The organism is Allobosea psychrotolerans, from assembly GCF_002917105.1.
GTDB lineage: Bacteria > Pseudomonadota > Alphaproteobacteria > Rhizobiales > Beijerinckiaceae > Allobosea > Allobosea psychrotolerans.
This window is the reverse complement of the sequence record NZ_PQFZ01000005.1, coordinates 282,123-338,587: the sequence shown is the minus strand read 5'-3', so window position 1 is coordinate 338,587 and position 56,465 is coordinate 282,123. Positions and strand designations below refer to the sequence as shown.

50 protein-coding genes and 1 pseudogene (2 of these 51 cut by a window edge) are annotated in these 56,465 nt (G+C 65.2%); 20 read left to right on the top strand and 31 right to left on the bottom strand.

Annotated features, from left to right (window positions below):
* A protein-coding gene (locus tag CYD53_RS11620) for a hypothetical protein (protein ID WP_103718241.1) crosses the window boundary here: on the bottom strand, positions 1-1,365 show its 5' portion. The gene continues 2,355 nt to the left of window position 1, outside the view; only the first 1,365 of its 3,720 coding nucleotides appear in the window; its start codon is at positions 1,363-1,365; its stop codon lies beyond the left edge, outside the window.
* 182 nt (positions 1,366-1,547) lie between these two features.
* Entirely contained in the window at positions 1,548-2,009 is a 462-nt protein-coding gene (locus CYD53_RS11615; protein ID WP_103718240.1) for a cupin domain-containing protein, read from the bottom strand.
* Between the two features lie 116 nt (positions 2,010-2,125).
* Between CYD53_RS11615 and CYD53_RS11610 the strand changes: the two genes are divergently transcribed.
* Complete coding sequence (locus tag CYD53_RS11610) at positions 2,126-3,676, top strand: winged helix-turn-helix domain-containing tetratricopeptide repeat protein (RefSeq protein WP_103718239.1); 1,551 nt, start codon at positions 2,126-2,128, stop codon at positions 3,674-3,676.
* Between the two features lie 147 nt (positions 3,677-3,823).
* On the opposite strand, the gene CYD53_RS11605 is transcribed toward CYD53_RS11610, so the two are convergent.
* Positions 3,824-4,735, bottom strand: coding sequence for a LysR family transcriptional regulator (locus tag CYD53_RS11605; protein WP_103718238.1), 912 nt, complete (start codon positions 4,733-4,735; stop codon positions 3,824-3,826).
* 89 nt (positions 4,736-4,824) lie between these two features.
* On the opposite strand from CYD53_RS11605, the gene CYD53_RS11600 reads away from it, so the two are divergent.
* Both CYD53_RS11600 and CYD53_RS11595 read left to right on the top strand, forming a co-directional pair.
* A complete protein-coding gene (locus tag CYD53_RS11600) occupies positions 4,825-5,856 on the top strand; it encodes an NADP-dependent oxidoreductase (protein ID WP_103718318.1) in 1,032 nt (343 codons plus the stop codon).
* Positions 5,853-6,275 (top strand): hypothetical protein, encoded by a 423-nt coding sequence (locus tag CYD53_RS11595; RefSeq protein WP_103718237.1) that lies wholly within the window; start codon positions 5,853-5,855, stop codon positions 6,273-6,275. Before CYD53_RS11600 ends, CYD53_RS11595 begins: the two co-directional genes overlap by 4 nt.
* A gap of 207 nt (positions 6,276-6,482) precedes the next feature.
* Here CYD53_RS11595 and CYD53_RS11590 read toward each other — a convergent pair whose 3' ends face one another.
* From CYD53_RS11590 to CYD53_RS11560, 7 genes are all read right to left on the bottom strand, one after another.
* The gene (locus tag CYD53_RS11590) at positions 6,483-7,538 is read right to left on the bottom strand and encodes an NAD(P)H-dependent flavin oxidoreductase (protein ID WP_103718236.1); all 1,056 of its coding nucleotides are present in this window, start codon (positions 7,536-7,538) and stop codon (positions 6,483-6,485) included.
* Between the two features lie 141 nt (positions 7,539-7,679).
* Positions 7,680-7,910 (bottom strand): tautomerase family protein, encoded by a 231-nt coding sequence (locus CYD53_RS11585; RefSeq protein ID WP_103718235.1) that lies wholly within the window; start codon positions 7,908-7,910, stop codon positions 7,680-7,682.
* Between the two features lie 113 nt (positions 7,911-8,023).
* Positions 8,024-8,734 carry an SDR family NAD(P)-dependent oxidoreductase gene (locus CYD53_RS11580; protein ID WP_103718317.1) on the bottom strand — a complete coding sequence of 237 codons (711 nt, stop codon included), beginning with the start codon at positions 8,732-8,734 and terminating at the stop codon, positions 8,024-8,026.
* A gap of 162 nt (positions 8,735-8,896) precedes the next feature.
* The gene (locus tag CYD53_RS11575; protein ID WP_103718234.1) at positions 8,897-9,832 is read right to left on the bottom strand and encodes a LysR family transcriptional regulator; all 936 of its coding nucleotides are present in this window, start codon (positions 9,830-9,832) and stop codon (positions 8,897-8,899) included.
* Positions 9,833-9,989: 157 nt separating this feature from the next.
* Entirely contained in the window at positions 9,990-11,030 is a 1,041-nt protein-coding gene (locus CYD53_RS11570) for an alpha/beta fold hydrolase (RefSeq protein WP_103718233.1), read from the bottom strand.
* A 70-nt stretch (positions 11,031-11,100) separates the two neighbouring features.
* A complete protein-coding gene (locus tag CYD53_RS11565; protein WP_103718232.1) occupies positions 11,101-12,870 on the bottom strand; it encodes a redoxin domain-containing protein in 1,770 nt (589 codons plus the stop codon).
* Between the two features lie 286 nt (positions 12,871-13,156).
* Positions 13,157-13,567 (bottom strand): organic hydroperoxide resistance protein, encoded by a 411-nt coding sequence (locus tag CYD53_RS11560; RefSeq protein WP_103718231.1) that lies wholly within the window; start codon positions 13,565-13,567, stop codon positions 13,157-13,159.
* 148 nt (positions 13,568-13,715) lie between these two features.
* Between CYD53_RS11560 and CYD53_RS11555 the strand changes: the two genes are divergently transcribed.
* A complete protein-coding gene (locus CYD53_RS11555) occupies positions 13,716-14,171 on the top strand; it encodes a MarR family winged helix-turn-helix transcriptional regulator (protein WP_103718230.1) in 456 nt (151 codons plus the stop codon).
* Between the two features lie 98 nt (positions 14,172-14,269).
* Here CYD53_RS11555 and CYD53_RS11550 read toward each other — a convergent pair whose 3' ends face one another.
* Complete coding sequence (locus tag CYD53_RS11550; protein WP_103718229.1) at positions 14,270-15,859, bottom strand: winged helix-turn-helix domain-containing protein; 1,590 nt, start codon at positions 15,857-15,859, stop codon at positions 14,270-14,272.
* 240 nt (positions 15,860-16,099) lie between these two features.
* Between CYD53_RS11550 and CYD53_RS11545 the strand changes: the two genes are divergently transcribed.
* The 3 genes from CYD53_RS11545 to CYD53_RS11535 all read left to right on the top strand — a co-directional run bounded on the left by CYD53_RS11545 (position 16,100) and on the right by CYD53_RS11535 (position 19,650).
* Positions 16,100-16,864, top strand: a complete 765-nt coding sequence (locus CYD53_RS11545) for an SDR family oxidoreductase (RefSeq protein ID WP_103718228.1) — start codon at positions 16,100-16,102, stop codon at positions 16,862-16,864.
* 84 nt (positions 16,865-16,948) lie between these two features.
* Positions 16,949-18,043: an HlyD family secretion protein gene (locus tag CYD53_RS11540; protein ID WP_103718227.1), complete on the top strand. Its 1,095-nt coding sequence runs from the start codon at positions 16,949-16,951 to the stop codon at positions 18,041-18,043.
* Positions 18,040-19,650 carry an MFS transporter gene (locus tag CYD53_RS11535; RefSeq protein WP_103718226.1) on the top strand — a complete coding sequence of 537 codons (1,611 nt, stop codon included), beginning with the start codon at positions 18,040-18,042 and terminating at the stop codon, positions 19,648-19,650. Before CYD53_RS11540 ends, CYD53_RS11535 begins: the two co-directional genes overlap by 4 nt.
* Before the next feature lie 183 nt (positions 19,651-19,833).
* On the opposite strand, the gene CYD53_RS11530 is transcribed toward CYD53_RS11535, so the two are convergent.
* Together CYD53_RS11530 and CYD53_RS11525 are read right to left on the bottom strand one after the other, a co-directional pair.
* Positions 19,834-23,289, bottom strand: coding sequence for an AAA family ATPase (locus CYD53_RS11530; protein ID WP_103718225.1), 3,456 nt, complete (start codon positions 23,287-23,289; stop codon positions 19,834-19,836).
* On the bottom strand, positions 23,289-24,500 hold the full coding sequence (locus CYD53_RS11525; RefSeq protein WP_342751698.1) for a metallophosphoesterase family protein: 1,212 nt from the start codon (positions 24,498-24,500) through the stop codon (positions 23,289-23,291). Before CYD53_RS11525 ends, CYD53_RS11530 begins: the two co-directional genes overlap by 1 nt.
* A 611-nt stretch (positions 24,501-25,111) precedes the next feature.
* Between CYD53_RS11525 and lpxD the strand changes: the two genes are divergently transcribed.
* Complete coding sequence (lpxD, locus tag CYD53_RS11520; protein ID WP_425428286.1) at positions 25,112-26,155, top strand: UDP-3-O-(3-hydroxymyristoyl)glucosamine N-acyltransferase; 1,044 nt, start codon at positions 25,112-25,114, stop codon at positions 26,153-26,155.
* 161 nt (positions 26,156-26,316) lie between these two features.
* Here the strand turns inward: lpxD and CYD53_RS30240 are convergent, their stop codons facing one another.
* The 6 genes from CYD53_RS30240 to CYD53_RS11490 form a co-directional block, all read right to left on the bottom strand.
* On the bottom strand, positions 26,317-26,493 hold the full coding sequence (locus CYD53_RS30240) for a hypothetical protein (RefSeq protein ID WP_181011822.1): 177 nt from the start codon (positions 26,491-26,493) through the stop codon (positions 26,317-26,319).
* Positions 26,494-26,625: 132 nt separating this feature from the next.
* Positions 26,626-28,122: a M81 family metallopeptidase gene (locus CYD53_RS11510; RefSeq protein WP_103718221.1), complete on the bottom strand. Its 1,497-nt coding sequence runs from the start codon at positions 28,120-28,122 to the stop codon at positions 26,626-26,628.
* A gap of 62 nt (positions 28,123-28,184) precedes the next feature.
* Positions 28,185-29,030 (bottom strand): ABC transporter permease, encoded by an 846-nt coding sequence (locus CYD53_RS11505; RefSeq protein ID WP_103718220.1) that lies wholly within the window; start codon positions 29,028-29,030, stop codon positions 28,185-28,187.
* 202 nt (positions 29,031-29,232) lie between these two features.
* Complete coding sequence (locus tag CYD53_RS11500) at positions 29,233-30,165, bottom strand: ABC transporter permease (protein ID WP_103718219.1); 933 nt, start codon at positions 30,163-30,165, stop codon at positions 29,233-29,235.
* Positions 30,166-30,213: 48 nt separating this feature from the next.
* Positions 30,214-31,797, bottom strand: coding sequence for an ABC transporter substrate-binding protein (locus CYD53_RS11495; RefSeq protein ID WP_245928194.1), 1,584 nt, complete (start codon positions 31,795-31,797; stop codon positions 30,214-30,216).
* A gap of 54 nt (positions 31,798-31,851) precedes the next feature.
* On the bottom strand, positions 31,852-32,730 hold the full coding sequence (locus CYD53_RS11490) for a MurR/RpiR family transcriptional regulator (RefSeq protein ID WP_103718218.1): 879 nt from the start codon (positions 32,728-32,730) through the stop codon (positions 31,852-31,854).
* A gap of 350 nt (positions 32,731-33,080) precedes the next feature.
* Here CYD53_RS11490 and CYD53_RS11485 point away from each other — a divergent pair, with 350 nt between their 5' ends.
* Positions 33,081-34,412, top strand: a complete 1,332-nt coding sequence (locus CYD53_RS11485) for an NAD(P)/FAD-dependent oxidoreductase (RefSeq protein WP_103718315.1) — start codon at positions 33,081-33,083, stop codon at positions 34,410-34,412.
* 71 nt (positions 34,413-34,483) lie between these two features.
* On the opposite strand, the gene CYD53_RS11480 is transcribed toward CYD53_RS11485, so the two are convergent.
* The 7 genes from CYD53_RS11480 to CYD53_RS11445 form a co-directional block, all read right to left on the bottom strand.
* The gene (locus tag CYD53_RS11480; RefSeq protein WP_103718217.1) at positions 34,484-34,870 is read right to left on the bottom strand and encodes a type II toxin-antitoxin system VapC family toxin; all 387 of its coding nucleotides are present in this window, start codon (positions 34,868-34,870) and stop codon (positions 34,484-34,486) included.
* Positions 34,870-35,124, bottom strand: a complete 255-nt coding sequence (locus tag CYD53_RS11475; protein WP_103718216.1) for a type II toxin-antitoxin system VapB family antitoxin — start codon at positions 35,122-35,124, stop codon at positions 34,870-34,872. Before CYD53_RS11475 ends, CYD53_RS11480 begins: the two co-directional genes overlap by 1 nt.
* 164 nt (positions 35,125-35,288) lie before the next feature.
* Positions 35,289-36,380 (bottom strand): SGNH/GDSL hydrolase family protein, encoded by a 1,092-nt coding sequence (locus tag CYD53_RS11470; RefSeq protein ID WP_103718215.1) that lies wholly within the window; start codon positions 36,378-36,380, stop codon positions 35,289-35,291.
* A gap of 874 nt (positions 36,381-37,254) precedes the next feature.
* Complete coding sequence (locus CYD53_RS11460; protein ID WP_103718213.1) at positions 37,255-39,339, bottom strand: S8/S53 family peptidase; 2,085 nt, start codon at positions 39,337-39,339, stop codon at positions 37,255-37,257.
* 10 nt (positions 39,340-39,349) lie between these two features.
* Positions 39,350-40,618 carry a trypsin-like serine peptidase gene (locus CYD53_RS11455; RefSeq protein ID WP_181011821.1) on the bottom strand — a complete coding sequence of 423 codons (1,269 nt, stop codon included), beginning with the start codon at positions 40,616-40,618 and terminating at the stop codon, positions 39,350-39,352.
* Positions 40,619-40,656: 38 nt separating this feature from the next.
* Positions 40,657-41,607 (bottom strand): hypothetical protein, encoded by a 951-nt coding sequence (locus CYD53_RS11450; RefSeq protein WP_103718211.1) that lies wholly within the window; start codon positions 41,605-41,607, stop codon positions 40,657-40,659.
* A gap of 24 nt (positions 41,608-41,631) precedes the next feature.
* A complete protein-coding gene (locus tag CYD53_RS11445) occupies positions 41,632-42,402 on the bottom strand; it encodes a peptidoglycan-binding protein (protein WP_181011820.1) in 771 nt (256 codons plus the stop codon).
* Between the two features lie 241 nt (positions 42,403-42,643).
* Here CYD53_RS11445 and CYD53_RS11440 point away from each other — a divergent pair, with 241 nt between their 5' ends.
* Positions 42,644-43,456, top strand: coding sequence for a hypothetical protein (locus CYD53_RS11440; RefSeq protein WP_146055898.1), 813 nt, complete (start codon positions 42,644-42,646; stop codon positions 43,454-43,456).
* A gap of 145 nt (positions 43,457-43,601) precedes the next feature.
* Here CYD53_RS11440 and CYD53_RS11435 read toward each other — a convergent pair whose 3' ends face one another.
* A complete protein-coding gene (locus CYD53_RS11435; RefSeq protein WP_103718208.1) occupies positions 43,602-43,961 on the bottom strand; it encodes a winged helix-turn-helix transcriptional regulator in 360 nt (119 codons plus the stop codon).
* 157 nt (positions 43,962-44,118) lie between these two features.
* Between CYD53_RS11435 and CYD53_RS11430 the strand changes: the two are divergent.
* The 3 genes and pseudogenes from CYD53_RS11430 to CYD53_RS11420 all read left to right on the top strand — a co-directional run bounded on the left by CYD53_RS11430 (position 44,119) and on the right by CYD53_RS11420 (position 45,702).
* Positions 44,119-44,556 (top strand): annotated as a pseudogene (locus tag CYD53_RS11430) (DoxX family protein).
* A 79-nt stretch (positions 44,557-44,635) separates the two neighbouring features.
* Positions 44,636-45,013, top strand: coding sequence for an MAPEG family protein (locus CYD53_RS11425; RefSeq protein WP_103718207.1), 378 nt, complete (start codon positions 44,636-44,638; stop codon positions 45,011-45,013).
* A gap of 200 nt (positions 45,014-45,213) precedes the next feature.
* The gene (locus CYD53_RS11420) at positions 45,214-45,702 is read left to right on the top strand and encodes a hypothetical protein (RefSeq protein ID WP_103718206.1); all 489 of its coding nucleotides are present in this window, start codon (positions 45,214-45,216) and stop codon (positions 45,700-45,702) included.
* 103 nt (positions 45,703-45,805) lie between these two features.
* Here CYD53_RS11420 and CYD53_RS11415 read toward each other — a convergent pair whose 3' ends face one another.
* Positions 45,806-46,717, bottom strand: coding sequence for a hypothetical protein (locus tag CYD53_RS11415; RefSeq protein WP_103718205.1), 912 nt, complete (start codon positions 46,715-46,717; stop codon positions 45,806-45,808).
* 632 nt (positions 46,718-47,349) lie between these two features.
* On the opposite strand from CYD53_RS11415, the gene CYD53_RS11410 reads away from it, so the two are divergent.
* The 5 genes from CYD53_RS11410 to CYD53_RS11390 all read left to right on the top strand — a co-directional run bounded on the left by CYD53_RS11410 (position 47,350) and on the right by CYD53_RS11390 (position 52,877).
* A complete protein-coding gene (locus CYD53_RS11410) occupies positions 47,350-49,407 on the top strand; it encodes a mechanosensitive ion channel domain-containing protein (RefSeq protein ID WP_245928205.1) in 2,058 nt (685 codons plus the stop codon).
* Between the two features lie 82 nt (positions 49,408-49,489).
* Entirely contained in the window at positions 49,490-49,933 is a 444-nt protein-coding gene (locus CYD53_RS11405; RefSeq protein ID WP_103718203.1) for a hypothetical protein, read from the top strand.
* 125 nt (positions 49,934-50,058) lie between these two features.
* A complete protein-coding gene (locus CYD53_RS11400) occupies positions 50,059-50,583 on the top strand; it encodes a transporter suffix domain-containing protein (RefSeq protein WP_210202329.1) in 525 nt (174 codons plus the stop codon).
* Positions 50,584-50,719: 136 nt separating this feature from the next.
* Positions 50,720-51,841: an HlyD family secretion protein gene (locus tag CYD53_RS11395; RefSeq protein WP_245928193.1), complete on the top strand. Its 1,122-nt coding sequence runs from the start codon at positions 50,720-50,722 to the stop codon at positions 51,839-51,841.
* Positions 51,842-51,881: 40 nt separating this feature from the next.
* Positions 51,882-52,877 carry a DUF2955 domain-containing protein gene (locus tag CYD53_RS11390; RefSeq protein ID WP_245928192.1) on the top strand — a complete coding sequence of 332 codons (996 nt, stop codon included), beginning with the start codon at positions 51,882-51,884 and terminating at the stop codon, positions 52,875-52,877.
* Here CYD53_RS11390 and CYD53_RS11385 read toward each other — a convergent pair.
* The 3 genes from CYD53_RS11385 to CYD53_RS11375 all read right to left on the bottom strand — a co-directional run bounded on the left by CYD53_RS11385 (position 52,850) and on the right by CYD53_RS11375 (position 54,475).
* Positions 52,850-53,188, bottom strand: coding sequence for a hypothetical protein (locus CYD53_RS11385; protein ID WP_103718201.1), 339 nt, complete (start codon positions 53,186-53,188; stop codon positions 52,850-52,852). The two genes, CYD53_RS11390 and CYD53_RS11385, sit on opposite strands and share 28 nt — an antisense overlap.
* A gap of 339 nt (positions 53,189-53,527) precedes the next feature.
* Complete coding sequence (locus CYD53_RS11380; protein ID WP_103718200.1) at positions 53,528-53,740, bottom strand: hypothetical protein; 213 nt, start codon at positions 53,738-53,740, stop codon at positions 53,528-53,530.
* Positions 53,741-53,869: 129 nt separating this feature from the next.
* Entirely contained in the window at positions 53,870-54,475 is a 606-nt protein-coding gene (locus CYD53_RS11375; RefSeq protein WP_103718199.1) for a TetR/AcrR family transcriptional regulator, read from the bottom strand.
* A 79-nt stretch (positions 54,476-54,554) separates the two neighbouring features.
* Here CYD53_RS11375 and CYD53_RS11370 point away from each other — a divergent pair, with 79 nt between their 5' ends.
* Both CYD53_RS11370 and CYD53_RS11365 read left to right on the top strand, forming a co-directional pair.
* Positions 54,555-55,676: an efflux RND transporter periplasmic adaptor subunit gene (locus CYD53_RS11370; protein WP_103718198.1), complete on the top strand. Its 1,122-nt coding sequence runs from the start codon at positions 54,555-54,557 to the stop codon at positions 55,674-55,676.
* On the top strand, positions 55,673-56,465 hold the 5' end (the start) of the coding sequence (locus CYD53_RS11365) for an efflux RND transporter permease subunit (protein ID WP_103718197.1). It continues 2,345 nt past the right edge of the window; the window shows 793 of its 3,138 coding nt (coding positions 1-793); the start codon lies at positions 55,673-55,675; its stop codon lies beyond the right edge, outside the window. The genes CYD53_RS11370 and CYD53_RS11365 overlap by 4 nt, the downstream gene beginning before the upstream one ends.

The window sequence follows — 56,465 nt, the reverse complement described above, 5'->3', positions numbered from 1 at the left end:
ATTGTTCTCGTAGGCAAAGCCGATACGCGCCAGAAGTCCGTTGATCGCCATCAATGGAAAACCCATCTGCTCCGCGGCGCCTTCGGCAAGGAGGAACTTCAGCAGTTCGGCAATGTTGAAGTCGTGGCGCCAACCCAGCACATCGAGATCATAGCTGCTTATGCCTTCGGCCAGCCAATACGCCGGGCGATTGAACTCGACCATTTGACTCCGGCCGAAACCGCAAAGAACGACGAGCGAAATTCCGAGTTTGAATCCAGGCTGGGCTTTGGTGTCTGCAGCAGCGCTATCTATTACCTGCTGTAGTTCAGCTCGCATCTTGTCGTCGGATGATCTGGGCCTACTGAAGCCTGTCTCATTGAATTCGGTGAAATCATCGGTCAGCAGGACGAGATGGAACCACAAGCCCGGCTGAAATTCGACGGGCTTAGAGGGAACCACATTGGAATGCCGTTTCATCTCCGTCGGAGGGATGCCGATACGCGAAAGAGCGGGGTTCAAACCAAGTTCTTCGGTTTGGGCGATAAGCAGGCCAGTCCACAGGGCGAATTCTGCACCGACAGTTTGACAGGTCTCAATTACTGTCCGTCGTATGGCCGTAGCGATGGCTGACGGCAGCGCAATCAGGATCTCATCCTGGAAATCGATTAGCGGCTGCCTCTCCAGCCAGCTATCGCCGTAACCACCAAAACCTACATCGCGCCGTGACGGAGGCAGGCAAAACACGCCAAGAGCCCCGCGACTTATGCCAGCGCGCACCAGGTCATCGTCCGAGAAGGTCACACGCGCAGCCAACGTCTTGAGCGTTGGAAGGCCGCTAACCGGCAACGCATCGAGGCCATATTCGTCACCGCAGCAAAAGGCCTCCAACCCTGAGCGAGCGCAGACGAGGTCGGACAGCGTAAGCATGGCGCGGCACGACTGTTTGAGCGCGGCATAGACACCGCGGTCCGGCATATTCTCGGCGGCCGTGAGCATGTGCTGCAAATAATAGCTGTTTGCTTCTGCCAATCCCTCAAGCACGTGGTAATTTCGTCCCTCGAAATATACGCGCCCAACGAACACATCCTCGGCCGGATCCTCCATGTGCGCGAAGGCTTGCCCCAGCTGCTTAAACCAACGGGCGGCGTCCTGTTTGCTCGGCTTCTTCTTTCCAGAGGCGCTGGCGACAATCAGGTGCGCCATTGCCTCAAGCCTGACCGCATTCGCTTGAAGTTTTGGAATTGTAAGCAAACCGCCTGCAGCGGCGATGCTGGCCTTCAAATCATATAGGTAGAAAATCGATCCGAGATTCGCTGTTCGCGACCTTATCTGCTCGGTCAGCATCTGCTGGGTTGCGAACAAATTGTCGGGAATCTCGCGCATGTTATACGTCTAGCGGGATCGCAGGCCATCAACAATAAACTGCTCTGATAGAAACATTGGTCTACGGCGAGCCTACTTCGAAGGTCTGCTGCCGGGCAAACAGCTAAGTTCCGCTTCTGGCGCAAAGCAGTGTCACGCGATCAATGTAGGCGCCGAATCCGGATGCAAGCGCCCCGTCAAGCTCAGGTGCGCGTGGTCAGGGTCGAGAGCTGATCGGTGTCGAAGCGGTTCCGGAGGCCGGCGAGCGCCTCGGGATCGGGAGCTCCCCGCGCGGCGAGCTGCGCAAGTTCCTCGAAATAGTGCTCGTGCCCGGGCGGCGAAACGGTCATCAGCACACGCGCCGGGGTTTCGCTGACATTGGTGATGTTGTGCGGCACGCCCGGCGGGATGAACAGGAAGGTTCCAGGGCTAGCGTGAACGATCTTGCCTTCGACATGCCACTCGCATTCGCCGTCAAGGACATAGAAGGTCTCCTCCTGGACGCGGTGGACATGCAGGCCGGTGGCGAATCCTGCAGGGATCGTCCAGTCGAACATGCTAGTGTACTTCGTGTTCTCGCCGGTAACGAGGAATGCCATGGGATGACCGCGCAGCGTGACCCCATTGTTCTGTCCGGGCATGCGAATGACAGGAGCGGCGCTCATCTGATCCTCCTCTGGCTGGGATTGTGTCCGGCGCAAAATGTTCCCTCTTTGTCGGCGAGTCGCGAATCCGTTCCGAAATTCTTGCGAAAAAATCGCAACCGGTCCCATCTTCGCTCATGCCGAAGACCTTCGTATTTGGCCCGTACCGCCTCGATGCCGCTGCCGGAATCTTATTCCACGGCGCCGAGCCGGTTGCGCTTGGCCAACGGGCGGTCGCACTGCTCGCTTTATTGGTGGAGCGCGAGGGCAAACCGGTCGCGAAAGAGGCCTTGTTCGAGACGGCCTGGCCTGCACAAGCGATCGAGGACAGCAACCTCACGGTTCAGATCGCCGCGATCCGGCGCATCCTCGGCGAGCATCACGGCGGCGCCTGCTGGATCGAGACGCTACCGCGGCGCGGTTATCGCTATATCGGGCCGGCTGTCGCCGTCGATGATCCCGATGCGGCTGTGACCGCCGCATTAACGCAGCTGGCGCTGCCGGACAGGCCATCGATCGCGGTTCTACCGTTCTCCAATTTGAGCGGAGATCTGGAGCAGGATCACGTTGCCGACGGAATGGTCGACGACATCGTCACTGGCCTCGCCCGCATCAAGGGGCTGTTCGTCATCGCGCGCCATTCGACCGCCACCTACAAAGGACGCACACTCGACGTGAAGCAGGTCGGCAGCGAACTCGGTGTACGCTATGTGCTTGAAGGCAGCATTCGCAAGTCCGGCAGCAACGTCCGCGTCAGCGTCCAGATGGTCGATGCCTCGACCGGTGCTCATGTCTGGGCGGAACGCTATGACCGCAGCGCCAGCGATATTTTTGCACTCCAGGACGAGATCGCGTTGTCGGCCGTGGGGGCGATCGCCCCAAGCATCCGGCGTGCCGAAATTGACAGGGTGAAACGCAAGCGCCCCGACAGCCTCGATGCCTATGATCTCGTGCTGAGGGCCCAATTCGACGTCGATTCCGGCATGCCCGAGCGAGTGATCCGAGCGCTTGTATTGCTCGAACGAGCCATCCAGCTCGATCCGGACTATGCGCTGGCGCACGGCAACGCAGCGATGTGCCATCATTGCCTCTTCCTCCGCGCCGGCTGGCAGGAAGCCAACCGCGCAGCCTCGATCCGCCATGCCCGTCTCGCACTGCTCCACGGGCAGGATGACGCGACCGCGCTGACTCTCGCAGGGTTCTCGCTTGGCATGGATGGGCACGATCGCGGCGCAGCTTTCACTGCTTTTGAAGCTGCGCTCGCGATCAGCCCGTCATCCGCACTGACCTACATTCTGGGCAGCGTCTTGCTGGGGTGGGGCGGAGAGGCGGAGCGAGCTATCGCATGGAGTGAGCGGGGTATGCGGCTCAGCCCGTTCGATCCATGGGCCTTCGCCGCCTTCGATGCACAGGCGATGAGCCATCTGCTGCGCGGCCGTTACGATGAAGCCTGCAATGCCGCCTATAAATCCGTGCATGCTAACCCCGCGCACAGCATCACCTATGTGCAGTTAGCGGCCGCGCTGGCCAAGTCAGGACGATTGGAAGACGCAAGATACGCCGCTGCTCGGGTCCTCGAACTTCATCCGACATTCCGCTTCAACCGCCAGTTCGCAGGCGTGAATTGTGCCCCCGCACTTGCTGAGGCTCTTGGTGACGCGCTGCGTTTGGCCGGACTGCCGGGATAACTGGTCACGAGGCTCACACCGGCACAAACAAAGCGCCAACTTGGTCCGTTCGACAGAAGCAAGTGTTCACGGATGTCCGGATTCGGGCAGTCAGCCAATGTCGGCAATTGGCGCATATACGGCTCGATCAGATGGATTTCAGGCTGTTCAGACATGCCTAGAGATATTCTTCAAATGCGTGAGGAACGCGCGGACCGCCGGGTTGATGCCTCGGTTTTCGGGCCAGAGAGCAGTCAGGGCGTGCCGTTGGACAGAGTACTCTGCGAGCACTGGGGCGAGTTCGCCGCGACGCACGTAAGGTGCTGCGATAAAGGCGGCGCAGATGCCGATCCCCCCGCCGGCCACCAGGCATGCCAGCACAGCCTCGCTCGCATCGACGATCACGGATGAGGGTGGGATGATCTCGACCTCTCGCTCGCCGAGGCGGAATGGCCAGCGGAAGGCCTGACCCGAGCTCTTGTAGCGCAGGTTCACGGTTTCATGACTCTCCAGTTCGTCGGGATGACGCGGCACGCCGCGCGCGGCCAGATAGGCCGGAGATGCGAAGGCACAGAGCCGCAGCGGCGTCAGCCGTAGCGAGGAGAGTCTTGAATCGGCAAGGTCTCCGATGCGAACGGCGACATCGATGCCTTGCTCGACAATATCGACGAGGTGGTCGTCGAGCCGAAGGTCGATCGTGACCTGGGGATGGGCTCTTCGGAATGCCGGAAGCGACGGCGCGATCAGATGCAGCCCAATGGGCAGCGAGGCTGCAACTCTCAGAAGTCCAGATGGGTCGCTGCGTACCGCCGTCGCAATCTGCTCGATCTCTTCCACGTCCTGGAGGAGCTTCAGCGCGCGATCGTGGAGTTCGCGACCTTCCGGCGTCAACGTCAACGCCCGAGTCGTCCGGGTGAAGAGCGAGACCCCGAGACGCTTCTCCAGGCGCTGGATGCTCTTGCTGACAGCGGATGGCGACACGCCGAGCGAACGCGCTGCACTGGTGAAGCTCCCCGACGAGCCTGCCCGGGCAAAAGCCAGTAAGCCGGCCAGCCGTTCGAAACCGATCTGTTCCTTCATGGCATCAGTGAAGCGACACCGAGCATGATTATCAACCGCAGATCGGCGCATTAGCTCCTTTTCGAGATTTGCTCTTGAAGGAGATTGCCATGAGCGACGTGATGAAGGCGGTGCGGCTGCATAAGTTCGGCGGCCCGGACGTGCTCGTCTATGAGGACGCGCCGAAGCCGCAGGCGAAGGCGGGCGAGGTGTTGGTTCGTGTCCACGCCATCGGCGTCAATCCTCCCGACTGGTATCTGCGCGAGGGCTACCGGATGCTTCCGCCGGCCTGGCAGCCGGCCATGACGTTGCCGATCATCCCGGGCACCGACATCTCCGGCGTCGTGGAGGCCGTCGGCGACGGCGTGACGTCATTCTCAGCGGGGGATGAGGTCTATGCGATGGTACGCTTTCCCAGCGGCCTCGCCGGCGGAAGTCAGGCCTATGCCCAGTATGTCACCGTGCCCGTCGGAGAGCTCGCGCTGAAGCCAGCCGGGATCGATCATGTGCAGGCGGCCGCCGCTCCCATGTCGCTACTAACGGCGTGGCAATTCCTGATCGCGCAGGGCCATGACGTGCCGAACCCGCTTCAGGCTCGTCAGCATCTCCCGGTGCCGTTGAACGGAAAACGGGTTCTCGTGAACGGTGCCGGCGGTGGCGTCGGCCATTTGCTCGTGCAGTTGGCGAAGTGGCAGGGCGCCCATGTCACCGCGGTTTCCTCCGGCAAACATGAGGCGATGCTCCGCGATTTCGGCGTCGACCTGTTCCTTGATTACAAGGCCGTGGACGTCGAGACTGCTGTGACCGGGCTCGACCTCGTCGTCGATGCGGTCGGCGGCGCAAAGAGCGCACGCTTCCTGAAGACGCTGAAGCGAGGCGGCGCGCTGTTCCCGATCTTCGGCCTCGGCTTCGACGGACATGACGAGGCCGCGCAGCTCGGCGTCACCGTCTCCACCACCCAGGTCAACTCTCATGGAGGCCAGTTGGCCGAGATCGCGCCCTTGCTCAGCGACGGGACGATCCGCGTTGCGATCGACAGCATCTTCACGCTCGCCCAGGCCCGGAAGGCCCATGAGCGTGCCGCCGCCGGCCATCTTCAGGGAAAGATCGTCCTGACCGTCGCGGACGGAGCAGCGGCATGAGCCGGCCGGCGAAATATGTCCAAGGGTCGCCTGGCTGGTTCGACATGATCGGAGCCTTGCTTTGCGAGGCGATCGCCCAGGAAGGACCGGATCCACATCTCGAATGGTCGTTCGTCGAGCGTTATTCGGACGGTTTCGAGCTGGCGCCCGGCTTGATTCAAGGCATTCGCCTCGATATCCGCAGTGGCGAGGCTCGTTACCGCGTCGGTGTCGGGAGAGAAGAAGCCGGCGATGCAACGGTCGACGTGACGTCTGCGACGGCCCGCGAGCTCAACCGGCTCCCCCAAGCAGAGCCCGGCTTCGACCGGATGATGGCTGCCGCGCTTGCTGCAGGCTCGCTTCGGATCGAGGGCGACCTCACCCCGATCGCCGCGGCACTCTCCAAGACCCATGATGAGATCGTCGCTCGAACCGTCTGACTTTTCTTCAGAGCAGCGTTCATCGATCATGTGCGAGAATTGCGATAGTTGGAATGAGGCCAACCGTCCATTTCCTGGCGGACATCGAATGTCCGCTCCTGGCGCCTCGCCGGCATCGGGAAAGGCCGCCGCCGGGCCGTCATCGAGCGAGCGGGACGATCGGCCAGCGGGCCGCGGCCCGGATGCCGGGTCCCACGCACTGCCCCTTCAGACCTCCACGCCCGCGAGCATTCTGGTCAGTGCCGCCGCCGGCATCGGCCGGGCGAGCGGGAAGGATTGCCCGGCCCAGAGCGGGCTGAAATCGTCGCGGCCGGCGGTTTCCGCGGCGCTGCGCAGCGGCCCCAGCATCGTGCCGGCGGTCGGGAAGGGCGGCGCGAGGTCGCTGAGCGGTCCAAGCTCCGCCATGGCGCGGTTGACGATGCCGCGCGCCGGCCGGCCGGTGAACAGGTTGGTGAGCGCGGTCGGCCGCTCGCCCATGCCGAGCGCCTTGCGGTAGACCGGCGAGATCTTCGCCTCGGGCGTGAACAGATAGGCCGTGCCAACCTGAACGGCGGCGGCGCCGAGCGCAAAGGCGGCGATGACGCCGCGCCGGTCGGAAATGCCGCCGGCCGCGATCACCGGGACGGAGACGGCGTCGACGACCTGCGGCACCAGCGCGAAGGTGCCGATCTGCTCAGACATCTCATCGGTCAGGAAGCTGCCGCGATGGCCGCCGGCCTCGGCGCCCATGGCGATGATGGCATCGACGCCGCGCTCAGCGAGCCAGCGCGCCTCGGCGACCGTGGTCGCGGAGGAGAGGATCTTCGCTCCTGTGCGCTTCACGCGCGCGAGCAGATCGGCCGGGGGCAGCCCGAAATGGAAGCTGACCACCTCCGGCCTGTAATCCTCGACCACGCCTGCCGCCACCGCGTCGAACGGGTTGCGCCCCGTGGCGGGCTTGGGCATGTCGGGGTCGAGCCCGGCCTCGCCATAATAGCCGGCGAGGCGCTTCAGCCAGGCGGCCTGGCGCCCGGGATCATTGGCCGGATTGCTGTGGCTGAAGAAATTGAGATTGATCGGACGGCGCGTGCCGGCCCGCACCCGGTCCAGCGCCGCCCGCAGCCCGGTTTCGTCATATTGGGCGCTCGGCAGGGAGCCGAGCCCGCCGGCCTCGCTGACAGCAATGGCCATCTCCGGCGTCGAGGAGCCCGCCATCGGCGCCTGGATGATCGGAAGCTCGACGCCGAGAAGCGCGAGCAGTCGGGTCTGGCTTGACGTGGTCATGGCGGTTTCCCTCAACGCTGTATCGTAGAGATGGTGGGGTCGGGAGGTCGGCGAGACCAGAGCGTTCCTTGCGTTTCTCCGAAGCGCGGAAATGCTCCAGCTCCCTGGTTTCATCGCATGGTCTTGAGCGAACCGGTGTCTCTAGCTCGCGGCGCGCCGCTTGCGGTATTCGGGCACGGGCAGGCCGCCCCAGCCCCAGTTTTCGAGCTCCACCTCCTCGATCACGACGAAGGTCGCGTCGAGCGGCTTGTGCAGCACATCGAGCAGGAGCTGGCTGACGCCGGCGATGAGCTGCGCCTTCTCCTCGGGCGTAACCGAGCTGCGTCCGGGCCCGGAGCCCTCCCGCGTGACCTGGATGGTGACGATCGGCATGGTGTCCCTCCTTAGAGTATTTCCGCCTTTCTCCGAAACGCGGAAATACTCTATCCTCTTGTTTTAACGCGTTTTCTTCGCGCGAACCGGTATCCACTTCGCTTGAAAACGCTTTAGTGCCCGGCGCTCTGGCCGCCATCGATATGCAGGATCTCGCCGGTGACGAAGCCCGCGCTCTCCAGGAACAGCACGGCCTCGACGATGTCGCGGATCTCGCCCATCCGCTTCACCGGGTGGAGCGCGGCGAGGAATTCATGCGTCTGCGGCGGATGCATCGGCGTCTTGATCACGCCCGGCGAGACGGCGTTCACGCGGATGCCCCGCCCGGCATATTCGATGGCGAGCGCCTTGGTCGCCGAATTGATGCCGCCCTTGGTCAGATTGGCAAGGACGGTAGGGACGCCTGCGATCGCATGGTCGGTCAGGCTCGTGGTGATGCTGACGATATGGCCGGAGCCCTGCTGCAGCATCGCGCCCGCGGCCCGCTGCGTGATGTGGAAGAAGCCGGCGAGGTTGGTTGCGATCTTGCTCTCGAAATCGGCGGCGGTGTAGTCGGTGAAGGGTTTTGCGATGAAGACGCCGGCATTGTTCACCAGCGTGTCGATCCGCCCAAAGCGCGCGAGCGCCTCGCTGATGACCGCCTCGGCCGTCGCCGGATCGGCGATCTCGCCGGGAACGGCGAGAATGTCGGGGTCGCTGCCCTGTTTGATCGAGCGCGACGTCGCCACGACGCGATAATTGCGGTCGCGAAATCCCTTCACCAGCGCAGCCCCGATGCCCTGGGACGCGCCGGTGACGATAGCCACCTTCCGTTCGTTGCTCATGATGATCCTCATCGCTTCGACAGCGAGCGGAATGGCCGCTGCCGGGCCCGTCTGGCCTGGTGAGGATCATTTTGGCGATTTCGCGGATCGGCTGAATACCCGTCATTCGGCAGACATTCTTCCGTCAAACGGAAGAATGTCTCTCGTCAGCCAGCTTTCTTGTCAGCCATGCATCGCGCTCGACTCGGCCGAGAGCCGGGCGAAGTCGGCGCGCAGCCGTGGCACCGCGAAGTCCAGGAAGGCACGGACCTTGGGAACCAAGGAGCGGCCCTGCGGCAGCACCAGATTGACCGGGCGGGCCGGCGGCTCGGCGTCTCGCAGGAGCAGGGTGAGCGAGCCGTCCTGCACGCGCTCGGCGACATGATAGGAAAGCAGGCGCGTGACGCCGAGCCCGCCGACCGCAGCGCCCAGCGCCGCCCTGACGCTGTTGACCGTCAGCCTTGGCTTGAACGGGATGGAGCGGGGGATGGAGCCGCCCTTCACAGGCGGAAAGACCCAGGCCTCGCGCCCGAAATCGGTGCAGGCGATGATGCTGTGCCTGGTCAGGTCGGCGGGCTCGTCGATCCGGGGATGCTGGCTGAGATAACGCGGCGAGGCGACGATGACCGGCCTGACGTCTCCGCCGATGCGGATCGCCGTCATCGCGGAATCCGGCAGCTCCAGGATGCGCAGCGCGATGTCGATGCCTTCCTCGACCAGGTTGGCGCTGCGCGCGAGCAGGACGAGATTGACCGAGACGGCGGGGAAGGCCTCGATATAGGCGTCGATGATCGGGCGCAGGATCTCCTCGCCGCTGATCGGCGGCGCCGTGATGGTGAGGGTGCCGTGGGGCGCGACGCGCTCGTCCGCTCCCACGGCCTCGGCCTCCTGCAATTCGGCGAGGACGCGCCGGCAGGCCGCGGCATAGCGCTCGCCGATCTCGCTGAGCCTGCTCGCCCGGGTGGTCCGGTGCAGCAGCGTGGCGCCGACCTGCTGCTCGAGGAAGGCGACCGCCCGGCTGACCGCCGCCGGGGAGCGGCCGAGCTGGCGGCCCGCACCGGCGAGGCTTCCTTCATCGAGGGCGGCGATGAACACCCTCATCGCATCGATGCGATCCATGCACGCCCCAGCGTATTTCCGCGTTTCTCCGAAACGCGGAAATACGCTACCTCCTTGCTTTTATCGCATTTTCTTCACGCGAACCGGTGTCCACTTCGCTCGAAAATGCTCTGGCACCCCTGCGAGGCGCTTAAACTCGGTCATTCCCCGACCGGGTTCAAGCGCGATCGACCGCGATGATCGCCTCCGCGAAGGCTGCCGGCGCCTCCTGCGGCAGGTTGTGGCCGATCCCGCCGGAGAGGGTCCTGTGCTGATACCAGCCCGAGAACTTCCCGGCATAGGCCGCCGGGGCCGGGTGCGGGGCGCCGTTGGCGTCGCCTTCCAGCGTGATGGTCGGCACGGCGATCATGGGAGCCTGGGCGAGGCGCTGCTCGAGATCGTCATAGCGGGCTTCGCCCTCCGCCAGGCCGAGCCGCCAGCGGTAGTTGTGGATCGTAATCGCGACGTGATCGGGATTGTCGAGGGAGGCTGCGCTGCGCGCGAAGGTGGCGTCGTCGAAGGCCCAGCGCGGCGACGCGGTCTGCCAGATCAATCGCGCGAAATCATGCGTGTTCTGCTGATAGCCGAGCCGGCCGCGCTCGGTCGCGAAATAATACTGGTACCACCAGTCCTGCTCGGCCTTGGGCGGCAGCGGCATCCGGTTGGCGCTCTGGCTGCCGATCAGATAGCCGCTGACCGAAACCATCGCCTTGACGCGCTGCGGCCAGAGCGCGGCGACGATGTTGGCCGTGCGGGCGCCCCAATCATAGCCGCCGAGCACGGCCTTCTCGATCTTGAGTGCGTCCATCAGCGCGATCACGTCGACGGCGAGCGCCGCTTGCTGTCCGTTCCGCGGCGTCGCATCCGAGAGGAACCGGGTCGTGCCGTAGCCGCGCAGATGCGGCACGATCACCCGGTAGCCCCTGGCCGTCAGCAAGGGCACGACATCAATGTAGCTGTGGATGTCGTAGGGCCAGCCATGCAGCAGGATGACGACCGGGCCGTCGCTCGGGCCGGCGTCGACATGGCCGATCGTGAGGACCCCGGCCTCGATCTGCTTGAGGGCGGGGAAGCCGGAGGCGCCGCGTGGCGCGGCCGCCGGCTGGGCCATGGCCGGGCTGATCGGGCCAAGCTGCGTGGCGGCCAGCGCAGCGGCCACGCTTGCCAGCAGGCGGCGGCGGTTGTGGTCGACGGGTTCAGCGGAGCGGGGAGGCTGCATTGTCATTCTCCTGGGATTGTCTTGCTGGGATTGTCCGGTTGTCTTGAGAGCCTGCGCCGGGGCGACGTTCTCAGCCGAAGGTGAAGGCGTAGGCGCGCACGCCCGGGTCGAGGAACTCGATCTCGACCGTCCGCTCCGCGACCGGGCCGGCCTGGCGCACGAGCTGGTAGAGCCGCCCGTCGCGGATGGTGCCAAAACCCTGCTCGTCGATGTCCGAGCCGTGGCTTGCTCCTGGCGCTGCGCCGTCGATCCTGACGCGAAACCGGACCGGGCGGTCGGGCGAGCCCGGAACCAGCACGAGATGCAGGTCGCGGGCATGGACGCGGTAGCGCAAACCACCTCCGGCCTGGTTCAGCGCGGCGAATTCGGGGCCGACCGTCCAGTTGCCCGACAGGCTCCAGAAATTCGCCGGCAGCGTGGCGGGGTGCCGGTATTCGCGCGGCTCGTCGGGGGTGAGCGAGCCCGCCGAGGCGAAGCGCTCGGCCTTGTCATGGCCGAGATAAGTTTCAGGCGAACGCAGATTGCTCCAATCCGCTTGCTTCTGGGTGCCCTGGCCATCGACCGGCTGGCTGGCGCCGGCGGTGCCGGTCGCATTGGCCTCGGTCAGCAGGCGCCGGATGACTTGCTCGGACTGGTCGTAGCGGCCTTCGCCGGTCGCCTGATGGCGGATGCGGCCGTCGCTGCCGACGATATGGATGCCCGGCCAGCCGCTATTGCCGAAAGCCCGCCAGATGCGGAAATCATTGTCGAGCACGACCGGATAACCCAGGCCGAGCGACAGGCTGGCCCGGGCGACATTGTCGCGGTCCCGCTCGAAGGCGAATTCCGGCGCGTGGACGCCGATGACGACGAGGCCCTGATCCTTGTACCTGTCCGCCCAGGCCTTCAGATGCGGCAGCGCGCGCAGGCAGTTGATGCAGGAATAGGTCCAGAAACTGACGACGACGACCTTGCCGCGCAGCGCCTCAGTGCGCAGCGGCGGCGAATTGATCCAGCCTTGCCTGTCGAGCAGTGCAGCCAGTGGGCCCGCGAGAGGAGCCGACACTGTATCGGGGACGGCGGCGCCGGCGGATTGCCCGAAGCTGCCAACGACATGTGCGATGCTTGTCATCAGCGTGTTCTCCAGCTTGGCGGTCTGCTCGGCCGAGAGGCGCTGCAGCAGGCTGGTGTCGAGGCCGAGCGCCAGCAGTGCCACGCTGCCGATGACCATGGCCCCAGTGAGCCGGCGCGCCCGCTCGACCCAGGGCAGCGATGGCCGCAGGCGGGCGAGAAGTTGCCGCCCGGCGAGCATGGCGGCGGCGAGCGATGTGGCAGCGCCGAGGCCATAGGCGAGCAGCAGCGCGCTGGTCTGCGGACCGGGCCCGCTCAGCGCCGCGCCGGAGAGGATCAGCCCAAGCACCGGGCCCGCGCAGGGCGTCCAGAGCAGTCCGGTGGCCACGCCGAGGACGACCGAGGAGAGCATGCCCGCCCGTCCGCCCTGCGCCCGCCCTCTCTGTGTCCATGCCGCCAGCCGCGATCCAGCCCCCACCAGCGGCGAGGAGAGGCGGGTGGCGAGCGCTGGAAAGACCAGGCTGAGACCGAAGCCGGCGAGCAGGACCAGGGCGACGGCGCGCCCGAAGCGGTTCGCCTGGACAGCCCAGCCCCCGGCGACCGCCGCCAGGCTCGCCACCGCGGCGAATGCGAGAGCCAGACCCAGCAGCATCGGCAAGGCATTATGGAGGAAGGACTGGCGGTGGAAGGACCGGTTCGCCTGCGCCAGGACGAACGGCACGACCGGGAGGATGCAGGGCGAGAGGATCGTCAGCACGCCTGCGAGATAGGCCGGGATGAAAAGGGACATCGATGCCCTCTTTCTCAAAGCTAGATTGGAAACTCGCTGAGCCCTCATCCTGAGGAGCGCTCCGCAGGAGCGCGTCTCGAAGGATGCTCCAGCGGGTTCCGGAGCCTCCTGGAGCATCCTTCGAGACGCCGCTGACGCGGCTCCTCAGGATGAGGGCTCGAATGTCCAACGGGGTTTCGGTGCAAGGCTTGCGTCGGCGTGGCGTGGAAGCCAAGGCCGGGCGGCCGCACTCTTGTCGCGTGTCCTTGTCGCGATGGCGGTGCGGCCGCCGGAGCCGTGCAGCGGGTCAGGCGATGGTGGTCTCCACCTCGATATTGCCGCGCGTGGCCTTGGAATAGGGGCAGGTCTGGTGCGCGGCTTCGACCAGCGACTGGGCGGTCTCGCGCGCGATGCCGGGCAGGCTGATGTTAAGCCGGGCGCGCAGGAAATAGGCCCCGTCGGTGTTGGCGAGATCGATCTCGGCATCGACGGCGGTGTCGGCGGGAAGCCGGATCTTGTGTGCGCCGGCGGCAAGGCCGAGCGCGCCGATGAAGCAGGCGGACCAGCCGGCGGCGAAGAGCTGCTCGGGATTGGTGCCGGCGCCCGACGAGCCGGGCGAGGAGAGGGCGATGTCGAGGCGCCCGTCCGAGCTGCGAGCGGCGCCTTCACGCCCGCCGGTGGTGTGGGTCTTGGCGGTATAGAGGACCTTGGTGGTCATGGCGGTGTTCTTTCGATTTGCATCGTATCCGCGTCAATCGGATACGATGCAAATGGGCGGTGCATCCCGGATTGTCAACCCCCTTCCGATTTAATCGCATGCGATCTATATTGCTCCTGTCCGGCCCAGGCCGAAGCGGGAGACGTCCATGACCACATCGAAGGCTGCCGGCCCTGCAACGCCCAAGCTCGCCGATTTCATGTGCTTTGCGGTCTACTCGGCCAACCTCGCCTATGGCCGGGCCTATAAGCCGATCCTCGAGGCGCTCGGCCTCACCTACACCCAGTGGATTGCGATCGTGGCGCTGTGGGAGGAGGACAACCAGACCGTCAAGAGCCTGGGCGAGAAGCTGTTCCTCGAGTCGAACACGCTGACGCCGATGCTCAAGAAGCTCGAGGAGCTCGGCTATCTGCGCCGCCGGCGCGACCCCGGCGATGAGCGCCAGGTCATCGTCAGCCTGACCGAGGAGGGGCGCCGCCTGCGCGAGAAGGGGGCGCAGAGGACCTTGGTCAAGGCGACCGGCATGGAGGCCGATGAGTTTGCGGGGACGCAGAAGGCGGTGGTCAAGCTCCGCGACAATCTGATCAAGCACGCGCAGGCGTGACGGCTCGCCTCCGGCAGGGGGCAGGCAGCGATCGCAGGCAGCTATCGGAACTGGCAAGCTGCCTCTCGAAAAATGCGATGTCTCGGCAAGGGTTCGGGTTACTCGAGCAGCCCGGCGAGCCGCAACCCGTCCGCGAAGCGCGCCAGGTCGTCCGGGCGATGGATCGGAAGCCAGTCCCTGAGTTTGGCGATGCGCATGGATGGATCGAGCGCATGCAGGCGTTCCATGGCCTGCCTCGCCTCGTCGGGGCGCCCGGCGAGCGCGTGACTTGCGGCCATCAATGCGGCAGCGACGAGGAGGCTGGGGAGATTCCCGGCGGCTTTCTCGGCCCAGGCCGCGGCGGAATCGAAGTCTCCCGCGACGAAATGCGCCAGCGACATGCCGAGCTGCACCCTGAACATTTCGGGATCCAGCGGGCTCAGGCGGGCAGCGTGCGCGAAATGCTCGAGAGCTGAAGCCGGTTCGCCGTTGAAGGCGCGCAGGAAGCCGCCGAGGAACCAGGCGGGGGCGAGGTTCGGATTGAGGAGCACCGCCCTGTCGATGAGCGCGATACCGCCGTCGAGATCGCCCGTAAAATGGCCAAGCGCATGTCCGGCCCGCGTCAGGGCGACCGCATCGTCCCGGCCGAGCTCGACCGCCAGTCGCGCCAGCCGCACGCCCTCAGTGATGTCCTGGGGATGATCGACCATCCAGCCATTCACCTTGCGCCACACATGGCACCAGGCCGCCATGCCATAGGCGGAGGCGAAGTCCGGATCGAGCTCGATGGCCTTGTAGAAGAGCGGCAGCGCCGCCTCGATGGCCTCCCTGGTGCCGGAGTGCAGCTTCGCAGTGCCACGCAGGTAATAGTCGTAGGCGTCGAGGCTCTCCGTCGGCTTGCGCTTGGCGCGTTCGATCTCCGCGCGTTCAAGCTGCGGTGCGATCGCGCCGACGACGCTTTCGGCGATCCGGTCCTGCAATTCGAAAATGTCGTCGAGCAGGCCCTCGAAACGCTCCGCCCAGAGATGCGTCCCGGTGGCGGCATCGATGAGCTGCCCGGTGATGCGCACCTTGCTTCCGGATTTGCGGACGCTGCCTTCCAGGACGTAGCGCACGCCGAGCTCCCGGCCGATCTCCTTCACATCCACCGCACGGCCCTTGAAGGCGAAGCTTGAATTGCGCGCGATGACGAACAGCCAGCGGATGCGGGACAGGGCGGCGATGATGTCCTCCACAACGCCGTCGGCGAAATACTCCTGTTCGGGATCGCCGCTCAGGTTCTGGAACGGCAGGACGGTGATGGCGGGCTTGTCCGGCGGGAGCGGCACTGAGCGCAGTTCCGTCGACGGGCTTGCGGCCCGCTCGGGGGCGCCCGATCCGATCGGCTGTCGCGCTTCCCCGGCCTGCTCGACCTCGCCGACGAAGCGGAAACCCTTGCGGGCGATCGTCCGGACGAGGCGCTGCTCGTCGCCCTTGTCGCCGATGGCCTTCCTGACCGCGTTGATGTGGCTGGTGATCGTGGATTCGGAGACGATCCGGCCGCCCCACACCGCCTGCAGCAGCTCGTCCTTGCTGACGACGCGGTCGCGGTTCCCAATCAGATGCAGCAGCAGGTCGAAGACCTGCGGCCCGACCGTTACGACCTGCGCGCCCAGGGTCAGCTCCCGGCGCTCGGGATCGAGCCGGTAATCTCCAAACGCGAATTGCACGTCGGTCGTCCCTTGGCCGAATGCCGTCGTTTCACTGACCGAGGCGGTTGGTCGAGAACAGTCCGAGACTGACAGAAGCGCCCTGGCTCGCCCTTCTGCCGCAAGGCGCGGTCTTGGACAAGAAAGCAAGCGTCCTTGAAGGGCAATTCAAGCCCGCCGCAAGGACTTCCCGCAGGCGGCCGGGCACTCTCACGCCATGTCGACGGCAATGGTTGCGGTCGAAGGAAGGGGAGAAAGTCCATGAAGATCGTCGTCATCGGCGGCACCGGCCTCATCGGGTCGAAGCTCGTGCAGAATCTCGGAGCGCGCGGCCATCAGGCGTTTGCGGCGGCGCCGAGCACCGGCGTGAACACCATCACCCGCGAGGGTCTGGCAGAGGCGCTCGATGGCGCCGACGTCGTCGTCGATGTGGCGAACGCGCCCGTCTGGGAAGACAAGGCCGTCCTCGACTTCTTCGAGACGTCGGGCCGCAACCTGCTCGCCGCGGAAGCGGCTGCCGGCGTGCGCCACCATGTCGCCCTCTCGATCGTCGGCAGCGAGCGGCTTCCCGACAACGGCTATTTCCGGGCGAAGGTCGCCCAGGAAAACCTGATCAAGGCGTCCGGCATCCCCTACACCATCCTGCGCGCCACGCAGTTCTTCGAGTTCGTCGGCGCCATCGCCCAGTCGGCCACCGTCGGCGAGGAGATTCGCCTGTCTCCGGCCCTGATCCAGCCGATCGCATCGAGCGATGTGGCGGCGGCGCTCACCGATGTCGCGCTCGCTCCCCCAGTCAACGGCACGGTCGAAGTCGCCGGTCCCGAAGCCATGCCGCTCGACGAGCTGGTCCGGCGCTTCCTGCAAGGGACGCAGGATGCGCGCAAGGTGGTTCCGGACATCCACGCGCGCTATTACGGCGCCGTCCTCTCCGATCGCTCGCTTACGCCGGGCGTGAATCCGCGCATCGGCGCGATCCGCTTCGAGGACTGGCTCGGCCAGTCCAGGGCGCAGCAGGCCGGAGGTTGATCGGCAACGAGAGCTCGCCACGGCGACGGGCTCCCCGTCGCCGGGCGCTGATCGCAGTCATCGGCATTCAACGGGAATGGGACCATGGACGCCTTGGAAGAGAAGAGCATCGCCGTCAAAGGCGAAGGCCCGGGGAGCACCGCCCCGGCAGCGCGGCCGGGCAAGAGAAAGCTGATCGGGCTGCTGCTGTGCCTGGGCGCCGTGGCGGCTGGGGCCGCCGGATGGGCCAGAGCCCGTTCCGGTGGCGAGGCGACCGACAATGCCTATCTCCGCGGGGACCTGACCTCGCTTGCGCCGAAGATCGCCGGTTATGTCACGGCGGTCGAGATCGAGGACAATCAGGCCGTCCAGGCGGGCGACATCCTGTTCCGGATCGATGATGCCGACTATCGTGCGAAGCTCGCGCAGGCCGTCGCCAACCTCGAGGCCGCGCAGGCGCGCGTCACCAATGTCGACGCCGAAACCAGGCTCCAGCACGCTTTGGTCAGGCAGGCCGAAGCCCAGAAGCAGGCAGCGATCGCCGAGCTGACCCTCGCGACACGGTCGCAGGGCCGGCGTCGCGAGCTCATTCGCAGCAATGCGGTGAGCCAGGCCCTGCTCGACGAAAGCGACGCCGCGCGCTCGCGGGCCGAAGCGAATCTGTCGGCGGCCTCGGCGACGATCGAGGCGCAGCAGCAGCGCATCGCCGTCCTGGCCACGCAGCGCGAAGCCGCCATTGCCGCCGTGGCGCAGGCGCGGGCAGCGCGCGATCTGTCCCAGATCGACCTCGACAGCACCGTCGTGCGCGCGCCCGTCGCAGGCATCGTCGGCAACCGCCAGGTCCGGATCGGCCGGCTGGTCGCGCCGGGAGGCTCGCTGCTCGACATCGTTCCCGTCGACGGCGTCTGGGTCGTGGCGAATTTCAAGGAAACCCAGCTCGAGCAGATCAGGCCCGGCCAGCACGTCCGCATCACCGTCGACGGCTATCCGAGCGCGGCCCTCCAGGGCGTGGTCGACAGCTTCGCACCCGGCAGCGGCTCCGCCTTCAGCCTGCTCCCGGCCGACAATGCGACGGGGAATTTCGTCCGCGTCGTCCAGCGCGTTCCGGTGAAGATCCGGTTCGTCGGCACTCCCTTGCCCGGCCGCCTCGTGCCCGGCCTGTCCGCGCGTGTCGAGATCGCTCCCGGAGGCCGCTCATGACCATGGCCGCCACCGCCGTGCCGGGCCGCGGCAGCACTGCGGCCGGCGCCCTTCTCGTCACCGGCATCGTGCTCGCCGCCTTGACCGAGGCGATCGCCGGCACCGTCCTGTCGCTCGGGCGCGGCGACATCATCGGCGACATCTCCGCGACTCCCGACGAGTTCGCCTGGCTCGACGTCGGATATACCGCGCTCAAGCTCATCGGCTTCATGACCGCGCCCTGGCTGATGCGCCGCCTCGACCCGCGCAGCGTGCTCGTCGCCGCGACCCTGGCCATGGGCCTGGCGTCCGGGATCGCCGCCATGACGGCCCGGCTCGACCTGCTGATCGCGCTTCGGGCCGTCCAGGGTGCCTCCGGCGGCACCCTGCTCGTCGCTGGCCAGGCGATCCTGTTTCTGCGCTTCCCGCGCTCGCACCAGCCTCTGCTCCAGGCGCTGTTCGCGATGGGAGCCGTCGTTGCGCCCGGGACACTCGCTCCGGCGCTTCAGGGCTGGCTGCTCGACGCGCAATCCTGGACCTGGATCTTCTTCGGCATCGCGCCGCTGGCCCTCATGGCCGCAGGGTTTCTGCTGATGGCGGAGGGCCCGATGCCCGCCAAGGGCGCGCCCAGCCCGTTCGACTGGATCGGCTTTTCGCTGATCTCGGTCGCGTTTTTCTGCCTCAGCTACGTCTTCACGCAGGGCAGCCGGTGGGACTGGTTCGAGGAGCCGCGCATTCTGTGGCTGACGGTGATCGGCGCGGCCGCCCTGCTGGGCTTTCTCGGCCAGCAGGCGATGGCCAGGGGCCGGGGCCTGCTCGACTTCACCGTGTTCGGCCCGAATGCTTTTTCCTTCGCCTTCGTCGTCAGCTTCGTCGCGGGCGCCGCACTATCGGGCAGCGCATTCCTGATTCCGTCGTTCGCGGTGTCCGTTCTCGCGTTCACGCCGACCGAGGCCGGGCGCCTCCTCTTGCCGAGCGCTGTGCCTTTCGTCGGTGCGCTCCTTCTTGTCGCTCTTCTTGTGCGCTTCCGCCATCTGCCGCCATTCGCGACCGTGCCCTTCGGCATCCTGACCCTCATGGCCGCGATGTGGATGCTGTCCGGTTCGACCAGCGAGAGCGGAGCGGACGATATGATGGCCGGAGTGCTGTTGCGCGGCCTGGGTCTCGGCCTCCTGTTCCTTTCGATCACGCTGATCGCGTTCAGCGCTCTCGACGCGCGCAAGCTCGCCGGCGGAATCGGGCTTTTCAATACCGGCCGCCAGCTCGGCGGCCTGATGGGGATCGCGGCTCTCCAGACGCTGATCGACCACCACACCGTCGCCAATGTCGCGGTGCTCGGCGCCAATGTCGCTGCGGGAAAGCCTGCCGTCAGCGAGCGGTTGTCGGCCATGGCAGCGATGTTGACGGCGAAGGGCATGGATGCCGCAGTGGCGAGCCGGGCAGCGACGAGCCTTCTGGGCCGCGCCGTGGCAGCTCAGTCCACCGTGATCGCCTTCGACACTGCGTTCAACGCAGTCGCCCTGCTGTTCGTGGTCGCAGCCCCCATGCTGGTCGCCATCAAGATCGGCCTTGCCCGATATGCGAAGGCGCGGGCCGCGATCGCTCACAACGCGGCAGGCTCGTCATGAGCCGCACGCAACTGGTGTCTTCAGCAGCCTGCCAGAGCATTCTCGAGCGAGGTGGACTCCGCTGCGCGCAAAGAAAGTCATATAAAACAAGGATGTAGAGCATTTTCGCGCTTCAGAGAAGCGCAGAAGCGCTTCCGGGTCGCTGACTTGCCGATGCCGAGACGCCTCCTGCTCGCTTCTCCCTCACGCAGGCAATTCGTGCACGGTGATGGCGGGGCAAATCCCGCGGGCGATGCCGATCAGGTGGCGGTGATGCGTCGCCACGATAACCTGCCCGGTTCCAGCCATCTCGGCGAGGAGACGGCAGGCCTCTTCGGAGCGGAAATCGTCGAAGGTCTCGAGGATGTCGTCTGCGATGAACGGCAGCGAAGGGCGGGTCTTGGCGAACTCGTGATAGCCGGCGATGCGCAGCGCCAGATAGAGTTGCGCCCGCGTGCCGGTCGACATGTCCGTGGCGAGTTTCGAGCCGCCCGCGGCCATGACGCCCAGGAGGATTTCCTTGTCGCCGCTGGGCTGGGTCTTGAGGCCGGAATAGGCGCCCTTGGTGATCGTCTGGAAAGCCTCCGAGGCGCATTGCAGCATCGAGGTTCGGTGCGTCTCGCGATAGATCTGAAGCGCCTGGTGGGCGGCCGCGATGCCCAATTTCCGGCGCGCGAAGGTGATGGCCTTCTCTTCGAGCTCGACAAGCAATGTCCGGCGCTCCTCGTCGAGCCGCGCGACAGCATCATCGCCACCGATCGCCGCGAGCGCGCGATCAGCCTGCATGTGCCGCGCGTGAAGGTCGTGAGCTTCACGATCCTGCCCTTCGAGCCGCGCTGTGAGCGTGGCTGCCTCGGTTTCAAGCTGTGATTGATCGAGCTCGGCCAGGATCGCTTCAGCGGCGTCCAGCGATTGGGATCGACAAGCTGCAGTCACGCGCTCGCCCAGGAGTTTCAGCTGGCGCTCGAGGTCGGAGCGACGGTTGGCCCGGTCGATCATGGCGCTGACCTCGAGCAGCGAACCGACGCCGAAGAAAGCGGTCAGGGTCGATGCCTCGGCTTCATGCAGCGCGATCCTTTCCATGGCCTCGCGCTGCACGATCTCGGCCTGGTCGAGGTCGGCTTGCTTGCTGCGGCGCCTTTGGTCGTTCAGCCGCGCGAGCTCAACGCGCCGGCGCAGGTCCGAGGCGAGTTCAAGAGGATCGTCGTCTGCGAGGCCAAGCGTGCCGGCGATCGCCTGCACGGCGTGGACGAACTGCTCCTGGTCTCGCTTCATGGCCTCGATGCGGTGGCTGAGGCTTTCGCGTTCGACCTCCAGAGGCGGAATCTCCGCAAGCAGGGACAGGATCTGATTGATCTCGTCAGGTCCGGGCGGGGAGGGCACTTCACCGAGCCAGCAGGACCCGACGGCCGTGCTCCAATCCCGTTGCCATTCGTCATCGGCGGCTTGCGCCTCGGCGAGATCTCGCTTGCGGGCGCCGAGCTCAGTCGCATGGGTTTCTGCGGCCCTTGCCGCGTTGGCGAGATCGGAACCGTGCTTCTTCCGCTGCTCGACGATGGCCTGCAGGCTGACGAGAAGGCTGTCGAAGGCGGCGTCGGGCGACGCGATTCCAGCAGCCTTCAAGGCGGATGTCAGCCGCTCGATCTGGGCGGCGGCATCATCTTGGGCCGCACGAAGATCGGTCGATGCCGATTTGAGGCTGGCATTGATGTCGAGGACCGACAGGCGACGCGACAGCCAACGTTCGAGTTCGCTCAGGCGCATCTCGGCCGGCAGCCCGATCGCGCTGAGCGCGCCTGCCGTCTCGCGGTCCAGAACCATCTTCAAGTCGAGCGCCTGGCGCTGGAGGTCCTCGACCCGCTTCAGCTTGGCGGAGGCTGTCGCCATCGCCTGGATTGCCTGCCGCAGCTCGGCAGCCTGGCTTGTCTGGCGAAGCTGCGCATCGGTGATCGCGTCGTCCTGCCGCAACGCGCTCTCGAAGGCTTCGGCCGTGGCATGGTCCATGGCCCGGCGATGGCTGAGCCAGGCGTCGTCGCGCCTGGCCCGGGATGCGAGGGCCGCCGTATCGTCGACCAGCCCGGTCGCGGTTTTGATCGCGTCGATTTTCGCGGAGAGCTCGATTGCGGTGTTGGTCAGGTTTTCAATGTCAGAGCCGTGCGTGACCAGGGCCTGGCGGATCGTTTCAGCCCGGCCGCGCCAGTCTTCGATCTGATCTGCCGTCGGCACCCTGACCGCGTTGAGCTGATCGATTTCGCCGGACCACGGGCTGAGCTGCGGGAGCTGGTCTGCAAGCTTTTCTCTGAGGTCGGCGACGATGCGGCGCGCCGATCGTTCGCGGGCGACATGGTCGCTCGCCCGCGCCTGGTCGAGAACGAGCTGCAGCCGCGCCACCGACGCCTCATCGGCCTTGGCCGGGCCGAACCCTTCAAGGACCTGTCTTGCCGCTGCATCCGCCTCGCTGGCACGGGCATGTTCTCTCCTGGCGGACTGCAGCCTTTCGCGGATGCCCGATCGCCGATCGATCAAGCCGCGGAGCTTTCCGACCAGCGAGGCCGAGAGCACCAGTTTCGATGGGTCAGCATCCGGTCGATCGAGCCGTTCCGCGACCTTCCTGAGGTTGCCGGTCATGGCGGCGAGTTCGGATTGCCGCTTCGGGATGTCGAGTGCCGCGACGTAGCGCGCCTCGCCGGTATGCAGGGCGTCGATTGCGGGGCCTGCCGCGATGACGGACGACTCGACCTGAATGCCATCCCGCTCCCCGCGGATCTGCTCTACTCTGGCCGCGGCGATCTCGGAGGCGGCCTTGAGGCGGCCATCGGCGGTGATCAGCTCCGGCAGGCGTTCAGCCCAGCCGGCCGGCGGCTGTGGGACCTCGGCCAGGGTCGACAGGTCCTGGCGAAGGGCCCTGACGGCTGCCAGATCAGGCAAGGCGGAAAGGTAGCGGTTGATCTCGTCCAGGCGGAGCTTCGACTTGCCGCGCTCGGCCAGCGAGGTTTCGTATTTTGCCGCGGCGTCGTCCCTATCCTGGACAAGCTGGGCATGGGTGGTGGCAAGGACGTTGATCTCGTCCTTCCTGGCTTTCAGCACGTCGAGCCTGGTCTTGAAGCTCAAGAGTTCGGTCGAGCGGGCGCGCGCCTTGTGAAAGGCATCCGCGGTCTCCTGCAACCTGGTGAGGGTCGAGCCGAAGGCAGCCAGGCCGGCGCTGGCGGAGAAGAGCAACTGGCCGAGCTCACCCTGGCTGGCGAGGATGCTCTCGCCGCCGAGGCGCAGCGTCTCCTCATCGAGACAGAACATCATCCGATAGGCTTCGCGGTTGATGCCGGAGAGGCCCGCGGTCAGCACGCCCTCATCGATGGCCTGGCCGCTCGCATCCCGGAGCCTGGCCCCTCGTTTGACGCGCACCACCTCTCGCGTGCCGCTGGGAAGGTCGAGAGCTGCACCGAGCTGCATGGTGTCGTAGCCGTGGAGGAAGTCGTAGGGCGAGCGCTGACCAATGCCGAAGAACAGGTCGACAATCGCGGCCGTGAGCGTCGATTTGCCAGCCTCATTGCTGCCGACGATCAGGTGGAAGTCGGGCTTGCCATCCTCGGGGCTGCCGAAGTCGATGATATGGTCGGTGAAGCGACCGAAACGCGTGAGATCGAGGCGCCGGATCCGCATCAGGCGCGCGGCTCCCCATCGGCTTCATGCAGATGGGCGATGACGTCGAGCGCGCCATCACGGGTCAATTGCGCGACGGCCTTCTCGAAGCTGGCCTCATCCTCTCCAAAAATCCTGTGAAGCTCGCGAGGCAATGCGCCTCGAAGCTCCGCGACGATCTCGCTGGCCTGAAGCCGGTAGGCATCGGATTTCAGGACGTCGCTGGCGATGAGCTGCGACAGCTCCGCGACGGCGCTGGCGTTGTCTGCCGCGGCTCCGAGAGGCTCGGAACAGTCGGAGCTGATCTTTTCGATCCAGGTCTTGCCGATGATCGCGGCCTGCTGCTCGGCCTCGGCGAGCAGCATCTCGGTGTCCCGGCGCAAGCGCCAGCTGAGGGGCGTTGCGCCGGTGAGCAGGATGCGAGCGATCAGATGATCGGATGCCGCGGCTTCGCACTCAGCCGCCAGTTTGCGACCGATAACGCGCATCGCATCCGACCAGTCCTCGACGCCGGACAGGTCCACCATGACACGCTCGAACTGAGCCGTGCTGGTGCGGTGCTCTTCGATCTCGATGGTGCCGTCCTCGTTGACCGTGACGAGGCTGACCGATTTCGCGCCGCTCTCGTTGATGTCGCGGCCCTGCGGGATGCCGGGCATGACGATGGCGGGCCTGTCGAGATGGATCTGGCGCTTGTGAACATGGCCGAGCGCCCAATAGTCGAAACCGGCCGCGGCGAGGTCGGCGACGTTGCAGGGGGCATAGCGATCATGGCCTTCGGCGCCGGCAAGGCTGGTGTGCAGCAGCCCGATATTGATCGCGCCGTCGACCGGCGGCTTGAACTTCGGCAGGAGGCTCTCGAGGGCGTGCGGCCGCGGGAAGCTGATGCCGTGAATGACGACGTCCCGGCGGCCTGTTTGACCGGGCAGGGAAATCGCCCCGGCGGAGCCCTTGAAGAATGTCACGCTGTCGGGAAAGACGAGCTCCGCCGTGATCCGGGACATGGCATCATGGTTGCCGCGGATGCCGAAAGTGCGGATGCCCGCTTCATCCAGGCGGCGCAGCTGTCCGGCGATGAAGCCGGCGGTCTTCATCGAGGTCTGGTCGCCATCGTAGAGATCGCCCGAAATCAGCAGGGCGTCGACCCTCTCGTCCAGGCAGAGATCTACGATTGCGACAAACGCTTTTCGCGTGGCGTTCGCGACCAGCTCCGCGAGCTCGGGGTTTCGCAGCGCCAGGGACTTGAGCGGCGCATCGATATGCAGGTCCGCGCAGTGAACGAAGCGAAAGCTGGAAATGACGTTCGGGCTCCAAACCCATCAGGATTCTTGTCTGTCGAGCATACGCGAAAGAACGCCCTTGGGGAGGGACGGCCGCGCATTGTCAGCCGGTATCTCGCTCCCGGGCCTATGTTTGCAACCCGAATCTGGGGCCTGTCAGGGGTCGTGTGCCGGGAGTTCTGCAAAACCTGAGGATGGCCATGGCAGGTTGGTGATGCTCGACGCCACCCGGCTCCAGGGACGCTGTGTGCGGCGCAAGCCTTCAGGCTGCATGCACGGTCCAGTCGCGAGGCCGCGGTTGGTCCCGCACGCGGTTCGATGTCACCACCGCAATCTCGGCGCCCGCATTTCGCAATCTGTCCTCGCATTGACGTTTCGAAATATAAGGCCTTCGGTTGGACACGCTTCAAACAATCGAACGTCGCAATGCACGGCGCAACTCGCAAGCGATGCGGGTCATCCCACAGAACCGGTAGCGCGCTTTGCAGAATCCGCCATCCGCGAGTGGGCTTGGTAATCTTCACAGCCGCGGCATCGACCCAAAACCGAACTACTGGAAGGCGATCATGACCGCGATCCAAGTTTCCGAGGCACGTGGAATAACTTTGGCCGAACTCGCGGAAGAAGCGGGGGCTTCGCTTCCGGCATCCGCCGATCCTGCGGTTCGGCTGAGCGGAGGAGCGAGCCTCCACACGGCAGAACCGTGGCATGTGGCCTATATGGATCACGGCCGGCATGCGGAGGCGCTGCGGGGCACCCTGGCGGGCGCCTGCGTCATCATGGAACGCTTCGCCGATATGGTCCCGCCCGGAACCGTGGCCATCGTCGTCCGGGATCCGCACCTGGCCTATGCCAAGCTGCTCGCCCGGCTTCACCCGGAGGCGCTTCGGCCCGAGACCGTTCTGGGCCAGGTCGGCACGGCCTTCGGATGTTTCGTCCATTCCCGCGCTCGGATCGGGGTCGGGGTGGTCCTCGATCCCGGCGTCGTCATCGGAGACGGAGCCGTCGTCGGGGACGGCACGAGGGTCGGGGCCCATACGGTGCTCGGGGCCGGTGTCGTGATCGGCCGGGATTGTTCGATCGGCGCTGGCGTCACCATCGCACACTGCGACATGGGTGACCGTGTGATCATCCATCCTGGGGCTCGCATCGGCCAGGACGGCTTCGGGTTTGCGCTCAGCGCTTCCGGTCATCTGAAGGTGCCGCAGCTTGGGCGCGTCCTGATCGGGAACGACGTCGAGATCGGTGCGAACACGACGGTCGATCGCGGCAGCGGGCGGGACACGGTCATCGGAGCCGGGACCAAAATCGATAATCTGGTGCAGGTGGCTCACAATGTGCGGATCGGTTGCCTCTGTGTGATCGCGGCCCAGGTTGGCATCGCAGGCTCGACCGTCCTGGACGACGGCGTCGCCGTTGGAGGGCAAAGCGCCATCGCGGGGCATCTCCACATCGGCCGGGGCGCTCAACTGGCTGGGGCATCGGGATTCATGAGGAACATTCCGGCCGGCGAACGCTGGGGTGGAATGCCGGCCAGACGCGCCCGCGAATGGTTCAGGGAGCAGGCAACGCTCAAGAACCTGGCGAGGCCGGCGAGCGCCGCCTGACTGGCCTTGCGCCGCTTCACGCCCGGGCAGATGTGGATGCCGGACGACCCGGCCTGGAGCGTGCGGCGAGCCTGCCGTTCGCGGCGACGAACTGGTGATGCCACATCGCCTCCGTCACCAATGTCCCGTTCGCCGGTCGAACGGCCATGTTTTGCCCGCCGTCAGACAACAGGGTTCGAAAATTCGCCCTGTTCACTGTCCCATCGTGCGGCGGCCTCGACGAGGGCGAGACGGTCCGCCTTGTCGGGCGTGCCTTCGCCGGCTTCCTCCTGATCGCTGATGCGCTGCTTGGCGGCATGGTAGATTTCCATGCTGGTGATGTGGATCTGTACCGCCATCATGGTCCCTTGTTATCGCTAGCAAGGGGAACGCCCGGGCCGTCCGGAGGTTGCCTCGATGTCGGCACGGTGGAGCCGACAGGAAAGCGCGCGCACAGCTGGCCGGAGTGGCGCCGGCCACCCGGCTGTGATTTATCGAGCGGCAAAATCCCGATCGAGCGGGAAGATCGGCCGGCGGGCGCGGCGATAGGGCAGTTTTGTCAGGTCCGGCGTACACAGCGCGCCGCTGTCGCAGACGATGACCTTGCCGGCGATCGGCTCGAAGGCGGCCCGGAAATGCTGCATCGACTTCAGCGCCACCACGCGCTTGGCGGCGGGGTCGATGCCGAAGGCGCGGAATTGCTGCAGGTCGTTCATCTGCGCCCGGATCGTGGTGACCAGGATCTCGATATCGCCGACGCGCAGCACCGCGCAGGGCCCCCAGCTCGCATGCAGGCCGCCGAGCATCGGGCCGTCGCCGACATAGTCGCCCGCGCTCAGGCTGACGAGCGTGCCGGTGAGGGCAAGCGGCCCGCCGCCGATCTCGGGGTCGACCTTGCCGCCGAGCCTGACCGAGACCGTCGCACCCGGCTGCGCCTTGTGCAGCTCGGCTGCGGCCTCGGGATCGACGATCGGGCCGAAGCAGGCATCTTTCAGGTCGGCTTCGATCATGGCTTTCAAAAGCCCGGTCGCGTCGCCATAGCCGCCGCCGCCGGGATTATCGGCGTAATCGGCGATGATCAGCGGGCCCGATGTCGCGACATAGGCGGCCGCTTCCGCGACCGCCTCTGCCACAGTGAGGAAGGGCGTCACCATCTCGAAGCGGCGCTGCCACATGTCGTCGACCAGCGCCTCGGCGAAGCCGCGATGGCGCGCGAGATCGCCCTGGCAGGTGACCAGCACGGTCGGGCCGACCTCGGCGATATCGGCATTGCCGAAACCGCCATTGACGCTGACGGCGAAGACGCCCGGTTCCTGCTCATAGGCCTTCGCCTTGGCGATGCGCGCGACCATCGGGCCGATATCGGTGCGCCCGCCATTGACCTCCTCCAGCATCGGCCGCTCCGCGCGCAGCGTCACCGGTCTGATCTCGCCCGCCATGGCGCGCTGCAGGATGCCGGCCGCCAGCCGCCCGGTCTCGCGGACATCGACATGCGGATAGGTCTTGTAGGAGACGACGATCTCGGCGAGCTCCGTCATCGCCCGGGTGACATTGGCATGGGGGTCGAGCGTGACGCCGATCGGCACTTTCGGGCCGAGCACGGCGCGCAGCCGCCTGAGCAGTTCGCCTTCGCCATCCTCGCAGAACTCCGTCACCATCGCGCCGTGCAGGCCGAGCAGCACGCCGTCGATCGCCCCGGCATGGGCCTTGGCCGCCTCGACGATGACATTGGCGATGCGGTCGAAGGCATCGCGCGTCACCGGGCCCGAGGGCTGGGCGGCGGCGCTGATCGCATGGACCACCCGCCAGCCGGCCGGACGGCCGATATCGAGGAAGCCGGCGATCGGTGTATTGGCCTCGCCGCGCTCGGCGATGGCGGCGTCGCCCAGCCTGATGCCGCGATCCATGAAGGCGGCGTAATCGGCCGGGCAGCGGCTGAAGGTGTTGCTCTCATGCGAGAACTCGGCGGTCAGCACGGTGAAGCTCATGGCGTTCCCTGGGGTCCCTGATGTTTGTCTTGGATGCGGTTCTTGTGGAGTGGGGCGGCGCGTCAGCCGTCGCGCAGCGAGGCGCGGATATCGAGCGCCTCGATCAGCGCGTCTCCGAACAGGTTGATCGCGATCACGGTCGTGGCGATGACGAGGCCGGGAAAGATGATGATCCAGGGCGCGATGAAGATCTGCGCCGTGCCGGAGCTCATCATCGCCCCCCAGCTCGGCACCGGCGGCTGCGCGCCGAGCCCGAAGAAGCCCAGTGTCGCCTCGAGCACGATGGCGTCGCCCGTCGCCAGCATGCCGGCGACGATGACCGGCGTCATCGCATTGGGCAGGAGATGGCGGAAGAGCACGCGGCCGGGATGGGCGCCGGCCGCCACTGCCGCATCGACGAAGAGCTCGCCCTTGAGCGACATCACCTGCGCCCGCGTCAATCGGGTGAACTGGGCGAGATAGGCGATCGCGATGGCGATCGCGGTGGAGTGCAGCCCCGGCCCCAGGATCGCGATCAGAATCAGCGCCAGCAGGATCTCGGGAAACGACCAGGTCAGGTCGACGATGACGGTCACGGCCCGGTCGAACAGGCCGCCGAAATAGCCGGCGGCGGCGCCGAGCGTCGCCCCCGCGACCACCGACAGCGCGATCGAGAACACGCTGACGCTGAGCGAGGTGCGCGCGCCCTGGATGATGCGCGAGAGCAGGTCGCGCCCGAATTCGTCGGTGCCGAGCCAATGCGCCGGTGAGGGCGGCGTATTGGCGATCGAGAGCTGTTGGGCGGCATAGTCGTAAGGCGCGATCCACGGCGCGAAGACGGCGCAGAAGACGAGCGCGATCAGGAACAGCGCGCAGATGGCGCCGCGCGGCGAGCGGGCGAGGCGGGTGGCAAGAGACGGACGGCTCATCGTGGACGGCTCATCTTGCACCCGTTCATCTTGAAGCCTGCTTGGAACCTCCAGCCCTCATCCTGAGGAGCCGCGCAGCGGCGTCTCGAAGGATGCTCCAGATGGTTCGGGAGCCTCCTGGAGCATCCTTCGAGACGCGCTCCTGCGGAGCGCTCCTCAGGATGAGGGCTCAGGAAACGTCCAAGCGGGCTTTCAGTCCGGCTCATCTCGCACCCATGGCTTCGCGCAGGCGCGGATCGAGCGCCGCCTGGGCGAGATCGCCCAGCAGCGTGCCGAGCATCACCGCGATGGCGAGCATCAAGAGGCAGCCCTGCACCAGCGGATAGTCGCGCTGCCCGAGCGCGGTGATCAGCAGCGAGCCGAGGCCCGGCCGGGCGAAGACGTATTCCACGGTGACGGCGCCGCCGAGGATCCAGCCGATGCGCAGGCCCAGGATCGTCATCACCGGCAGCATCGCCTGCTGGAGCACGTGGCGCAGCTGGATGCGCCAGAAGGGCAGGCCCTTGGCGTGGAGCACGCGCACGAAATCGCGGCCGGCGATCTCGATCATCGCGGCGCGGGTGACGCGGGCGATCAGCGCGGTGCCGCCGATGCCGATGGTCAGCGCCGGCAGGACCAGCGCGTCCCAGCTGCGCGCGCCGGAAACCGGGAACCATTCGAACTGCACGGCAAACATCAGGATCATCAGCAGCGCCAGCCAGAAGCTCGGCAGCGTCGAGCCGAGCAGGATGAAGCCCATCACCGCCCGGTCGAACAGGCTGTCGCGGAAGGAGGCGGCGAGCACGCCGGTGACGATCCCCACCGTGGTGGAGAAGATCAGCGCCGCGCCGCCCAGCGCCAGGCTGTGGGGCATGTTCTCCGCGATCAATCGCGCGACCGGCTGGCGCATCACGATGGCGTCGCCAAGATCGCCCGTGACGACCTTGGCGAGCCAGCGCCCGTACTGCACGATGAGCGGCTGGTCGAGGCCGTAGCGGGCGATCATCTGCGCCCGCTGCTCGGGCGAGGAGCCGACCTGGATCAGATGCTCCAGCGGATCGCCCGGCACGAGATGGATGATCATGAAGATCACCAGCGAGACGGCGAGGAACACCGGCACCAGCATGGCGAGCCGCCGGATCGCGAAATGCAGCAAGGCGCTCTCCCCTCTACGGCCGGGACCGGGCTCGGTTCGCAGCCAGCTTCAGTTCGCCGGAGCGATGTCGAGCATGGTCGGCCCGTAGAGCCCGGTGCCGCGGATCACCTGGGGCAAGGTGATGCGCTTGCCATAGGCCAGGCTCTGCGCCGGCTGGTAGATCGGCGCGAACGGGTACTGCGACAGCACATACTCGTGGTACTTCGTGAAGTTCGCGACGCGCTCCTCCCAGCTCTTCGACTTGTTCATCGCGATGTCGTTCAGCCGCTCGGCTTCCGGGTCGTTGAACATCGAGACATTGGGGTAGCCGGCGCGCTTGGCCGCGAAGAACCAGTCGACGATGTCGGCATTGGTCCACTGATACGAGCGGATCGCGAGCTGGTGCTCGGTCTTCTTGCGGTACTGCGCGTTGATCGAGCCGGCATCGATGATGCTGATATCGGCTTGCATGCCCACCGCCTTGAGCTGGGCCTGGACGATCTCGACGAGGCGCTTGAACTCGGTGCCGTTCTGGGTCCAGAGCTTGACCTCGAGGCGCTTGCCGTCCTTGACGCGGATGCCGTCGGGACCCGCCTTCCAGCCGGCTGCGTCGAACAGTTTCTTCGAGCGTTCGGGATCGTAGGAGATCTTGTACTTGGGATCGACCTGCGACTCCTTCAGCGAGGAGATCAGGAAGGTGTCCGCGACCGCACCGTTGCCGCCATAGAGGCTGGTCAGGATCTCCTTCTGGTTGACGGCGAAGGCGGTCGCCTCGCGCAGCCTGACATCGGTGAACGGCTCGACGCTGGTGTTGATCGGCATATAGACCAGCTCGTTGCCGGGAATGGTGACGAGCTTCACCGCCTTGTCGGCCTGGATGCGCGGCAGGAAGTCGGTGGGAACATTGACCAGCATGTCGGCGCCGCCGGTCTTCAATTCGAGATAGGCGGTCGATTCCTCGGCGATCTCGCGGAAGGTCAGCTTCTTGAACTTGGCCGGCCCCTTATTGGCCGAGAGGTCGGAGGCCCAGGCATAGTCGTCATTGCGCACCAGCACGGTCTGCTGGCCGACGCTGAACTGCTGCAGCTTGTAGGGGCCGGTGCCGATGGCCTCGGTCACGCCGAACTTGTCGCCGAGCGCCGTGTAGGATTTGGGCTCGGGAATGCACATGAAGGATGTGGCGAGGTTGAACAGCAAGTTCGGGTCGGGGTGCTTCATGTGGAAGCGCACGGTCAGGTCGTCGACGACCTCGACACGCTCGATCGCCTCCACGGTGAAGGCGTTCTCGGTGCCCTTGAACTGCGGCACCCACCATTCGATCGTCCGGGCGTTGAACGGCTCGCCATTGTGGAACTTGACGCCGGGCTTGAGCTTGAAGGTCCATTGCATGCCGTCGGGGCTGGCCTCCCAGGAGGCGGCGAGCTGGCCATGGAAGCTCTGGTCGGCGTCCTGCACGACGAGGCGGTCGAAGATCAGCGTCGTCGCCGTGTTGAGCTTGGTCGCCTTGGTCGGGTTGTAGGTCGGCGCGCCGACGAGGCGCGCGGTCATCACGAAGGTCGCCTCCTGCGCCTGCGCGCTGGTCGCGGCCAGGCCTGTCAGGCTCAAGCCCGCGAGGCTCAAGGCCAGCAGGCTGCGTGTCATCATCGTCTTCATTCCGTTTCCCCTTTTTGTTGTGAGATGCTGCGCAGGCTTGGAAGGCGAGGGCGCTCAGTCGAGCGGGCCTGTGGCGTCGCCGACATGGCCGGTGAAGCGGCCATAGAGCTCGGCCATCCGGTTCAGCCGCTGCTCGACCTGTGGGCCGAGCTCGACGAAGACGGCGTTGATCATCAGGTTGCTCAGGCTCGCCATCTGGGCGGTCGAGTCCCAGAACAGGTTGAACTCGGTCGAGACGACCAGCATCTCGTCGACCAGCCCGCGCCCCCAGTCGCAGAAGGAATCGGTGACGAGCGTGGTGGCGATGCCGGCAGCCTTGGCTTCCCGCGCCAGCACTTTTGCCATGCGCGAATAGCGCCGCGCCTCGAAGATCACCAGGCAACGCCCGGGCTCGTCCGGGAGCAAGAGCTCGGAGAAATTGCCGGCGGCGAGGTCGACGAGATGCACGCCGTCGCGCAGGTACTGGAGCTGGTTGGCGAGGTATTGGGCCAGGCCCCGCTCGGTCTGGAAGCCGGTGATGTAGACCCTGGGCGCGCTGGCGAGCCGGCGCGCCACGCGCTTCCACTCCTCGCTCTGGGCAAGCTCGTAGAGCCTGACGAGGCCGGCGATCTCGAGCTCGAGGCTGCGCGCCAGCTGGTCGTCGCCGGCGCGGCTGCGCTCCTGGAAGTCGCGCAGCCGGTCGCTGATCAGCCAGGGGCTGTCGCCGATCTCGTCGGCCAGGCTCGCCTTGAGATCCTTCAGGCTCCTGTAGCCGAGCGTCCGGCAGAAGCGCCCGACCGTCGGCTCGCTCAGCGAAACCTTCTCGGCCAGGCTCGCGGCCGTCTCGAAAGGCAGGCTCGGCATCCGCGCCAGCATATAGCTCGCCAGCGCCTTGTCGGCGCGGGAGCCCCCAGCGAGGCAGGCCTGCAATCTCTGGCGGAGCGTCTGCGACATCGGAACTCCCGGCGATGTCTCAATGAAGAAATTTTTCTATCACGCTGTCAAAGGATTTTTATTTTCTTGCAAACAGTGGTGGTTTGAGGCTCGTCTGTGGCAATGCCACAGGAAGCAACGCCCCGGGCCTCGCGCCCCATGGGACTGTTTGGAACGTTCTTGAGCCCTCATCCTGAGGAGCCGCGCAGCGGCGTCTCGAAGGATGCTCCAGCTTGCGCGGAGCCTCCTGGAGCATCCTTCGAGACGCCATTCCCAAGGGAATGGCTCCTCAGGATGAGGGCTGGAGATTCCAGACGGGCCCTGAGCCGCGGCCGCGTCTGGGGCGAATGGAGATGGGTCTGACCGGCGCGATGACGACTGCAACAGGACTGGCCCAGACAGAGCAGGCCGAAACCGGACAGGCCCAGATACAGCAAACCGGGTCACCACAGGTTCAACTACGTCAGGCCGACGTGATCGTGCTCGGGGCCGGCATCATCGGCGTCAGCGCAGCCCTGCATCTGCAGGAGCGCGGCCGCAGCGTCCTGCTGGTCGATCGCGGCGAGCCGGGAAGCGAAACCAGCCATGGCAATGCCGGGCTGATCGAGCGCTCCTCCGTCGTGCCCTATGCCTTCCCGCGCGATCTGGCGACGCTTGCCGCCTTCGCCTCGAACCGCTCCATCGCCGTGCGCTACCGGCCGGCGACGCTCTTGCGGCTGGCGCCGTGGCTGGCGCGCTACTGGTGGAATTCGGCGCCCGACCGGCTCGAGCGGCAGGGCCGCGCCATCCTGCCGCTGATCGAACGCTGCATCGACGAGCACCGGCGCTGGACGGCGGCCGCCGGCACGCAGGCGCTGATGCGCGGCGAGGGTTGGATCGAGCTCTATCGCAGCCCGCGCGCGCTGGGGCAGGCGGTTTCCGCCGCGGCGGGCTTGCACGGCTACGGGCTCGCCTATGACGTGCTGGAGCCTGAGACCCTGCGCGCCCTGGAGCCCGCTTTGCTGCCCGGCACCGTTGCCGGCGCCTTGCACTGGCGCGACCCAGTCACAGTCAGCGATCCCGGCGCGGTGACACGCGCCTATGCCGGGCTGTTCGCCGCGCGTGGCGGCACGCTGGTGAAGGGGGATGCGCTGGCCCTGCAGCAGGATGGCGCAGAATGGCGCCTGCCGACCGCGGCCGGGGACTGGCGGGCAGCGGAGGTCGTCGTCGCGCTCGGGCCCTGGTCGGGCGATCTCTATGAGCGCTTCGGCTATCGCTTCCCGCTCGCTTTCAAGCGCGGCTACCACATGCATTACGCGGCCGTGAACGAGGCTGTGCCGCAGCATCCGCTCTGCGACGCCCAGGCCGGTTTCGTGCTGAGCGCGATGCAGCGCGGCATTCGCCTGACCACCGGCATCGAGCTTGCCGGGCGCGACGAGCCCTCGGATAGCTGGCAGCTCGACCAGGCGGAAACGGTCGCGCGGCGGATCATGCCGCTGGGCCAGCGCCTGGATGCGCAGCCCTGGCGTGGGGCGCGGCCCTGCCTGCCCGACATGCTGCCGGTCATCGGCCCGGCTTCCCGGCATCGCGGCCTCTGGTTCGCCTTCGGCCACGCCCATCACGGCTTCACCCTGGGCCCGGCCACCGGGCGGCTCCTGGCGGAGGCGATGACCGGCATGCCGGCCTTCTGCGATCTCAAGCCCTTCGCGGCCGATCGCTTCTAGGGCAGGGGCGTCCTGCTCGTTTCGACTGCCGCCAGGTCCTGGTCGCGCGGCCTTGGTCGAGGCGTCGTCGCTCAGGCGGCCTGTATATCCGTCCGAGAGAAATCATCGCCCTTGAACAGCAGCGGTTCCTGGGTGGTCGCGGCAAGCGCATAGGAAAAGCAGTCGCCATAATTGAGCCCGGCGGGATGGCGTCCCTTGCCGAAGCGTCGCCAGGCTCTCCGGGCGAGGTCGGCCTGTTCGGCATCGACGGCGACGATGTCGACGCCTGCCTTATGAAGCCAGAGATCCAGTTCGCTGCCGCCGGCCTCGCCAAGCCGGGTTTCGATCACCATGGCGGCCTCCAGGACGGTGGCGGCCGAGATCAGCCGGACCGGATCGTCGGCGATGCGGCTCTCGAAAGCGGCCGCCTCCGGCTCGTTGAAGGCGATGGCGACGATCGCCGAGGCGTCGATCACCATCAGCGCGGCAACCCGTTCTCGTCATAGTCGATGATCGCATCGGCGGTCCGCGAGTCCAGCACGGGCAGGGCGCTCCACCGGCGTCGGCTGGCCGCGAGATCTTCGAGCAGAGAGGCCTTGCGCGGCGCGCCTGCGACCCGACGCAGCCGCTCTTCCAACGCCCGTCGCGTGGCGGTCGTGATGCTCTCGCCGGTGCGCTGCGCCAGGGCGCGGGCGAGCCGCTCGGTTTCCGAATCCTTGATGCTCAAGGCCATCCCGATACATCCTAGCTACCTGATCCGGTATATTCTACCTCGGTCGCGATTCCGCAGCAAGCGCGACGACACTTGCCCTCCACGATACCCGCTTGGCCGGACAATCAGAAACCTGCGAGCGCTACCCCGCCCGCCATCATGTCAGGATTTGAGTGCTGAGTTGCTCACTGGGCGGTGACGAAGCGCGCCACCTCCTCGTCGCTGATCGGTGTCAAAGGCAGATTGAAGGCCTCGCGGAGGCGCGCGACAAGCGATTGTGCCCATAGCGCATTCCAGACGAGGCCGCCGTGATGATCCGCCAGCTCGGCATTGTTGGGCGCGTCCCCGATCGTGTTGGTGACGCGCAGCTTTCCGCCGATGGTGACTGTCTTGAATGCTGGAGTGCCGTCGGGGCCGCGCTTGCCCCAAAGGCCCTCAAACCAGGCTCCGAGATCGAAGAAGGCGATGCGTGCATCGGTGCCGGCCAGCTCACGCAGCTGGGCGTTGAAGTCGTCGAAGGCGGTTTGAATGTTGGCGAAGGCTGCGGCGGAACGACGTTCGCCGACCATCGGCTCATTCACCTCATTATCCGTGCCGACCAACAGGATACGGGTCCTGGGATGAGCGGCATGGATCAAGCGTATGGTGGCAGCGATCTGTTCCACGCAATACGCCGCCGCAGCAAGCACCTCAGGCGCCTTGGGATCGCGCGCCTGCTCATCCATCACTGCCGACCAGTCATTATTGCCGATCCGGATGACGACGATGCCGTTGCGCCAGCGCCCAGGGTCATGGTCCATCAGCTCGACCAGCCGAGGCGCCTGGGGATAACGGTGTAGCGGACCACCCATCAGATTCCTGCAGGTGGCGCCGGAATTTGCGAAATTATAAAGGTAATCCTCCTTCCTCGGCGTCCGGCCGGCGTGCAGCCCGGTCAGATCGCGCAGCCAGGCCATTTGACCAGGCTGTCCCCACCGTATCCACGGCCCAAGATTGAATTCGTTGCCGCGCAGGCGCGCCAACGCTTCGGTCCACTGGAAGGTGCGGGTGCGAAACGCACCCCCGCGGTCGGCTGACCCCGGCGGGAAGCTCAGGCTATCCTGATAGGAATGGCTGCTGGAATCGCCCAGCACCGCCAGTGCGATCGTGGTCGGAGGCGAAGCGTCGGCTGGGGTTGCGCCGTCCCACGCGAGCAAGATGGCCAGACCCGAAGCAGCGAGCCCGGTCATCGCCCCGAGCGCGTACTTCAACCAGATGCGAGCCAGGGCGGCCTTCATCGGCGTGAGCGCTCCCAGGTTCCTCAATTTTGCATGGAGTATTTCCGAACGTCCATATGCGCCCGGTTGCAGTGGGCTCCGAACGCATGCGCCTCGACCGGAGCGACCTCTCTCATATCGGTGCGGTGATCGTCGGCTTCTCCCAGGTGAAGCGACCGGCTGGAGCACCAAGCACCCGGGCGGCCCCGCAGTTGAGGTCGTCAGACGATGCATTTGAGCTCGGTATGGACTCCGCTGGTCTTCAGCCGGATCGTAACATCCTTGCTGCCGTAGTTGCGTCAGAACCAGCGATGAGCGCCATCGCCTTGGGGCCGCCCATCACGGCTTCACCCAGGAGCAGGCCACCGGGCGGCTCCTGGCGGAAGCGATGGCCTGCCTGCCGGCTCCGTGCAATCTCAAGCCCTTCGCGGCCGATCGCTTCTGGGGGAAGGATGCGAAAAACCGGGAACAGGTCTTTCGCACAACGCTCCATGACGCCGGACGGCCGGGGAGGGGCGTCCTGCTCGTCTTGACCGATATCCCGGTCCTGGTCGAATGGTTTGGGTCGAGGCGACGTCGCTCAGGTGGGCTGGATATCCGTCCCGGAGCAATCACGGCCCTTGAATAGCAGCGTTCCCGCGGTGGTCGCAGCGATTGCACGGGAAAAGCAGTCGCCGCATCCATCAAATTCGGATCAGCGACAGCATCCGTTGCCGCACCGATAATAGCCGACCGGGCAAGCCTGGGCTGCCGCCAATGTCGTCATCGACAGCAGCGACAGAACAACGACGACCGCTCTCAGCATGATGACCTCCGTTGGAAATCGAACACCGGAACATTTAGCGCAGCTTCTTGCCGCTCGCCAGAAAAGCGCTGGTTGAGACGGCTTCCTTCCTCAAGGGCATCCCTGCCGCATCGAAGCCCTGTAGAAATCTCTTACGCCATCGGCAAAGCGAACCGTCGTGCCGTCGCAAAGCTCGATGCCTGCGGCTGTGCTGAGCTTGGTGACGGGAACCTTGCGCACTTGGCCGAGCCCTAGCTCGATCTGGCTGTCGGCGTCGTCGTCGCCGTCCCGATCGACGTACAGCGTCCATTCCGCAGCGGGAGCCTGAGCCGTTCGCATGATGCGAAGGACGCGCCCCGGCGGCGATTGGCCGGGCGAAAACATCGTGTTGGGTGCCCACCGCTTGAAGTCGACGGGGCGCCATCCATTGCCGTCCTTGACCCAACTCTTCCGGGGATTGAGGTTGCAGACCGCTGGGTCGATGACACCCGTGGCGATCTTCGCGACATCTCCATTGGCAACCCCGCTCGCATTGTAGTGCGGCAGCGGCCAGGCGCATGTCTGGAGCCTGTATTTGAGCGCGCCGTTATGACCGTAGACGTCGGGATGGCGCCTTATCATGTTGGCGGCGACGCCCGCCACGAAGGCCGCCGATTGCGACGTTCCGAACGCGGCGCCGAAGGTATCCGGCCCCGTCCAGCCGGAAATCGGTTGCCCTCCGGGAGCTGCGACATGGACGAATTTCCAGGAATCCGCGGAATAATTGGCCTTCGGGTAAACTTCGGCCGTCGCCTTCGAGCAATCTGTGCAAGCCGTGACCACGACGACGTTGGGGAGATCGCCCAGATTCTGTGGAAACATATTCGTCCTTGCATCGATGTTGATGACCGGATCTGCCGGTTTGTCGGGCTGCCCCGCGGCAACGACGACGAATGGCCGCTGTATGCCGCCCTTCAGCAGAAGCGTGGTCGCGAGTGGCTCCCGGAAACGGGTATTTCGGACCGGCAAGGTCGGTGCCTTGTCATAAGCGGATGGTCTGTCATTCGCGATCAGGAACACGGCGCCAGGCTGATCGTAAGTATTCTCTTCGATATACTCATGGATCGGCTTTGCATTCGTATTGTCCGGGTCGAAAATATCGAAGGAACGAAGATTGACGTTTGGAGCTATGCCTTCGAAACCAGTGCCTTTCCCCTGCGAAGCGATGATGCCAGCCAGCAGGTTCGCGTGATGAGCTCCCGGGGTGAAGGCCCAATCGCACTTGCTCGGGAGGGGAACGGGTTGCTCACCGTAAGCCGGGTACAAGGAGGGCAAAGGCGAGAGCTTCGTATCGAGAAGGTGCACAAACGGCTTGGGCGCCGCATCGACAATTCCGGTGTAGATCCGCGTCGCTTCGATAGCGTCGGTATCCATGTCCGAGAATGCGGAATATGGCCGCGTCAATGAAAGGAGGTCGGCAGGATCCTTGTAATTCTTGCACAGTTCTCTGACGCTGGATTCGTCAAAATCAGCTGGTATGGCGTTTTGCTTGAACCGGGTCTGACCGGGCACGGTCATGTCGTAGGAGACGTTATTCAGCGGTAATGCAGCGAGTTCCTTGAGGACGGCATCCGCCGGGAACTCGGCTGGAATGGGGATGTTGAGTCGATACAGGACATATTGAACGGTTACTTCCGTCAGGCGCCGATCGTAGAGAATCGCTTTATGATCTTTCCAGTTCTTGACGAAATTCTCAGCCCTGAACGGATCGTTGCTGCGATTTGGGATCGCTCTGCTTGTCTGGCGCTGGACAATGTCGATATCCGGCAGGTAAAAGACGGTGTTGGCCGCCTCTCGCGATTCGATCAGGGGCTGATTGATCCGCCGCAGATTGGCCTGCTCGGTCAGGATCAAGTCTCCCAGCGGCCCGCATGGCGTCGGGTAATTGAAGCGAAGCAAGACCGAACAGATCGTCTCGCCGGGCTCGGCCTTGGCAGGCCTCGTGGCGAGCGCGACGCCTTTCTTCCTGAGGAATTTGAGAATCTCCGCCATGTTCTCGGCGGCAAGGCCGCCGTCCAATTCGACGTTGATGATCTGGGGTGGAAGTTGACTGGCATTGGCCGCCGGCGTCAACGTCTGGGACTGCGCCCAGGCATGGGATTGAAGGATGAACAGCAGGCCTCCTGCAAGGCAGGTTGCTTTGAATGATGGAAGCATGATCCGGCCCTCATCTGAATTCGTTGAAACCTCGAGCTTTTATCTCGCGTCGGATACTGGGATATTGCTTTTCGAGATGCTGCATGATCGCGTTCATGCCGATCGCCTTGTTGACGCGGGGGTCGATCGGCTTGCAGTCGGCGTCCCTGTCGAAACCCGCATGGTGGATTCCGATCAGTTCGCGCGACGTATTGAAAACCGGTCCGCCCGATGAGCCTGGCTCGGTGTCGCAGTTGTGCGAGAAGTTCGGCGTGGCGTTCAAGGCCGGGGCATCCGGGCCGGTCCAGGCCGGAAGCGCTGCATTCTGGATGCGGCAATTCTTGCTGACCAGCTTCGGTTGGCACTGCGCGTGGTGAACGACGTAGACATCGCCTTCGGAAACCGGCGCAGCGTTGATGGTTGCCGGAATCGGAGTTCCCGATATCCCGCCGGGCCCGATGATCGCGCCGACACGCAGGATGGCGTAGTCGAGCCGCCGGTCCTTGGCGACGACGTGCTGGCAGCCGACCTGCTGACTCAGCCCGATGGGCGCATCTTGCGGGTCCGTGCCGACCGCCGCATTCCAGCCCAGGTCGATGATGGCCTGGTTGCACACGGCCTGTGTCCAGTAGTCCGCTTCGATGCCGCCGCTGCCCCCGCAATGCCAGTTCGTCAGGAACAGGCTCGAGGTGATCATCGCCCCGGAGCAGCACCAGGTTGGCGATGCCGGCGCACCGGGGGCGGCTGTCTCGCCGGTGAGCAACATGCCGACGGCGTATCCGGCTCGCCTGGGGCCGACTTCATGGATCTCGCTTAATCGCGCCCAGGCCGGCTGGGCGCCGATGACAGAAAACAGGCGTGTCTCGGCTGAAGCGGAAGGGGTGGCGGTGCCGCGGTTCACTTCAAGATGGATGTCGCCGGGTTCGTTCGTCGCCAGCTCGAGATAGATCTCGTGGAGCGCCGGCAGCCGCCCCGTCCACCTGCTGACGCCGTAGCCGCCGGAGTCGCCTTTGAAATCAGCTGGGGTGATGGTGGCGAGCACGCGAAAGTACTTGTCGCGAATGACGACGAACCCGTCGATGGGTTTGTCTGGCGCGCGCAGGGAGAGCTGCAGGCGAACGCTCTGGACCGTGAAGCTCTGGCCGTGATCGACCCGCGTGCCGCCGGTATTCGGCTTGATCTTCAAGACTGGATTGAAGCTGGCGCCGAACTCGGTCTTCTCGCCCACGCCGCAGGTCAGGGCAAGGGCTTGACTTGCGAACACGGTGAGCAGTGCGATCGTCGCGATGACAAGGTGCATTCCTGCCTCCATCCCTGCCGGGGCGGGCCTGGCTGACGTTATTTGCCGTAAAGCTTGTTGTGATCGATCTTGTCCTGCTCGCTCAAGGCCAAGTCACGGGTCCCGCCGCCGCCGCAATAGTAATGCATCACAGATTTCTTGTCGTATACGTCGGTGATTGCTTTCCAGTTCGCATCTTCGGTAGAGCAGCCGGGAATGCCGACGATGTGCATATGGCGGTATCCCAGGATATGCCCGATTTCGTGCCGCAACACGCCGGTGCGATCGAAGCTTGTTGAGAAGAATTGCGGCCCTATGACCAGAAAATTCCGAAATCGATCCTGCTTCGGAAAGAACGCTGCTGCGATGAAGGAGTTTTGCTCCTTCTCGTACTGAACGATGAAGGTCACTTTGCTCAGGGAAGGCTGATCGTCGAATTCGGACTTGTGTTCGATGCGAAGATCGCAACCTGAGCAGACGCGAACCCATTCCTCCCCGGCAAGCTTCATGCGCTTGACGACGTCGTCGTAACGGATCTGATCCTGAAAGGAGGCCTTCTTCACTGCATATGTCAGATGCCGCTTGCCGCGTTCCCAGAATAGCGGCTGCCCGTGGCTGTCGGTGATGACGAGCAATTCGCCGCTTGGCGGCGCAGGCGTGTTGACCTCGACCCGTTTGCGAAGCTCCTTCAGATGAGCCTCGACCTCTGCGGCGGTCGCGACGACGTCGCCCTCGACGAGATAGTATTCGCGTGTACCGCCATCGTCGTCGGCAACCTCGATCTTTGGAAGCCGGTCCAAGAATGCCCGCAAGGCCGCATCGTCGCCAGGCTTTCGGAGAACGTCGGAATAGGCCTCCGATGGTGGCGGCGCAGCGCCAGTCTGCGTCTGCGCCGAAGCCGGCGTTCCGAAGCCGAGACATCCGAGCAGGAGGAGCGCTGCGGCGAGACGCGACTTGACTACAGTCGGATGCGGGGGCGTTTGCGCGGACGGCTGCTGGAACGGCAACATCACGCTCTCCGTTGCTTGCGTGTTCTATTCGGCCCGGAAGTATGCCGGCTCCGTGATCTCATAGAGGGTGTCTTCGTCCAGCACGCCGGTTTCCTCGAGCCCTCGCGAGCTTTGCAGTTTCTTCAGCGGAGCGGAGATATCGCTGTCGATGAAGGCCCCGGGCTCCGATGAGAGGAAACCGAGAGCCTTCAGCCTGTCGACAACCGCGCTTTGCTCATCGGCGCTGAGTTCGGGACTCTCGAACCCGTTCGTGCGCGGGTTCAGGTATTTCCGCACACGGACGAGCCAGATCCTGGTCTCGGCAAGGCCGTTCGAACCGCCATTGATGGCCTTGCGAACGCTCGCGATATCGTCGCGGTCTGCGAGTGCGCTGATGCTGCGAGCCTTCCAGAAGGCAACGGCCGTTTGAAACGCACCAAGCGGATTTCGGGCCAGTTCCGGCTCCTCCTCCAAGCGCAATTTGAGCTCGGAGCCTCGGCTTCTGAAATTCGCCCGCCCTGTCAGCTGTATCAGGCCCGACCCGCGATAAGTCCAGCCATCGCTGGGGAGATGATTTCCGAGCCGATTGCCGTAGACCCAGTTGGCTATCTTGACGGGCTGATGGGCAAGTTCGGCGGCCTTGTCTTCGCTCACGCGGTTCGGGAAGATTTGCCGTAAACGTAAGGCGGAGTAGTTCAAATTTTCGGACAGAAACCGAAACCCGCCAGTCTCGGTCGCCAACTGGGCAATAAAGTGTTCGGTCCTGTTGGCGCCGACAATACCGGCTTTCTTCGCCAGGTCCCAGTTAGAGATCATAGATTCAACAATATCCGCCCTGGCACGCGGGGATATTCGTGACAATGTCAGGGTACTCACGGCTCTTATATTGGCGTTCCGCGATCTCTCTTCAGACGGCGCCGGGTCTGAGGATATAAGCAGGACCATGGCAGCGAACACACAGCAGGCTGCTTTCACGACTGCCTCCCCATTTGCCTATCGCTATGGTTGTCGGAAGGGTAACCGTGCGTCATCGGGTGTGTCAATTGTGCGATGCAGGATGTACACCAACGTAAGTTCGGTCGATAAACGCTTTCAATGCTGGCGACAGCCTTGTTATGACGTAAATCATGGCTCGATCCAGACGAAGCCGGATAGCGAGGTGCCGATGGAGATTCAACCACGACGTGCTTGGGTCATGATCGGCCTCGCTTGTGCGGCGCTGCTCGGGGGATGCGTGAGCGCAGGCCTCAATTACGACGAACTGCGATCGGGAACATTTTCAGGATCCCTCGTCGTGATCTGGGTGGGTGAAGGTGGCACCTCGGGGGATGGCAGGTTCCTCTATGTTCCCGAGCCCGGCAATCCGCTGACGTTTCGGCGCCGCAATGTCTCGGCCCCAGGGTCGCTCATTCGCCCCGGCATCATGTACACCGACGGCGGCTCCATCCCCAAGATCGCCCAGGCCTTCCGGGGATTTTCTCCCTGGGGATACGCGCCGGCCTATATGGTGCATGATTGGCTCTTCGCGGCCCGGCATTGCCTCAGGGATGGCAGCAACGACGCCAAATATCGGCGCTTGGGCGACGTCACCTTCGATGACTCGGCGAAGATCATCGGAGAAGCGATCCGGACGCTTGTCGAGAGCGGGCGCGTCACGGAAAACGATACGGCGGCCAGCCTGATAACCGCAGCGGTCGGCACCGATGTCGCGCGGAGGCTTTGGGACGTGGACGGGGCCTGCGCCAGCTCGACCGTTCGCGCCGAAGATCTCGCATTGGCGGAGCGCATCGTGCCCGGTTCCACGGGGGTGTCGTTTCGGGAGATCGTGCCCACCAGCCGCGCCAAGATTGTCTCGCGCGTAACGTTCTAGGCCCGACCTCGCAGCTGGCCCACGACAACGCGGCGTTGAGCCCCCGGCAAACTGGGCTTGGCCGAGAACGGCAATGACCCGTCAGCGCGCGTAGCCTGACGGCTGCCTCGAGCGCCCGAGAGGCGGGCAGGGCGCCCGGCTCTCATCAGCGCGGCTTGCGGCCCCGCATTGTAGGCCGCTCCGGCACGGTTTTGCCGTGCTCCTGCCACCAGGCCGTCAACGCCTCGATCGTCGGGCCGAGCCCCGGCGCCTTGGGCGTGATCTCATACTCGACCTTGCGCGGGACTTGCGCGAACACCGTGCGTGAGACCAGCCCGTCGGCTTCGAGTTCGCGCAGTTGCGCCGTCAGCATGTGCTGGGTGATGCCGGGGATCACCTTGCGCAGCTCCCCGAAGCGGTAGGTGCGCTGGTGGAGAAGCCACATGATCTCGAGCTTCCACTTGCCCGAGAGCAGCCCGAAGGCTCGGCGCATCTCGTCCTGCATGGTGAAGTCGGCATTGGCCATGGTCAGGTTTTCCGTACTGAGTGACAGTAATTTATCCTACTTGCAGCGATTAATATTGTCCGCCATTTCGATCGCATCGACGAGCTGCTCGTTGATTTGAACTGCCCATAGCAACGCTTCGATTGGAAAAGGCTGCTTTCGCGGCGGATGAGAACCCATGTCCGCACAATACATCTATTGGGCAAGCACCGCTTTGCTGCTGCTCTTATAAGTCTCGTCCGCGTTCCTTTTCCTGACCAAAGACGCCTGGGTCCGCGAGGCCCTGGCGGGGCTCGGATACCCCACTTCTCTCGTTCCGGTCATGGTCGTCGTGAAGATCCTGGGTCCGATCGCGATCCTCTGGCGTTTACGCCCGCTTCTGAGCGATCTCGCCTGTGCCGGCATGCTCTATCACCTGCTGCTGTCGGGCCTGGCCCATCTTGGCGTGCGCAAGCCATTGGCGGCGGCGCCGGCCGTCGGCTTCGTTCTCCTGGCCGCATCCTTCCTCACCAAGAACGCCGCACGCGAGGCCCCGTCACCCTATGCGCCGGTGCGGTTCGAGCGTTCGGCGACGCAGGGCCACGCGACCGAAAGAGCATCGTCATGGCTCGCCTGAATGGAACGGTCGCTATCATCACCAGCGCGAACATCGACAGCGCGCGCCGACTGCCAGACCGGCCCTTGAGGGACAGCCAATGCGCTTTCCGATCACCGCGACCTTCACCGCGATCTTCGCCCTCGCTTTGGTCGCCCTGTCCATTCCGGTCACGATGCGGCGCGTGAAGGTCGGCGACCCGGTTGGCGACAGCACGGATGCGGTGCTTCGCCGGCGCATCCGGGCGCAGGGCAACTGCATCGAATATGTGTCGCTGGGCGTGATCGGGCTCGGCCTGATCGAAGCTCAGGGAGCACCGGTCTGGTGGGTCCTGTCGATCAGCGGCGTCCTGGCCGGCGGTCGATTGCTCCATGCGGTGGGCATGTGGCGTGGGTCCGCTCCCCTGCGGGGTCTCGGGATCATCCTGACCCACCTGGTATTGATATCGGGGGCCGTCCGTCTGCTTCGCGACCTGTGACGACCTAGAAGGCAGGCACAGGCCGCCAGCCTGGACGGCGCAGCGTCGGGGGCAGGTTCTCCGGCTTCGCTCGATTTTCACGCCGGCCGGGCTTCCTCAACGACGCCGGCGCTCGCCAGACCTGCCCCAGCCAGACTCGCCATAACCCGACTTGCCATAACCCGACTTGCCATGAGCGGTGCGGCTCTGCACCATCGGGCATGCCCCGTCGCGCGACCTTTGCGGCGTTCCGGAAGGACGCTGCCTATTTTGGCCTCCTGGCCGTCGAGACGGCGGCGGCGACGGCGCTGTTCTGGGTGATGTTTCCGTTGTTTCGCCAGATGATCATGCGGATAGGCGAACCGCTGCAGGTGAGCCGCCTGGTCGAGCTGGGAATCGTGCTGGCGACGTTGATCCTGCATTGTGCCTATTGGGCGCGCTATCGCTGGGTCGCGGTGGCGCCGCCGGTCCACAGCCCCTTCCTGGGGCATCTCGTCCAGTTTGCCGGGCGCTCCAGCTTTTTCTTTGGCGGCGCGCTGTTCTCAGTGCTGTTTTTCCGGCACGTGCCGGAGCTCGCCGGGCTGCCCTCGCTCGGCCAGGCCCTAGCCAGAGGCCTCATCGTGCTCTGGGTGCTGTTTGCCCTGTTCTGCTATTCGCTTGAGCTCGACCGGCTTGGCAAAGCCATCGAGGAGCCGCCCAAGCAGGCTTGAAAGGAAGCGGGCTTGGCAAGCAGCGGACCCTGAATCGATGTGACCGGCCGGCGCGCGGGCTGCAGGTTTTCGTGAATTCCTCTCCGTGCCCCTTGGTCTAAACTCAGCGCTTCCGGGTCAGGTAAAGCGGCACGGAGAGGACGAGCTGGATGGAGGTGCTGGTCTTGCCGGTTGTGCCCCGCGACAGCGCTCCAGCCAGCCCCAGGCCGAACAGCTTGTTGTCGGCGGCATCATATTTCTCGAATTCCAGCGTCGCGAAGGCCTGCTGAACCGGCGTGGCGCGAATGACCGTGCCGAGATTGCCGCCGCCAAAGGTGGCGTAGCCTGCCTTTCCCGTCAGCTTCCAGCCGGCCTCCCACTGATGATACGCCCCGACATAGCCGCCATAGAGCGGCTGAAGCTGGCCCGGCCCGGAATTGACGGTGACATAGGTGAGCGCGAGGCCTGCGATGAGGCCGCGGTTTCCCGACTCGTCGAGGGAAAAATCCGCATCGATCCCCCCTGACCAGGTCGTCGTCACGGCCGCCCCGGCGGGAAGATTGACCGGCCGTGAGACTGAGCCGGAGACCGAAAGCTCGGGGAGAAACCGGGTCTGATCGAGGAAGGTATAGTCGAAACCGGTGGTGAAGCTGCCCAGCGCCAGTTGCGACCACGGCGTGGAAGCCGTCTTGGAGCTGGCGAAATCGAAGCCCGCATAGACGCTCAGATCGTCGGTGATGTCGATGGTCAGGGGGGCATCGATGGAGAGCGACTTGCCGGAGCTGCTCGTGATCGAGAAAAACCCGCGACGGCCAATGACGAAGCTGTTTCCCGGCGATCGGGCCAGTGTCGCGGAGGCGTCGATATAGATCACCGGTCCCGTCGCTGACGGCTCGGCCTCAGAGGCGGCTTCCTCCGGGCGAGGCGGCTCTTCGGCGAGGCTGGCCGGGGCGGGAAGGGCGCATGCGAGCGCCATCAGGACCCGGTGGAGCGCCCGGCTGAACGGCGCCGGCCGCCGCGCGCCGCCAGACGGCATGCGCTCTCTGGACGTTCGCTCAGGAGACACGCGTTCCTGGGACATCAGCTCCGCATTCCCTGGTGCCGGCTCAACCCTGCCGCAACTCCCCAGCGGGGCATGCGATGGGGCGCCGGTGCATAAACTTGGACTTACAGACACGGCTAAGCTTGTCGGCGCGGTTCGTATCGACTAACCTTGATCGTTTAGGAGGTATCGGTTAAATCCGCTCGATGCCAGATAATTTTCGTATGTAAAATGGTATGATCGTGCCTCTTTGGAGGTACAATTGGTCTTTTCAGATATATATCTCTGTGTGCTCTCGGATTTCGTTCTATAATATCGCCGGTGATATCGGCGGTACGAGCTTGTTTGTAAAAAATTGACTTCAGTTATTTTCTGACTTTGTGGCCAGAGGCCGTGCGTCAATGTCTAGTCGGAAACAATTCGTTGGGATCCCATTTACGTCAGCTTTGAGGTTTATGGCGCTCGCGCCTGTATTCTGCCTGTTTTTATGTTTGCACGCCCTCTCGCTTCCAGCCACCGCCCAAACCCCGGCTCCGCCCGCGGGGATCAGCCAGGAACAGTTCGACGCACTTGTCGAAGCTATCAGTCGATCGGTCGTCGCGCAGCTGAAAGCTCCCGTGCCTGCAATGGCGGGAGGCGGGGCCTCGGACCCCGCCGGGGCCGCGACGCCAGATCCGCTCGAAGCCCGGGTGGCGCAATTCGTCGACAGAGGCTCTGCTGCCCTGGCGGCTTTCCCTGAGCTCGGCCGCCGGCTGGCGGAATTTCCCAAGCTGATCGTCCAGGCCGGCGACGGCCGGGGATTGTCGGCGTTTGTCCTGCTGCTGTTCATCTCCGCTGCACTGGCGCTCGCCGTCGAGCGGCTCGTGGCGGTGCTGTTCGGCGGCCTTCGGGCGCGCCTGGGTGCGAGAGTGGCCGCGACACCCGGCCCCGCCGCACTGCTGCCGATCGGCGCGATCCTGGCGCTCGATCTTGTCGGTGTCGCCGCGGTCTGGTTCGTCAGCTACGGCGCGATCGGCATCTGGTTTTCCCGCGGCGTCGGCCAGGACAAGCTGGCGGCCGCGGTCCTGGCAGGGATCTTCGCCTGGCGGCTTTACATGCTGGCTTTCCGCTTCGTGCTGCGGCCGGGCCTCGCCAGCGCCCGCCTCGCGGCCATGGATGATGGCGAAGCCGCCGCCCTGTATCGCCGCATCGCGCTGATCGTCCTCCTGATCGTGGTCCTGCGGATCGTGATCCGCCTGCTGATCGCGACAGCGACCCCGGCGGAGGCGATCGCTGCCGGCCAGATCTTGGTGACCTGCCTGGTGCTGAGCTTCGTCTTCTGGATGGCCGCGCGCTCGCGCGTCGCCGTCGGCCGCTGGCTGGCCGGGCTGGCCACGGCTCAAAACAGCTTGGCCGGCCGGTTGGGCGCTCACTGGCTCACCGTCGCGGCGCCGCCTTTCCTGGCGCTCGGGCTCACCCAGATCTATGGCGCCGTGGTCGCGCGCTACACCGTGCCCAACGCCGTGCTCCTGACGCTCAATGCGCTGATCGCATTGATCCTGTTTCAAACCCTGGCGCGCTACCTGACGCGGCCACGTCCGGCGGCCGTGCCCGAATTCGCTGAGGGCGAGCCGGCTGCAGGGCCCCCCGCCGATACGGCGGCCAAGGCGGCTCCGCGCGGTTTCACCGATGTCGTCATTCGCTGCATCCGGACGGCCATCCTGCTCGCGATCATGGTCTTCGTCGCGCAAAGCTGGATCGTCGATGTCTTCGCGCTGGTCGACGAGCAGGGCTGGCGGACGCTCGCCCGTTCGTCCCTCGCGACGGCGGTGACGCTGTTCCTCGCCTTCGTGGCCTGGGAGCTGGTCGATTTTTTCACCCGCGCGACGCCCGCGGCGGCCAGCGACGTCGCAGCCGCGGGAGAGGGCGGCGGCGGTTCCGGCTCCCGCCTTGCGACCATGCTGCCGCTGTTGCGGGTAGTGCTTGCGATCACGATCGGCGTGCTGGCCCTGCTCGTCGTGCTCTCGGAGATGGGGGTCAACATCGCGCCGCTGCTGGCCGGGGCGTCGGTGTTCGGGCTGGCCTTGTCCTTCGGCAGCCAGGCGCTCGTCCGCGATATCGTCTCCGGCATATTCTACCTGAGCGACGATGCCTTCCGCATCGGCGAGTACATCGATTGCGGCAAGGCGAAGGGGTCCGTCGAGGGCTTTACGCTGCGCTCGATCCGGCTGCGCCATCAGAACGGCCAGGTCCACACCATTCCGTTCGGCCAGCTCGGCCAGATCACCAATTTCAGCCGGGACTGGGCGACCGTCAAATTCAACCTTCGCTTCAAGCGCGACACCGATCTCGAGAAGCTGCGCAAGACGGTCAAGAAGATCGGCGACCAGATGCAGGCAGACCCCGAATTCGCCAATGATTTCATCGCTCCGCTGCGCATGCAGGGCGTTGCCGACATCTTGGACAATGCGCTCCTGGTTCGCTTCAAATTCACCGTCAAACCGATCCAGCCGAGCTATGTCCAGCGGGTCGCGGTGAAGACCATGGTCACGACCTTCCCGACCGTGGGGATCGAGTTCGCGGACTCGATGGTCGCGGTCCAGACGATGGGCGCGGGCGGCGATCAGGCCGCCGCTGCGGCGGCGAGCTCGGCCCAGAACCGATCCCGTGCCGAACTGGCCCTGTCCACGGAAGCGGGACAGTGACGATGCATATGGCGCTGCCGATCAAAATCATAACAGGCCGCTGAAGGCCGCTTTGGACGAACCGTCACGGGAGGAGAAGAGCATGATCAAAACCGCGCTATCCCTAGCAGTCGCCGGCTTGCTCTGGAGCGCCCCGGCGGGCGCCCAGCAGCGCAATCTCGGGCCCGCGACAGGCTCCGTCAGCATCCGCCAGCTCCAGGTCGCCTTCATCGGTTCGGGCGCGATCGGCGGCGGTGTTCTCAAATTCGGCGGGCGCTCCTACGAGATCACCGTGGCGGGTCTGGGCGTCGGCGGCATCGGCGCATCGCGCCTGCTTGCCCGCGGGCCGGTCTATGGCCTGAAGCGCGTCGATGATTTCGCCGGCCCCTATGTCCAGCTGCGCGAAGGCTGGGCGATCGGCGATGCCGGGCGCGGCAGGCTCTGGCTGCGCAATGCCAACGGTGTGACCCTGCGCCTCAATACCCAGCGGCGCGGTCTCCAGATCTCGCTTGGCGCCGATGGGGTCGTGATCGGCTTCAAGCAATAGATCCATCACGCGCCGATGCGTAGCGCCGCGCGCGGCGCCGCGCATCGGTGTCGCCAGAGCGTTTTCGAGCGAAGTGGACACCGGTTCGCGTGAAGAAAACGCGTTAAAACAGGGGGAGTTTCGACATGACGAACATGACGACGGATGCGTCGGCACCAGCTTCGGCCGGTTGGCGGTTCAAGCTCGGCATCTTCATCTTCATCTTCGCCTTCGCATTGTGGCTGCTCATTCCGCTTGCTGCCTCGATGGGCGTTGCGGGGCCACGCATCGCAGCGATGACGGGTGTGATCTTCATCGCCAACAAGGTCCTGCTCCTGACCTGCATCGCGGTAATGGGCAAGGCCGGCTTCCAGCAGCTCAAGGGGCTGATCTTCGGCTATGCCAAGGGTTTGGCGCCGAGCGGCCCGATCGGCCCGGCACGCCATGTCATCGGATTGGTGATGTTCTGCCTGCCGCTCGTCACGGCGATGCTCGAACCCTATGTCGACCAGTTCTTTCCGGGACTGCGGCCGAATATCTGGCAACTCCAGGCGCTTGGGGACCTCATGCTGATCGCGAGCTTCTTCGTTCTGGGCGGCGATTTCTGGAACAAGATACGCGCCTTGTTCGTGCGCACGACCACGGTCGTCGACCGCGGCGCGAGCAGCTAGAGCGTTCAAGCAGCTTGCGCGCCTGCGAGCGAAATGGCGACCGCTTCACGTGAAGAAACCGTTTTTAAACAACGATCTAGAGTCATGTCCGATCAAACTGGGTCGGGCATTGCCCTAACGGCTGAAAGGAAGCCCGATGAGCACCGAGGCGCAAGGCGTCCCGCTGGCGGAGGAGCCGTTGCCCGCGACAGGCGAGGTTAAAGGCAACCCCTTGCGCAAGACGGCGCTGGTGGTCGTGGCGGTCGTCGCGGCGCTGTTTGCGCTGTCGATCGCCATGGAACGCCTGACGCCGTCCTCTGCGCAGGCGGTGGTCCAGGCCTATGTGGTGCGGATGGCGCCCGATGTCTCCGGCCGCGTCGTCGAGGTCGGCGTCGTCGACAATGCCCGCGTCGCGGCGGGCCAGCTCCTGTTCCGGATCGATGCGCGGCCTTTCGAAATCGCGGTGACGGAGGCGCAGGCACAGGTCGAGCGCATCGGCCAGACGCTGGGCGCATCGACGGCCGCGGTGGAGGCGGCCCAGGCGAGGCTGGTCAAAGCGGGGGCCGACTTCGAGAATGTGCAGTCCCAGACGCAGCGCACGCTCGAACTGGTACAGCGCGGAATCACCGCCAAGGCCAAGGGCGGCGAGGCGCGCGCGGCTCTGGAGGGGGCAAAGGCGGCGGTCGACGGCGCGCAGGCCGATCTGGCGAAGGCGCGCCAGGAACTGGGACCGGCTGGCGCCGACAACCCGCAATTGCGGGGCGCCCTGGCGCAGCTCGAGCGGGCCCGCCTCAACCTGCTGCACACCTCGGTCGTGGCGCCGGCATCGGGCGTGGTCACCAATCTTCAGCTCGCCACCGGACAGTTCATCGCGGCGGGGCAGGCGGCCCTGACCTTCCTCGATGCGAGTTCGATCTGGATTTCGGCGAATTTCAAGGAAAACAGCCTGGAGCACATGTCGCAGGCCGACAGCGCCGAGATCGTGATCGACGCGCTGCCGGGGAGCATCTTCAAGGCCAAGGTCGAGAGCATCGGCTGGGGCGTCTCGCAAAACAGCGTCGATCCCAGCACGGGCCTGCCCACCATCCGCAACAGCAGCGGCTGGATTCGCGATCCGCAGCGCTTCCCGGTGCGCTTGATCTTCGACGGCGACCCGCCTGGCCGGGTGCGCTTCGGCTCCCAGGTCAATGTGGTCGTGTATACCGGCCAGAATCCCGTCGCCAATGCACTCGGTGCGGCCTGGATCCGGATCATCTCGGTCCTGACCTATGCCAGCTGAGGCAGCCCCGCAAAGCCTGGAGATCGCCCGGCAACGGCGAATGGGGCTGCGGGTCGCGCTGGCGGTCTCCGTCGGGCTGACATTCGGCATCGGCAGCGGCGCGCTCATTCCCTTTCTGGGGCCGCTTTTCGCCGCGCAATTCCTGCTCGGCGGCGCCAGGCCGCTGCCGCTGGCCAAGGCGACCGCAACCGTCGGGCTGATCCTGCTGGCCGGGCAGGTCTTCATCGTCATGGCCGGCCTGTTCGGCGGCCGGCCGGTGCAGTTGCTCAGCCTGCTCGGGCTGTTCTTCTTCCTGTGCTTTTTTGTTCAGGCGCAGGGCAAGGGCGGGCCGGCCATCTTCCTGTCCCTGGTCATCGCGGTCATGGTGCCGCTGCTCGACCTGCTCCATGATGACCTCGACCAGAGCATGATCATGGTTCTGTTCCAGGGCAGCGTCAGCGGCGTCGTGCTGTCCTGGCTCGCCCATGCCGCCGTGCCGGAGCCCGCTGGGCGCGCGGGCGATTCGCCTCTGCAAGGCGTCGCGCTGAGCAATCCGACCGCCCGCGCCTTGGCCAACACCGCCATCCTGCTGGGTTCGGTGACCCTGTGCCTGACCAACAGCGCCTTCTCCTCGGCGATCGTCATCCCGATCACCGTCGCGTCGCTACTGCTGCAGCTCGATCTCGCCGGCGGCGCGCGCGCGGCGGTCGGACTCGTCGCGGTCAATCTGCTTGGCGGGGTGCTGGCCTCGCTGGCCTTCGCCTTCCTCGAAGTCCGACCGTCGCTGGACTTCCTGTTTCTCACCACGCTGCTGGTCGGCCTCATCCTGGGCGGCCGGGCCGCGATGCCGTCGCCTTCCGGAAAGGTCTATGGCGGGGCGCTCACGACATTCCTGATCCTGCTGGGAACCGGCCTGTCGCCCTTGCCGACATCGACGCCGGAATCGTTCTCGACGCGGGTGTTCTACGTGTTGTTCGCGATCGCCTACGCGCTCTGCGCAACCGCGCTGCTATGGTCCAGGGAGTCGGCTCAGCGGCGCGTCAGCAGCCAGGGGTAGCGGCGCAGATATCTGTCGCAGACCTTCTGTTCCAGGCCCCTGGCGTGCGCCGCGGAGAACTCCTTGGCGAAGTCCTCGCTGCCCATCACCATCGCCCGTGACGAGATGCCCCCGGCATTGGCATCGCGATAGGCTTGCGCCTGGGATCCCGTATCGACGAGTGCGAGACCGCGGCAGCGCGACGCCGCCTCGCTGGCCGCGCCGATCTGGTAGAAAGCCCGGGGCGAGCCCGCTTCCGGCGCCTGGGCGGACACCGGCAAGGCAGCGACCACGGCCAGGATCAGCAGCGCCGCCGCGAATGGTCCTTGCAACGACGCCTCCTGTAAGCGTGGGCCGAATGCGATCTAAATTCCATGATGGCAACGGGTTAGAGGGAGTTTCTGAATCTGCTCCGAAGGGATTCAAGATACTTCGAAGCGATCCATTACGTTTCGAAAACGCCAGGACGCTGCGACTGTTTCAGCCATGGGCCGCCAGCATGCCGCCGCGACAGCCGGAGCGCAAATCACGGCTTTCCCAGGGCTGACCAGGTGCGGCTCCCGGCCCATTGCAGACCCGAATGACGTCTGCTTCCTGGCGCCGCGGCAATCGGCTGAAAGATCTGCCCAGACCGGCTTACAGCCGCGACTTTCGGTCTGTTGGTCGTGTGTCTATTTGCGCGTTGATCCGGACGATCTCGCGATCTTCTGCAGACGTGCTTCGATCACGTCTCCGGTATCATTCTCGAAGAATACGAAGTTTCGAATGGTGCTCGCAAAGGTCGATCTGACTTTCGCGCTGACGCGCGTGTAGAGCTCATGCAGCATTTCATGGTCCTTGGTGATCGCTGAGCCGCCGTGCGGCTCAGGCTGAAGTGCCAGCACAGCCAGGTCCGCGAGCCGGAACAGGATCCCCCCGGGTCACCCGTTGGCCGGAGAGCGCGGTCCTTGGAGCATCCCGTACGGGCTCAGCGCCGGCTACACTTGCGATGGGCGCGTCGGCGGCAGAGATCGTCATTGGCGCCGGCTCGGCTGCACGTTGTCCGCAGACGATTGCGCCAGGACGCTGTCGGCCGCCGCCTGCAGGAACTGCTGCGACAGGCGCTCGTCGTTGACAGCGCGCGCGAGCACAACTGCGCCGACCATCGTCGAGAGAATGGCCATCGCCTTGCCATCGGGCACGTCATCATCGGCCTTGCCGACCCAGCTGCTCAGCCTCTCCAGATGGTCTGTGATCCCCGCTTCGAATGCCGCCTTCACGTTCGGGCCTTGCCTGGCGGCATCCGAACCCAGCGCGACGATGGGACAACCATCGGTTTTCTCGGCGCAGTGACCCATGCTGAGGTAGAAATCGACCACCGCCGCCAGCGGGGCCTCAGGATGGGACTGGGCGGCCGCCGACCATCGGCCCGAGGCGCTCTCCAGCGCGCGCCTGGAGGCCTGCGCCGCCAGGTCGTCCTTGGATTCGAACTGCTTGTAGAAGGCGCCCTGCGTCAGCCCCGCACCGGCCATCAGATCCTTCAGGCCAATGCCGTCAAAGCCATGCTCCCGGAAGAGACGGCTTGCCACGTCGATGACCGTTTGCCGGTTTTCCTCGGCCTGCTGGCGCGTGACACGCATCGGGACACTCCATAATTAGATTGCACTTGACATCTATAATCGGTATAGAGGTCACATGCAATCTAATTGGTTCGGGACGATGAGCAAGAAAAAGAAGTCGGTGATCGCCGCCGGGGGCGTCGTGCTCGCCGTGGCGGCAGTGGCGGCATTCGTCACCTTGTCGGCGAGGCCGCAAAACGCGTCGGCGATCAGCGATCCCAGGCAGAATGCGCCGATCGTCAGGCTGGTGACGCCGACGCCGGTCGTGGACGTGGAACGCCGCTTCACGGGGGCTGTCGCGGCCCGGGTGCAGAGCAATCTGGGCTTCCGCGTTCCCGGCAAGATCGTCGAACGCCTGGTGAATGTCGGCCACGCCGTCGCGGCCGGTCAGCCGTTGCTGCGGATCGACGAGACCGATCTGCGGCTCGCTCTCGCCGCCAAACGCAACGCCGTCGCTGCGGCTCGCGCTGTCCTGGTTCAGGCGCGCGCCGACGAGAAGCGTTATGCCGTTCTGGTCAAGGACGGTTTCGCGGCCAGCCCACAACGCTATGAACAGGCAAAGGCTGCCCTCGACACCGCCGCCGCCCAGCTTGCGGCCGCCGAGGCCGACGAGAAAGTGGCTGAGAACGGATCGAGCTATTCGGTTCTCGTTGCCGACGCCGATGGCATCGTCGTCGAGACCCTTGGCGAGCCGGGCCAGGTCGTGACCGCCGGGCAGACCGTCATCCGGCTTGCCCAGGCCGGCCCGCGCGAGGCGGTCGTCGCGCTCCCCGAGACGATCAGGCCGGCCATCGGTTCTCCGGCCGTGGCCAATCTCTATGGCGCGGAGGCCCGCCGCTACTCGGCCACCCTCCGGCAGCTCTCGGATTCGGCGGATCCGCAGACCCGCACCTATGAAGCGCGCTATGTGCTCGACGGCGAGGCCGCCTCAGCGCCGCTCGGCGCAACCGTGACGATCCGGCTGGCCCATCAGACGAGCCAGCCCGAGATGGAAGTGCCGCTCGGCGCGGTGCTGGACGATGGCCGGAAGACGGGCGTCTGGCTGCTGGACGCTGCCAGCTCGACCGTGAAATTCCGCCCGATCACCTTGGTTCGGGTGACCAGCGAGACTGCGATCATATCTGGATTGAGCGCGACCGAGCCGGTGGTGTCCCTCGGGGCTCACCTGCTGCAGGACGGTGCGCGCGTCAGGACCGTGTCCCAAAGCAGGGGCACCAAATGAGCCTCAATCTTTCAGCGATCGCGGTTCGCGAACGGGCCGTCACCCTGTTCTCGATCATCCTGCTGGTTGCCGCCGGCATCTACGCCTTCTTCATGCTCGGCCGGGCGGAGGATCCGAGCTTCACCATCAAGACGCTGACCGTCACGACCGTATGGCCGGGCGCGACCGCGCGCGAGATGCAGGATCTGGTCGCCGAGCCGCTGGAAAAACGGATCCAGGAGCTGACCTGGTACGACCGCGTCGAGACGACGACCCGGCCGGGTTACGCCTATATGACCGTCACGCTGAAGGACAGCACGCCGCCTGCCGCGGTTGAGGAAGAGTTCTATCAGGCCCGCAAGAAGCTCGGAGACGAGGCCCGCAACCTGCCGCCTGGCGTTCTCGGCCCCTTCGTCAATGACGAATACTCGGATGTGAGCTTCGCCCTCTATGCCTTGAAGGCGAGGGGGATGCCGATGCGCGAGCTGGCGCGGCAGGCGGAGACCATCCGTCAGGACCTCCTGCATGTTCCTGGCGTCAAGAAAATCAACATCCTCGGCGAGCAGCCCGAGCAGATCTTCGTCGAGTTCTCGTATTCGAAGCTCGCGACGCTGGGGGTATCGGCGCAGGACATCATCACGGCCCTGCAGCGGCAGAACACCGTCACGCCCGCAGGCTCGATCGATACGAGCGGTCCGCAGATGTTCATTCGGGTCGACGGCGCCTATCAAGGCCTGAAGGCGATCGCCGACACGCCCATCGTCGCCGCGGGACGGACGCTGAAGCTCTCAGATATCGCCGATATACGCC

Bases quoted from the DNA above. Each gene is read 5' to 3' on its own strand.
- CYD53_RS11615 (WP_103718240.1), bottom strand. From the start codon at position 2,009: ATGAGCGCCGCTCCTGTCATTCGCATGCCCGGACAGAACAATGGGGTC.
- CYD53_RS11610 (WP_103718239.1), top strand. From the start codon at position 2,126: ATGCCGAAGACCTTCGTATTTGGCCCGTACCGCCTCGATGCCGCTGCC.
- CYD53_RS11605 (WP_103718238.1), bottom strand. From the start codon at position 4,735: ATGAAGGAACAGATCGGTTTCGAACGGCTGGCCGGCTTACTGGCTTTT.
- CYD53_RS11600 (WP_103718318.1), top strand. From the start codon at position 4,825: ATGAGCGACGTGATGAAGGCGGTGCGGCTGCATAAGTTCGGCGGCCCG.
- CYD53_RS11595 (WP_103718237.1), top strand. From the start codon at position 5,853: ATGAGCCGGCCGGCGAAATATGTCCAAGGGTCGCCTGGCTGGTTCGAC.
- CYD53_RS11590 (WP_103718236.1), bottom strand. From the start codon at position 7,538: ATGACCACGTCAAGCCAGACCCGACTGCTCGCGCTTCTCGGCGTCGAG.
- CYD53_RS11585 (WP_103718235.1), bottom strand. From the start codon at position 7,910: ATGCCGATCGTCACCATCCAGGTCACGCGGGAGGGCTCCGGGCCCGGA.
- CYD53_RS11580 (WP_103718317.1), bottom strand. From the start codon at position 8,734: ATGAGCAACGAACGGAAGGTGGCTATCGTCACCGGCGCGTCCCAGGGC.
- CYD53_RS11575 (WP_103718234.1), bottom strand. From the start codon at position 9,832: ATGGATCGCATCGATGCGATGAGGGTGTTCATCGCCGCCCTCGATGAA.
- CYD53_RS11570 (WP_103718233.1), bottom strand. From the start codon at position 11,030: ATGCAGCCTCCCCGCTCCGCTGAACCCGTCGACCACAACCGCCGCCGC.
- CYD53_RS11565 (WP_103718232.1), bottom strand. From the start codon at position 12,870: ATGTCCCTTTTCATCCCGGCCTATCTCGCAGGCGTGCTGACGATCCTC.
- CYD53_RS11560 (WP_103718231.1), bottom strand. From the start codon at position 13,567: ATGACCACCAAGGTCCTCTATACCGCCAAGACCCACACCACCGGCGGG.
- CYD53_RS11555 (WP_103718230.1), top strand. From the start codon at position 13,716: ATGACCACATCGAAGGCTGCCGGCCCTGCAACGCCCAAGCTCGCCGAT.
- CYD53_RS11545 (WP_103718228.1), top strand. From the start codon at position 16,100: ATGAAGATCGTCGTCATCGGCGGCACCGGCCTCATCGGGTCGAAGCTC.
- CYD53_RS11540 (WP_103718227.1), top strand. From the start codon at position 16,949: ATGGACGCCTTGGAAGAGAAGAGCATCGCCGTCAAAGGCGAAGGCCCG.
- CYD53_RS11535 (WP_103718226.1), top strand. From the start codon at position 18,040: ATGACCATGGCCGCCACCGCCGTGCCGGGCCGCGGCAGCACTGCGGCC.
- CYD53_RS11530 (WP_103718225.1), bottom strand. From the start codon at position 23,289: ATGCGGATCCGGCGCCTCGATCTCACGCGTTTCGGTCGCTTCACCGAC.
- CYD53_RS30240 (WP_181011822.1), bottom strand. From the start codon at position 26,493: ATGGCGGTACAGATCCACATCACCAGCATGGAAATCTACCATGCCGCC.
- CYD53_RS11510 (WP_103718221.1), bottom strand. From the start codon at position 28,122: ATGAGCTTCACCGTGCTGACCGCCGAGTTCTCGCATGAGAGCAACACC.
- CYD53_RS11505 (WP_103718220.1), bottom strand. From the start codon at position 29,030: ATGAGCCGTCCGTCTCTTGCCACCCGCCTCGCCCGCTCGCCGCGCGGC.
- CYD53_RS11495 (WP_245928194.1), bottom strand. From the start codon at position 31,797: ATGAAGACGATGATGACACGCAGCCTGCTGGCCTTGAGCCTCGCGGGC.
- CYD53_RS11490 (WP_103718218.1), bottom strand. From the start codon at position 32,730: ATGTCGCAGACGCTCCGCCAGAGATTGCAGGCCTGCCTCGCTGGGGGC.
- CYD53_RS11485 (WP_103718315.1), top strand. From the start codon at position 33,081: ATGACGACTGCAACAGGACTGGCCCAGACAGAGCAGGCCGAAACCGGA.
- CYD53_RS11480 (WP_103718217.1), bottom strand. From the start codon at position 34,870: ATGGTGATCGACGCCTCGGCGATCGTCGCCATCGCCTTCAACGAGCCG.
- CYD53_RS11475 (WP_103718216.1), bottom strand. From the start codon at position 35,124: ATGGCCTTGAGCATCAAGGATTCGGAAACCGAGCGGCTCGCCCGCGCC.
- CYD53_RS11470 (WP_103718215.1), bottom strand. From the start codon at position 36,380: ATGAAGGCCGCCCTGGCTCGCATCTGGTTGAAGTACGCGCTCGGGGCG.
- CYD53_RS11460 (WP_103718213.1), bottom strand. From the start codon at position 39,339: ATGCTTCCATCATTCAAAGCAACCTGCCTTGCAGGAGGCCTGCTGTTC.
- CYD53_RS11455 (WP_181011821.1), bottom strand. From the start codon at position 40,618: ATGCACCTTGTCATCGCGACGATCGCACTGCTCACCGTGTTCGCAAGT.
- CYD53_RS11450 (WP_103718211.1), bottom strand. From the start codon at position 41,607: ATGTTGCCGTTCCAGCAGCCGTCCGCGCAAACGCCCCCGCATCCGACT.
- CYD53_RS11445 (WP_181011820.1), bottom strand. From the start codon at position 42,402: ATGATCTCTAACTGGGACCTGGCGAAGAAAGCCGGTATTGTCGGCGCC.
- CYD53_RS11440 (WP_146055898.1), top strand. From the start codon at position 42,644: ATGTACACCAACGTAAGTTCGGTCGATAAACGCTTTCAATGCTGGCGA.
- CYD53_RS11435 (WP_103718208.1), bottom strand. From the start codon at position 43,961: ATGGCCAATGCCGACTTCACCATGCAGGACGAGATGCGCCGAGCCTTC.
- CYD53_RS11425 (WP_103718207.1), top strand. From the start codon at position 44,636: ATGCGCTTTCCGATCACCGCGACCTTCACCGCGATCTTCGCCCTCGCT.
- CYD53_RS11420 (WP_103718206.1), top strand. From the start codon at position 45,214: ATGCCCCGTCGCGCGACCTTTGCGGCGTTCCGGAAGGACGCTGCCTAT.
- CYD53_RS11415 (WP_103718205.1), bottom strand. From the start codon at position 46,717: ATGCCGTCTGGCGGCGCGCGGCGGCCGGCGCCGTTCAGCCGGGCGCTC.
- CYD53_RS11410 (WP_245928205.1), top strand. From the start codon at position 47,350: ATGGCGGGAGGCGGGGCCTCGGACCCCGCCGGGGCCGCGACGCCAGAT.
- CYD53_RS11405 (WP_103718203.1), top strand. From the start codon at position 49,490: ATGATCAAAACCGCGCTATCCCTAGCAGTCGCCGGCTTGCTCTGGAGC.
- CYD53_RS11400 (WP_210202329.1), top strand. From the start codon at position 50,059: ATGACGAACATGACGACGGATGCGTCGGCACCAGCTTCGGCCGGTTGG.
- CYD53_RS11395 (WP_245928193.1), top strand. From the start codon at position 50,720: ATGAGCACCGAGGCGCAAGGCGTCCCGCTGGCGGAGGAGCCGTTGCCC.
- CYD53_RS11390 (WP_245928192.1), top strand. From the start codon at position 51,882: ATGGGGCTGCGGGTCGCGCTGGCGGTCTCCGTCGGGCTGACATTCGGC.
- CYD53_RS11375 (WP_103718199.1), bottom strand. From the start codon at position 54,475: ATGCGTGTCACGCGCCAGCAGGCCGAGGAAAACCGGCAAACGGTCATC.
- CYD53_RS11370 (WP_103718198.1), top strand. From the start codon at position 54,555: ATGAGCAAGAAAAAGAAGTCGGTGATCGCCGCCGGGGGCGTCGTGCTC.